The 42,628-nt window shown below is 39.9% G+C and carries 31 protein-coding genes (1 of these 31 running past the window's edge); 20 read left to right on the forward strand and 11 right to left on the reverse strand.

What is annotated here, in order from left to right; genetic code table 11:
* From LUA86_RS16495 to arsB, 11 genes are all read left to right on the forward strand, one after another.
* Positions 1–551: the 3' portion of an MFS transporter gene (locus LUA86_RS16495; protein WP_231464807.1), read on the forward strand. Its footprint begins 607 nt before the window's first position; 551 of the gene's 1,158 nt are visible here — the last part of the coding sequence; its start codon lies off the left edge, out of view; the stop codon is at positions 549–551.
* A 977-nt stretch (positions 552–1,528) separates the two neighbouring features.
* Positions 1,529–1,639, forward strand: coding sequence for an HNH/ENDO VII family nuclease (locus LUA86_RS19360; RefSeq protein WP_370634391.1), 111 nt, complete (start codon positions 1,529–1,531; stop codon positions 1,637–1,639).
* 390 nt (positions 1,640–2,029) lie between these two features.
* Positions 2,030–6,313, forward strand: a complete 4,284-nt coding sequence (locus LUA86_RS16500; RefSeq protein ID WP_231464809.1) for an AAA family ATPase — start codon at positions 2,030–2,032, stop codon at positions 6,311–6,313.
* 235 nt (positions 6,314–6,548) lie between these two features.
* The gene (locus LUA86_RS16505) at positions 6,549–6,983 is read left to right on the forward strand and encodes a hypothetical protein (RefSeq protein ID WP_231464811.1); all 435 of its coding nucleotides are present in this window, start codon (positions 6,549–6,551) and stop codon (positions 6,981–6,983) included.
* Positions 6,984–7,043: 60 nt separating this feature from the next.
* Entirely contained in the window at positions 7,044–8,312 is a 1,269-nt protein-coding gene (locus LUA86_RS16510) for a hypothetical protein (RefSeq protein ID WP_231464813.1), read from the forward strand.
* 88 nt (positions 8,313–8,400) lie between these two features.
* On the forward strand, positions 8,401–8,580 hold the full coding sequence (locus tag LUA86_RS16515) for a histone H1 (RefSeq protein ID WP_121951155.1): 180 nt from the start codon (positions 8,401–8,403) through the stop codon (positions 8,578–8,580).
* A 131-nt stretch (positions 8,581–8,711) separates the two neighbouring features.
* Positions 8,712–9,041: a helix-turn-helix transcriptional regulator gene (locus tag LUA86_RS16520; protein ID WP_231464815.1), complete on the forward strand. Its 330-nt coding sequence runs from the start codon at positions 8,712–8,714 to the stop codon at positions 9,039–9,041.
* A 55-nt stretch (positions 9,042–9,096) separates the two neighbouring features.
* A complete protein-coding gene (locus tag LUA86_RS16525) occupies positions 9,097–9,564 on the forward strand; it encodes a DUF6428 family protein (protein WP_231464817.1) in 468 nt (155 codons plus the stop codon).
* A 10-nt stretch (positions 9,565–9,574) separates the two neighbouring features.
* Positions 9,575–10,060 (forward strand): GNAT family N-acetyltransferase, encoded by a 486-nt coding sequence (locus LUA86_RS16530; protein ID WP_231464819.1) that lies wholly within the window; start codon positions 9,575–9,577, stop codon positions 10,058–10,060.
* 11 nt (positions 10,061–10,071) lie between these two features.
* Complete coding sequence (locus LUA86_RS16535; protein WP_231464821.1) at positions 10,072–10,491, forward strand: arsenate reductase ArsC; 420 nt, start codon at positions 10,072–10,074, stop codon at positions 10,489–10,491.
* 1 nt (position 10,492) lies between these two features.
* A complete protein-coding gene (arsB, locus tag LUA86_RS16540; RefSeq protein WP_231464823.1) occupies positions 10,493–11,557 on the forward strand; it encodes an ACR3 family arsenite efflux transporter in 1,065 nt (354 codons plus the stop codon).
* Between the two features lie 3 nt (positions 11,558–11,560).
* Here the strand turns inward: arsB and LUA86_RS16545 are convergent, their stop codons facing one another.
* A complete protein-coding gene (locus LUA86_RS16545) occupies positions 11,561–11,893 on the reverse strand; it encodes a YnfA family protein (RefSeq protein WP_370634389.1) in 333 nt (110 codons plus the stop codon).
* A 412-nt stretch (positions 11,894–12,305) separates the two neighbouring features.
* Between LUA86_RS16545 and LUA86_RS16550 the strand changes: the two genes are divergently transcribed.
* Positions 12,306–12,761 (forward strand): RadC family protein, encoded by a 456-nt coding sequence (locus LUA86_RS16550; protein ID WP_231464825.1) that lies wholly within the window; start codon positions 12,306–12,308, stop codon positions 12,759–12,761.
* A gap of 167 nt (positions 12,762–12,928) precedes the next feature.
* Here LUA86_RS16550 and LUA86_RS19260 read toward each other — a convergent pair whose 3' ends face one another.
* On the reverse strand, positions 12,929–13,057 hold the full coding sequence (locus LUA86_RS19260) for a hypothetical protein (RefSeq protein WP_255713486.1): 129 nt from the start codon (positions 13,055–13,057) through the stop codon (positions 12,929–12,931).
* A 303-nt stretch (positions 13,058–13,360) separates the two neighbouring features.
* A complete protein-coding gene (locus LUA86_RS16555) occupies positions 13,361–13,609 on the reverse strand; it encodes a hypothetical protein (RefSeq protein ID WP_231464827.1) in 249 nt (82 codons plus the stop codon).
* A 469-nt stretch (positions 13,610–14,078) separates the two neighbouring features.
* On the opposite strand from LUA86_RS16555, the gene LUA86_RS16560 reads away from it, so the two are divergent.
* The 4 genes from LUA86_RS16560 to LUA86_RS16575 all read left to right on the forward strand — a co-directional run bounded on the left by LUA86_RS16560 (position 14,079) and on the right by LUA86_RS16575 (position 17,540).
* On the forward strand, positions 14,079–14,669 hold the full coding sequence (locus LUA86_RS16560; RefSeq protein WP_231464829.1) for a hypothetical protein: 591 nt from the start codon (positions 14,079–14,081) through the stop codon (positions 14,667–14,669).
* Between the two features lie 187 nt (positions 14,670–14,856).
* Positions 14,857–15,036 (forward strand): hypothetical protein, encoded by a 180-nt coding sequence (locus LUA86_RS16565; protein WP_231464831.1) that lies wholly within the window; start codon positions 14,857–14,859, stop codon positions 15,034–15,036.
* Between the two features lie 3 nt (positions 15,037–15,039).
* Positions 15,040–16,104, forward strand: a complete 1,065-nt coding sequence (locus LUA86_RS16570) for a DUF932 domain-containing protein (RefSeq protein WP_231464832.1) — start codon at positions 15,040–15,042, stop codon at positions 16,102–16,104.
* A 662-nt stretch (positions 16,105–16,766) separates the two neighbouring features.
* On the forward strand, positions 16,767–17,540 hold the full coding sequence (locus tag LUA86_RS16575; RefSeq protein ID WP_231464834.1) for a carbonic anhydrase family protein: 774 nt from the start codon (positions 16,767–16,769) through the stop codon (positions 17,538–17,540).
* Between the two features lie 773 nt (positions 17,541–18,313).
* Here the strand turns inward: LUA86_RS16575 and LUA86_RS16580 are convergent.
* From LUA86_RS16580 to LUA86_RS16615, 8 genes are all read right to left on the reverse strand, one after another.
* Positions 18,314–19,618, reverse strand: a complete 1,305-nt coding sequence (locus LUA86_RS16580) for a DUF6055 domain-containing protein (protein ID WP_231464836.1) — start codon at positions 19,616–19,618, stop codon at positions 18,314–18,316.
* Between the two features lie 64 nt (positions 19,619–19,682).
* On the reverse strand, positions 19,683–21,815 hold the full coding sequence (locus tag LUA86_RS16585) for an alpha-galactosidase (RefSeq protein WP_231464838.1): 2,133 nt from the start codon (positions 21,813–21,815) through the stop codon (positions 19,683–19,685).
* Between the two features lie 146 nt (positions 21,816–21,961).
* Positions 21,962–24,244 (reverse strand): glycoside hydrolase N-terminal domain-containing protein, encoded by a 2,283-nt coding sequence (locus LUA86_RS16590; protein ID WP_231464840.1) that lies wholly within the window; start codon positions 24,242–24,244, stop codon positions 21,962–21,964.
* 210 nt (positions 24,245–24,454) lie between these two features.
* Positions 24,455–25,807 (reverse strand): sulfatase-like hydrolase/transferase, encoded by a 1,353-nt coding sequence (locus tag LUA86_RS16595; RefSeq protein ID WP_231464842.1) that lies wholly within the window; start codon positions 25,805–25,807, stop codon positions 24,455–24,457.
* Positions 25,808–25,892: 85 nt separating this feature from the next.
* Positions 25,893–27,434: an RICIN domain-containing protein gene (locus LUA86_RS16600; protein ID WP_231464844.1), complete on the reverse strand. Its 1,542-nt coding sequence runs from the start codon at positions 27,432–27,434 to the stop codon at positions 25,893–25,895.
* A gap of 24 nt (positions 27,435–27,458) precedes the next feature.
* Positions 27,459–29,651: an alpha-N-acetylglucosaminidase gene (locus LUA86_RS16605; protein ID WP_231464846.1), complete on the reverse strand. Its 2,193-nt coding sequence runs from the start codon at positions 29,649–29,651 to the stop codon at positions 27,459–27,461.
* A gap of 55 nt (positions 29,652–29,706) precedes the next feature.
* On the reverse strand, positions 29,707–31,473 hold the full coding sequence (locus LUA86_RS16610; RefSeq protein WP_231464848.1) for a RagB/SusD family nutrient uptake outer membrane protein: 1,767 nt from the start codon (positions 31,471–31,473) through the stop codon (positions 29,707–29,709).
* Positions 31,474–31,486: 13 nt separating this feature from the next.
* Complete coding sequence (locus LUA86_RS16615) at positions 31,487–34,765, reverse strand: TonB-dependent receptor (RefSeq protein ID WP_231464850.1); 3,279 nt, start codon at positions 34,763–34,765, stop codon at positions 31,487–31,489.
* A gap of 354 nt (positions 34,766–35,119) precedes the next feature.
* Here LUA86_RS16615 and LUA86_RS16620 point away from each other — a divergent pair, with 354 nt between their 5' ends.
* The 4 genes from LUA86_RS16620 (at position 35,120) to LUA86_RS19365 (ending at position 42,574) form a co-directional block, all read left to right on the forward strand.
* The gene (locus LUA86_RS16620) at positions 35,120–36,418 is read left to right on the forward strand and encodes a hypothetical protein (protein WP_231464853.1); all 1,299 of its coding nucleotides are present in this window, start codon (positions 35,120–35,122) and stop codon (positions 36,416–36,418) included.
* A gap of 431 nt (positions 36,419–36,849) precedes the next feature.
* Entirely contained in the window at positions 36,850–39,966 is a 3,117-nt protein-coding gene (locus LUA86_RS16625) for a TonB-dependent receptor (RefSeq protein ID WP_231464855.1), read from the forward strand.
* 18 nt (positions 39,967–39,984) lie between these two features.
* Positions 39,985–41,604, forward strand: coding sequence for a RagB/SusD family nutrient uptake outer membrane protein (locus tag LUA86_RS16630; RefSeq protein WP_231464857.1), 1,620 nt, complete (start codon positions 39,985–39,987; stop codon positions 41,602–41,604).
* A 565-nt stretch (positions 41,605–42,169) separates the two neighbouring features.
* Positions 42,170–42,574 carry an SGNH/GDSL hydrolase family protein gene (locus tag LUA86_RS19365; RefSeq protein WP_370634390.1) on the forward strand — a complete coding sequence of 135 codons (405 nt, stop codon included), beginning with the start codon at positions 42,170–42,172 and terminating at the stop codon, positions 42,572–42,574.
* The last annotated feature ends 54 nt before the right edge of the window (positions 42,575–42,628 follow it).

A 42,628-nucleotide genomic window follows, 5' to 3' on the forward strand; every position in this document is an offset into this window, starting at 1 on the left:
GTCCCAGATTCATTGCTGGAACAGCAGTAAACCTATTTTTGATCACCGCCTGGTTTTGTTCCTATAGCTACTTTGCCGATTATCTTTCCAAAGCTAAAGGTTTGAGTGCTGGGCAAATTAGCTATGCATTACTGTTATTTGGAGTGATGGGGGTGATTTCAAATTTTCTGGCAGGTCGTTTATTGGGGAAATATATGGTTAAAACGACCTTATTTTTCCTTGTAGGGACTATTTTGGTTCCTTTAGCTTTCCACTATATTAGTGGTTCAATATTCAGTATAGCACTGGTTATCGGATTTTGGGGAATGATGTATGGGCCTTGTTTTCTGATAGGTGTGGGTTATATGGTGTCGGCTGCAGAGGATGCTAAGGAATTTGCAAATAGCTTGCAAACCTCCTTCGGGAATCTGGGAGTTTCATTAGGTGCAGCAATAGGGGGGTGGTTTATCAATCATTATGGGATTTCAATCACTCCTTGGGTTGGAGTCTCTTTTGGAGTATTGGCAACATTGGCTGTTTTTTATAGAGCCTGGCTAGATAAGAGCAGTTAATATTTTATTATGAGCAAACGGGTTAAATGATCGGATAGGTAAAAGTTGCCTACATTTTAAGTTAGAAGAACAATTTAACTTACTTATATATTAAAGCTTTTCCCTGAGTTGGCAAGTATTACGGAATCTTTGAAAAGGCAATATTGACTATCATTCATTATAAGGAACGTTCACATATATTTATCTATCCAAAATTTGCGTGACTAGCGATGTAGATAAATTAGATATTTAGGCAAAACGTATTGAAATGCAAAGAAAGAGGATTGCTCTTTTTGAAGCAAACCTTCAGAAATGAGTACAGTTCCCGTTCGTACAGGGAATGCTGAATTTTTAGAACACCTTTCTGGCTTCTTGGAGGTTTTAGAAAGGATTTTAGAGAAAAAAAAGTTGCAAAATGAGGTTTAAAACTTTAAGGAAATGTAAAATTTTTGGTGTTCTAAAAATCTTTCTCTCTCATGGTTGGGGAGATTTTTGGAACACTTTCTCGCAATTAAAATTGTGTGCTAGGACAAAGACCATTAACGAACTTTTTTATTGAGATTTAAAGAGAATTGCTAATTTGAAAATTTCGAAGCAAGCCTTGCTCGTTAACTCGTTTTAAAAAGTAAATTCAAGACGAATTAATTTGCTTTTATAGGAAATTTGATAACAAACTATCTAAGGACAAGGCATAACCGCTGAAGGTGGAAAACTCATTCCCAGATATTTTACTATGTTGGTTGAAATAATTCTATGGTTCATTTAATCGATAATTACTCGCTCATCAGGCTTATCCATGCGAATGCCTAGAGTATATTCCTACAAAAACTAACTGATTACGTTAATTTGGGTAACATTAAATTGATCACACATTCAAAAATTTTGGAAGAGTGGGACAAGAAAGAATATTTTTAACTCCAAAGCAATTTCAAGCTGGATAGAAAAAGGCAAAAAAGTAACTGGCACAAATTGGAACGTATGGCAACTGGAAAGCTTCTATTGAAATTGATGGGAAATCGGTAAACTTGCATCACATGATTCAAATTGATGGAGCAGCAATGTCGGAGATAACTGAAACATTTCATAAAGAGTTAGCTACTGCTCTTTAAACATATCTCTAAGGACTCACCTTCCCCAACAAAGTCGGCAGACCGATGGGAGTGAAGGAAGATGTTACTAGGCCAACAAGCGCAATTTATTCCCAACTTTCTAAACCCTTGTTGCAGAGAACTGCCAATGCCTGTACACCCAGCATCTGCAAGTTTTGCACACCATCTTGAAATTATCTTTCTTTTGATGTAATTTGGACGTCTGAAAACTGATTAGGAAATGCCTGGTTGCAGGTAATTGGGCATCAGTTACCAGCATAACCAGATCGCTGCGCTGATCACAAAAAATTGATAGGATACAGCGACCGGAACCAAAAATAACAACACTGTTAAAAAAGATTTGATTACGCGCTCTCGATCTGCGCCAGTCAGACCAATAATAAACTAATCATGATGACAGAATGGGATTACCTGGCAAAAAAATACAAAATTGAAGGTGCCAGAGCCAGATTTGAAGAGATTTGCACCAGCTTACTAAGAAAGAAATTCATCGGTTATCATGTCAAAAGCCCTAGGGTAAGTGCGGGTGACGGCGGAATAGATGTTTTTGTAGGGGAGCTCGGCATTTCTCCTGTAAGAGTATATCAATGCAAATTCTTTCTGGATGGGATTGCCGCAAGCCAGAAACAACAAATCAAAGCATCCTTCCAAAGGGTCATAACAGCTGAGGATTATAAAGCCTTCAACTGGACGCTATGCCTTCCCATCCGGTTGAGCAAAGAGGAACACCTGTGGTGGTTTAAATGGAAGACCGAGCAGGAAGAGCAATACCATCTGGATAAAGATTTCATTCAGCTGCAGGATGGACTGGATCTCATCGAAGATTTGAAACAGCATTGCCTTTATGACCAGACATTCGATAAAGATCTCAAAAAAGATATAGCCCTGCTGCTGCAAAGAACCGCACCAAACCCATACGGGCTGGAAACCGAATTCAGCAGGGGTTCGAACCATATTGGCACCCTGAAAAACTATTTTTCAGCCGACAGGAATACCCATCTGCCCAGGATACAGACCGCACAAATTTTGGAATGGGTCAAAACCGAGCGAAAGGGCAAAGACAATTTGGAAAAAGTGCTCGTCATTAAAGGAAAAAAAGGGGTAGGCAAATCCACAGTAATTGCAGATGCATATAGGAAACTGATTAAAAGCAGTGAATATTATGTTTTGGCCCTAAAATGTGACCAGTATTACGATAACAATACCCAGGATCTGGCCAAACAGCTCTTTTCGGCAGGTATATCATTCGAAGATATCTTTTCCAAAGCTCAGAATTCGGAAAAGCCCATCATCGTTTTACTCGACCAGCTGGATGCCTTGTCACAAACCCTGTCAACTGACCGCCGCTGGATCAAAACTTATATGTCGCTAATCGATTACCTATTGCAGAAACGAAACACCCGGGTAATTATTTCCAGTCGAAGCTTTGACCTTGAATATGATGCCGATTTGATCCGCTTCAACGACCAGCAAAAAACCAAACACATCGAGGTAGAAATACTCTCCCCGAGCGAAGTAGCATCTGTGCTGAAGATTTTAAAGATTGATGTCAAATATAGCCAACTCCTTGAGCTGCTAAGAGTGCCCTACAATCTGGAACTGTTTTCCAAGATACCGGACCTGAGCGCCCTGCTGGAAAAAAATACAGAGATTGATATCGCAAAGTTACATACCGAACTGTACCGGCAGCTGCTCAAAGGAAGCCGTATTTACGTTGCTGGTTGCCTTGACGAGATAGTACAAAGGATGTACTCCGCTCATCCCAATATGATAGAGCAGCAATACCTGGAATCCTTCGGAAAAGAAATCGACTATCTGATCTCCCAGGGTATTCTGGTCCGTCACGGGGTAAAACTGTCCTTTTTTCATCAGTCCTTTTATGAATATTATCTGGCCCGCTGGTTTGTCGACTCAAAAAAGGACCTGATCAGCTATATGTTTGAGCAGCAACAGAACCTGTATATCCGTTCCCTGGTCAAAAACGTCATAGATTACCTCCGCATCGCCGATCACCCAAAATACATCCAGTTATATCATGGCGTGCTTGAAAATGAAAAAATACGTTTCCATATCCAATATCTATTCATCACCACCCTGGGGCTGATTGATCAGCCGACCGAAAAAGAGCAGGAAATGGTTTACGGGCTCCTGCAGAGCGGCCATGGAAAGCTTTTCATGGAAGTATTCAGCTCTTCAGGCTGGCTCAAATTTATTCTGGAGAACGAATGTTTACCGCAGGATCCAAAAACCATTTATGGTATTTTTTATCGTAATCTAGCCTTACAGCCCAAAATGATCCTAGAATATATTGAAAATTCCGAGCTTGAAAATAAGCATGAACTGTTCTCGAACTTATTGCCGGGCCTTAAAGTCTGGACTTTGGAACTAATGCCCTTTTTTCAAAGGCATTATCCCTATAGCGAGAACAACGAACTTTGGTATTTTGAAATACTCAAAAAGATCTCTTTCCTGGACATCGAAATTGTGCTGGATAACCTCAGGCCTATTTTTCTTGCCAAACGAAGCAGTGGGCAGCGGATGAAATTTGATTACCGGTATGACCGGATCGTGGAGCATCTTTATAAAGTTAACCCGAAAGCTACCGCTGAATTTCTTTTCGGCATCCATCTGGAAATTCTAGCCAGCACCGATCACCCATACTATGGACCTTACGAGAAGATTTCCTCTCCGCTCTTAGGATCCAGACATTACGAAAGCGACATTTATTATAAAGACAGCCCAGATGAAAAATCCATAGAGTTCTTTCTGGTTAAATATTACCGGTCATGCCAGAGGACAGAACTGGCATTACTTTTTCAGCAGCATTACCAATCCAACTTTGTACCGCTTCTTTCTCTGCTGATGAAACTCCTGCGGGACAGGGCAAATGAATTTGCAGATGAGATCTACCTACTGGTTATCACCATCCATAAAAAAAACGGACTTAAAGGAAGCGACGACTTTTTCTCACTACAGGTCCGACGACTGATCGCGGCTTCTATGACCTTGTTTGATCCGGCGCAGTATGCAGAAATCAAAAAGATTTTGCTTGCACTTACCCTTCCCTACCAGGTTTATAAATGGAGCGACGATAAGGGTAAAAAGAGATATCAATTGCGCTTCGGGCAAAAGAAATACCTCTTTTTAAAAGCTCTGCCCGAGGATATCCTCAAAAATGATATGGACATAAGAAGCGAATATCAGATGTTACAGCGCCGCTACGGGGAGCTGGACCACAATACCGCACAACTCAGTAGCGGAATGAAGTGGGGCGGTGGCCAGTCCGCTTTAAACAATCCCAATTTTGATAAATTTGACCATGACGCCTGGCTTTCCAGTATGATCAAGATAAATGAAGGTTATAAACATGAAGACTTTATGCGGGGAGACATTCTGGAACACGGGAGATCTTTTGAGGCCGCAGTGGAAAAAGATCCATCCTATTTCTACGAATTTATTGACTCATTATTTGACTATAAAGGCGTCTCGCCACGCTACATTTCCCATGGTATTTCTGCACTGATCAAAGTAAAAGATAACGTCGAGAAAACCGCACAACTGATTTACAAGGAAATAGAACTCTCCTTGGACAGGGAATACACCCAGTACGCCATATGGCATAGCCGTTTTCTGATAGATCAGAAAATGGTGACCAAGAATGTAGTAGACTTCTGGATCAGAATAGCCCGCTGGGAACCCCATGAGCACGACCGGCTAAATCCAGGGCAGGAGATGAGTGACTTCATCAATACCCCACGTGGCACTGCAATTGATAACCTAATGGATCTTGGCGAATACCCCCAGTACGAACAAAGCGTCTTTGAAACCATAGAGTATATCATAAGACCTGGTCAGGTTCCAACGCTAACCTTATCCTGCGGCATCATGGCCCATATCGCCTACCTAAATAGACTGAACAATGATAGGGCTTTTGAAATCTTTAAAATACTGGTAAGCTATGATGAACTGGAAATCCTCAAACATTCGATGAATTCAGCCCAGTATTACAACAATACCCGGCACGATGAAATGGGATTTTATTTCCAGCAGGTACTTCGTTATCCCGAACTCTACTCAACCAGTTATTTTTTTGTGACCAGTTGGGTTTTTGACCGCATCGATGATTATGAGATGTATGATCATTTTATGAACCTAGGAGGGCAGGCCTTACACTGTGCTATGAAAGTGGCGGAAGATCTTTTGATTGGTGAACACGGAGTAGGAGACCGGTGTCTCCAGGTTCTGGAACGATGTCTGGGGCAGAGCCAGGAAGATCTCTCCCATGAATTTTCAGGCCTGGTGTTGAGAAAATTTACCACCGAGCATTTTTTGCCACTGTATAACTTTATGGAAAAATATGTTACGACGGTTCATTTTGCCAAAGACCCAAGGTACCTTTTTGAATACCTGACCGAATGTGCTGCGCTGTATCCCAGTGAATGCCTCAAACTCCTTTGCAAAATGAATCTTCCCTTTAAGGTAGACATCACCCAGACAGCATACATGGGCGATGAGCCCTTGATATTGGTACTGGCCATTTATTCCAAACTGTGCAACTTAAAGTTCAAATATGCCGCGGAACAACAAATTGCGCTCGATCAGTTTGACCGCATGCTCAGTATACCTTCCATCAGGGTAAGAGCTCTCGAGGCTATGGAAAAAGTGCTCAATTAGTGCAACTAAACAACTCATTTCAGTTGAATACAGCAAGAAGTCAGCCTATCGTTTTTTAACTACACAAAGCCAAATCCATGTGAAACCAATACCATGGATTTGGTTTGTTAACGTTTATTTGGACAAACCAATTAATTTGACCCCTTTCCGCCAATTCAATATTAAAATGGCAACCAATTATTTATAGCAAATTTATTTCCGGTGAGACGGGGTCAATCTACTCTGGTTTTTCCAATTGCATGTCAACCATGCGATTTATTTACTGAAAGGGGGTGCAGTCAGGATAGACCAGGAGGCTGGTATTATCGGCGAAAAATGGATTCAGCTGGATTTTGAGCATACCGATGATAATGGCCAATTCCCGTTGCGGGAACATGTGCTGAATGAACGCTTTTCCCTGGATAAGGTCCTTGCTGAAAGGGCCAAAGAGCTAGAATACCCCGCAATCCATGCTCAGGAAGTATTGGAAATTATCAAAAGCGGGGCTCAGGCGGTTTTCAGTCCGGAAAATGTTGATCCGTTTTATCTCGAAGCAAATCCCGGAGATAAGGGCGTCATTTTTCGCAATGAGAATCAAGAGGTCATTCCGCTATATGAACTGAAAGAAAATCTTTTAAAAGGTCAAAAGATCCACACCATCAGCAGCTCAGCATCAAAAAACTTGATCTGAACAATAGGAAGGACAAAAATCAGGGATTGGGCAGATAAGAAAATCACTAAAAATTAATCTATGTGGCTGGAGACCAATCATGCGGCAGCAATCATCCGTCTTTTGGAAAATGCAAAACGTGTAGGGGAAATACATGTAGTATTTGAAATGCAGCCTGCAAATATGGGGCTGCAGCCTTTCCAGATATCAACATTTAAGACCCTGGACGAGGCAATAGATGAGTTCGAAAAAAAGGAAGGTCTTGGCTATCTGCCTGGTCGGGAAGAAGATCTTCCCGTTTTTTATCGGGAAGCCGACCAGTTAATTCAAGAATTAAAAACAGCTAATCAGTTAACCATTAACATAAATAGTATGAACTTAAACAATTTAGAAAATCTCAAGTCTGAGATGAAAGCGCTGGGCTTCAGCACGGCGCTCCAGGAAAAAATGGAAGAGAACATGAAATCCAATCTTCCCGAGTTTATTTTAAAGGACCAGATCAATGGACATAAGGGACAGATTGATCTTAATCTTTACTTCAAACAATCCGGCCAGTCCGAAAATTACTACCTCAACAAGTATGATGTGGCGCTCAATGAAGGCAAGCCATTAGAGGCGGGCCAAAAGTACCTGGTCATTTCTCCCAGTGAAACCCCCGGAAAAAATAATGTCTTCAAACGAGAAAATCTATCTGAAGCTATCCAGGTATTTAAAAAACATACTGGAAATGCCGAACTTGCTGTTGGAAAAGATGCCGCCCACAAAACAAAGCTTGCCACCATGGAAGAAGGAAAGATCAATTATGTCGACAAGGAATTCGGCAGGACTTTCCGAAATCCGCCATTGCCACAGACCATCTGGGTAGAAAGAGGCAAAGGCTTTACGGCTTCCCAGTCCGTGAATTTAATCGAGGGAAGAGCGGTTTATCGTGAGGATATGCTGACCCAAGGCGGGTTGCCGTATAAAGCCTGGATGAAGCTGGATCTGGATGGACCGCGTGACAGGCATATGAACTTCAACATGAACCAGTACCATGATCCTTCTTATGGATTTAATTTAAAAGAAGTGCTTGATAAATTCAATATCAAAGAACTGGAGAATCCAAAGGAGCGGGAAAAACTGGAAGCGCAGCTTAAAAATGGTGACCGCCCGTCTATCACCGTAGAAAAAAATGGCGAGCAGGTTAAGCTGCAGGTGGAAGCGGTACCCCGTTATTCCCAGCTGAACATGTTTGCAGCCAATGGCAGGGCAGAAAAAAGAGAGCAGTTTCTCAAAGAGCCTTCCTTAAATAAGGCTGTAACAAAATCAAAGGGAAAAGAGGTTTCTGCCGGTCAGGGCTTGGGCATTTAAGTCGTTTTTGTACTTTAGTGGCTCATTTTTTGTAAACAAATATTTAATTTAATAATCGCTGACGGTTTGGTCGGCAAAAGAAACAATTATGGAAAAGTTTGAAAAGGTAAAAGAACTGGTGTCGGCAATTGAGGCAGACGCTGCTAAATTTTATGATGGCGGCAACGCTGCGGCAGGTACACGGGTGCGTAAAGCGATGCAAGACCTAAAGGTTTTAGCTCAGGAAATCAGAGCAGAGGTAACAGAAAAGAAAAATAGCGCAAAATAAGAACATCGCTGTTTTGGGGAATCTGAAAATCCCGGCCACTGGTCGGGATTTTTTTTTCAGAAATCGCCTCATGTGCTTTTTTTAATATTTTTTTATTTGAAAAATATATCGTAATATTGCGATATAAAATTATGGGACTTACTAAGACTGAAATTTTCAACAAGGAACAGAACGAGCTTTCAACGCTTTTGAAAGCAATCGCACATCCCGCTCGAATTGCAATCTTGCAACAGATTATCTCAGCTAATGCGTGTATCTGTGGCGACCTTGTAGAAGAACTTGGACTGGCGCAGGCAACGATCTCACAGCATTTGAAAGAGCTCAAAAATGCGGGCATCATCCAGGGCACTATCGATGGGGTGAAAGTCTGCTATTGCATAGAGCCAACAACATGGAGCCATCTGCAAAAGCTTTTTGGAAATTTTATGGGTTCTTATATAGATCCAAAAGGCTGTTGTTAAGCCTTTTTTTTGAATAAATCAATCGCAAAATTACGATAAATAAAATAGAAAATATATGAAACTATCAGAAATCAAGACCATCCTGGCAAAAGCTGAAGCCGTTAATTTTAGGGTTGAAAACGGAGAAGCCGTACCGGAACATTTCCACGTAACAGAAGTGGGTATCATCACTAAAGATTTTATTGACTGCGGTGGAAAGGTGCGCCATGAGAAAGTAGCAAACTTCCAATTATGGGATGCCGATGACTACGAACATCGCCTGAAAGCAGGCAAACTGTTGAATATCATTTCCCTTTCCGAAAAGGTATTGGGTATGGAAGACCTTGAAATAGAGGTGGAATACCAATTGGCTACCATTGGAAAATATGACCTTGGCTTTGATGGAACGAACTTTCTGCTGATTGCCAAGCAGACTGCCTGTCTTGCAAAGGAAGCTTGCGGCGTTGAAGAAGCTGCAAAAAAAGGAATGATTAATCTGGCTGGTGCGGCGAACAGTTGTACGCCCGGTGGCGGATGCTGTTAATCCGTTAGTTATGGAAATCAGGAAATTATTGCCATTGGACTGGGATTCGGTGAAATCAATCTACGAGAAAGGCATTGCAACAGGCAACGCCACTTTTCAGACCGGCGCACCCTCTTGGGAAGAATGGGACAGCTCGCATCTTGGCACTTGCAGCATAGTGGCATTTGTTAATGATAGGGTTGTGGGATGGGCTGCACTGACACCAGTTTCTTCACGTTGCGTGTATGCCGGGGTGGCTGAAGTCAGCGTATATGTTGACCCCGAACAATCTGGAAAGGGAATCGGACTTGCACTTTTAGAAGAACTTGTTGCATTGAGTGAAGCAGAGGGAATATGGACATTACAGGCAGGTATATTTCCAGAGAACATCGGTAGCCTTCGCATCCATGAAAAGGAGGGTTTCAGGACGCTTGGAATTAGAGAGAAAATTGGAAAGCAGAACGGAGTCTGGCGGGACACGGTGCTGCTGGAAAGAAGAAGTAAAACAATCATCTAACAATAAAATTTATGAAGAAAATATTAGTGCTCTGCACGGGAAACAGTTGCAGAAGCCAGATTGCAGAAGGTTATTTAAGACATTTTGCCGGAGATAAAGCGGAAGTATACAGTGCGGGAATTGAAACCCATGGGGTTAATCCAAAGGCCGTTGAGATCATGAAAAGGGATGGAATAGACATTTCCGGACATACCTCAAACAACATTGATGAATACATGGGTATCGATTTCGACTACGTGATCACCGTTTGCGATAACGCAAAAGAGAGCTGCCCTTATTTCCCGACCAATGCAGTAAAGTTCCATTATAACTTTCCGGATCCTGCCAAAGCTACCGGAACAGAAGAAGAAGTGATGGAACAGTTCCGTGAGGTAAGGGAAATGATCCGCAAATACGCACAGAACTTTGTTAACGAGAACTTAAAACGTTAGGATGTCAGCGAACAATTGTGCGCCTGCTGTTGCGCGTAAAAAACTTGGTTTCCTTGACCGTTACCTCACGCTTTGGATATTCATGGCGATGGCAATCGGTGTGGGTATTGGCTACTTAATTCCCTCTTCATCAAATTTTATCACTTCATTCTCCAGTGGAACGACTAATATTCCGCTTGCAATCGGGCTGATTCTGATGATGTATCCGCCACTTGCGAAAGTTAGGTATGAAAAGATGGGCGAAGTGTTCAGGGACACAAAAGTGTTAACGGTTTCATTGGTGCTGAACTGGATCATCGGCCCGCTTCTCATGTTCTTTTTGGCCATAACTTTTTTAAGGGATTACCCTGAATATATGGTTGGTCTTATCCTCATCGGACTTGCCCGCTGTATTGCCATGGTGGTAGTCTGGAATGAGCTGGCAGAGGGGAGCCGCGAATATGCAGCTGGACTTATAGCCCTCAACAGTGTCTTTCAGGTACTGCTCTATAGCGTTTTCGCCTATGTTTTCATTACCGTTCTTCCGCCATACTTTGGCCTTAAAAGCCTGCAAGTAGATATCACGATTAGCGAAATTGCCAAAAGTGTGGGCATCTATCTGGGAATTCCGTTTGCAATGGGTATCATCAGCAGATACGCCTTGATCAAAATGAAAGGTGAAGAATGGTTCCGGGATAAGTTTGTTCCGTTTATATCACCAATAACATTGATTGCACTGCTCTTTACTATCGTGATCATGTTCAGCCTTAAGGGAAACCTGATCGTTCAGATTCCGATGGATGTGGTTCGCATTGCCATACCACTTATCATCTACTTCTCTATTATGTTCTCGGTAAGCTTTTTTGCAGGTAAGTACTTCGGTGCGGATTATTCAAGAAGTACCTCTATTGCTTTTACCGCTACAGGAAACAACTTTGAACTGGCGATTGCCGTTGCCATAGGGGTATTTGGTATCAATTCCGGACAGGCATTTGCGGGAGTGATCGGCCCACTGGTAGAAGTTCCGGCACTGATCGCGCTTGTCAACCTGGCATTCTGGTTTCGTAAGAAGTACTATACCAGCTAATTTCTACGCAGGTCTTGGGGCATATATGATAATGCAGACACCGACTAGCGCAACCGTGGCACCGATAACATCGTATTTATCCGGCTTGAAGCCATCGACTTTCCACGCCCAGACCAATGCCATGGCAATGAATATGCCACCGTAGGTAGCATAGACCCTTCCAAAGTTTGCAGATTGCCAGGTTGCGATAACGCCATAAGCAACCAGTATAACAGCCCCGATAAGACCATACCAGAATGGTTTTTCTTCTTTAAGCCATAGCCAGATAAGATAACCACCGCCAATTTCACAAAGTCCGGCTAAAACGAATATCGATAATGATTTTAAAATCTCCATAATCCAAATGTACTCCTAATTGAAGATGATAAACCAAAAAAATCAGTAGAATAAACCGCGAGTTTAATTATCTATTATCTTTCGAATCGGTATGGAGCCTATCTTGTTTGCAAATCCCATCTGTATTTAAATCTGCAATGCTGTCGCTAAACTGCCTTCATCGTTCAAGGGTGTGTCAACGGCTAAAGCCTTGGGGTTTTGATTTCTGAGGCCTAACTTATGGCCAGCGTTTCGAAGGTGAAAGAGGGTTATCATTTAATCCGCTGCAAATATAGGTTGGCTTTCCGGCACGAGACAGAAATTCCGGCATAAACCCGCCTGTGGCCATTCCCGCTTTTCCATTTATTCCGTTGCTTCAATCTCTTTGGCGGAAACCAAACCATTTCATGCACCATAATTAAATCAGAATATTATGGAAAATTCACTTTATCAGCTTGCTGAAATTCAAATCAGCTACAAACCGAAGTTCAAAGCAACAGAACGTCCGCAGATCGATAGCTCCAATAGCGCTTATGACATATTGATGAGCAACTGGGACTTGAATAAAATTGAGCTCATCGAGGAGTTTAAGATCTTGTTGCTCAACCGCAGGAACAGGGTGCTCGGTATTGTCAACATATCACAGGGCGGAATGGCCGGGACAATAGCAGATCCAAAGGTTATTTTTGCAGTAGCGCTAAAAGCCTGCGCAAGTGGTATCATCCTCTCGCATAGCCATCCTTCAGGGGAATCGAGTCCAAGTGAGGAAGATATCAAACTGACCAGAAAACTCTCAGAGGTAGGAAAATTACTGGATTTGAAAGTCTTCGATCATATCATCGTGTGCCCGGATCGTTATTTCAGCTTTCTCGACGAAGGAATGATGTGAAAATAAGCTTCTACGGAATTTCCGCAGAAGCTTATTTTTTTTATTCATTTTTTGACATCAACAGATTTGGCTTAAACCATCGCAGCGAATGACAGAAGCTATTTCAGAATCAACAGATCAATTTTAGGAAAGAGTGATGGTGCAGAATCGTCCGGTTTAATTCTCATTTAAATGGATGTAGATGTGCTAATCGGTCTTGAAAAACAATCTGTTTTTACTTTCCATTCCTGGATGATTTGGTTGCCAAATGCTTTTACCTCCTCTCTATCAATAATGGGTTTAATTTGTTGAGGCATTTAATGATAAAAAAAATAAAATAAAAACGGAAGTACAGCCTTTGCCATACCTCCGTTTATCTAAATTAACGCTCTCAAGAACTAAGGTAAGCATCCCGTTCAAAGCTTGCAAGTTTTTTTTCTATTTGTCAAGCTAAGCATATGAGCGCTATCCTTTTCCCAAGCTTATTGTTTGGTCTTTGAAGAACGCTGCCCCAAGTATTTGCGAGCAGTTGACTTGTCTTTAAAAACGCCTCTTAACACTCTTTTGTATAAATCCGGGCGACGGCACCGTAATATACAAGCCAATTATTTTAATCAGAACTATCTTTCCTTATTCGATTGTGACAGGACCGAAGCGGCCATCTCCTTTGTAGCATCACTATACTTATCACTTTTTAAAACCTTGGAGGCCTTGTCTTCCATCTCTGCGCCGGTCTGGTGACTTTTATTCCGCTGGGACATTGCTGATGCTGCCAGTGATTTTGCGGTAGCCGAAGCATTTGGATCTCTTAAGATATCGGACGCCTTTGAGGCAACGTCTGCTGAGGTCTTTTTTTTGTTTCCTGACATAATAACTTGATTTAATGAATACTAGCCTAAAATTAAGGATAACTGTTGATGGTTGGTGTTTTAGTTTTCCACATAATGGTCTTTCTTACAGGTGTTTAATTCAATTAATTGCTGAAAGTACCTGTAGGCATTTTGAGTAGCAAATTTCTGAACAATCCGTTTGCCGGCAAGACCGGGCCCTAAAGGGTTTGCCGAAAAAAAATCTTCCTTTCTCGCTGCGCTCCAAAGCGTATTTGTTTTTCGCAAAGTCTTGCCTTGCAATCTGGATTGTATCAAGGAGAGGTGGCTTAACAAAAAGCCGGGAGGCTCCTGCCGACTGACTTTGAACAAAAAATAATTAAGCCATGGACCCATTGAAAGACAGAAGCCCACCAATCCCAACCCCGCGCCGGTTGGAGCGCACAGGAAACATTGCCCCAATTGGGGAACTCATTAATCAGTTTATTTTCAATGTTAAAAATCAGAAATCATGAAAAATCAAAATATCAATAACACCAATGGAAAAGCCGAATTCTTGGACATTAAAAACGCAAAGAATCCATTCTATCAACCCTTGGCAGGCAAGGCAAATCTAAATGCAGATAATAAGGCAACTACAAAAGAGGAATCAAAAAAGGAAGAAACCGCAGGCGGTTCGAAAACCGAGAATGCAAAGCAAAATTTAGAAGCACCAAAGTCGCTTGGTGCAGTCGTTCAGTTGCCACAGGCTAAGGATGAAAAGACCGAACCAAAAATAGCTGACCGGAAACCTGAAAAACCCGCGTTGAATTTGGAAGGTACATTGAAACTGGTGGAAGAACTTCACCGTCGAATGGTGCAAAGGGGTAGACTCGTGCACACCATTGACAACTTAGATAAGTTTGAGATCGAGCAAAAGCAAGAAGCCGAAGACACGACCTCAAATTATTATCAGGGCTGTGAACTCGAACTTACGGACGATAAACGCAACAAGTTTTCGACGAAAAACCCCGTAATCATTAAAGCGGTTGCCCTCTTTGTGCGTGACCTGTGTACAAATCGCCTCGCTGAAATTGAGGCCGAGATTACAATACCTGCTTAATTCCTTTTTGCCTTGCCCGTTTGCGGCAGGGCTAATTTAATCCCAAAAAATTATGTATGCCGCATTTTTTGAATTACTCGACCAATTGTACTGGAAAGGATATGCTGAAAACCTGCAGGAGCAAAATCCAAAATCCTTTAACCTCCAATACAATCAATTTTTAAACCAGTACCAAAACTAAAATACCATGAAAACAGAAGAGCTATTTTTTATCGTTCGCATCGAAGTACAGACTGAGCATGAAAATATCAATGATACCCTACAGGAAATGGAAACACAATCCCGTTTTCTAATGACCGACACCTCAAACGTGAAGGTGGTCAATTCGGAAATCCTAACCACAAAAACCAGAAACCCAAAAAACTAAAACATGGCACATAACCTATATTACAACGAGCGGACAGAGAAACACAGTTTCTTCACCGTAAAAGAAAAAGCATGGCATAGCCTTGGTAGAATCATTGAAGATTACCCGACCAGTGCAGAAGCCCTGCAATTTGCGGGGTTAAACTATACCGTGGAAAAACGCCCGCTCTTTACCTTCGACAATGTGAGCTTTGACCTGCTTAAAGCGCTGGCAGATGGAATCGAGCCTGCCGTACCTGTCCCAAATTATTACGCCAACGTCCGAACGGATACAGAAGAGGTGTTAGGGGTAGTGGGAAAAGATTACCAAATCGTACAAAATATCGAAGCTTTTTCTTTCTTTGACAGCATCGTGGGAAATGATGATGGAATAAAATACGAAACAGCAGGTGCTTTAGGAAAAGGAGAACGGGTATTTATTACCGCAAAACTTCCCGACTATATCAGAGTCGGCAGGGATGATCTTATTGAGCAATATCTATTCTTAACCACTTCGCACGATGGTTTTGGAAGTATTACAGCAGCGTTTACGCCTGTAAGAGTCGTTTGTCAAAACACCTTAAATGCAGCTATGAAAAATCAGCATAGTACCATCAAAATCAGGCATACTTCAAGCGCAACCGAAAGGCTAAAGCAAGCACACCAGTTGATGGGAATTAGTAGCCGCCTGGGGCAGGAGATGGAGGAACTCTATAACCATTGGGCAAAAATCCGCATTAACGACAGGGAGATTAAGCAAATGATCGAAGTTGCCATGGCACCAAGCAAAGAAGTGCTCACCAGTCTGCAGGAGGAAAAAAGGGATACATTGTCCTCCCATTACCTAAATATCGTAGAAAATGTCTATGAATTTGCCCTTAGTGCACCCTCACAAATGGAAAGCACCACAAAAGGTACTTTGTTTGGAGCATATAATGCCGTAACAGGTTATTTTCAAAACGTAAAAAAATATATGGATATTGAAGCAAAATTCAAATCCATTATGACAGGGAATGCATTTGGCAAGGCGCGGGCCACGTTTGAATTATGCAATAATTTTGCCCAGTTGGGTGTTAATGCACTGAATTAGGGCTGTTAAATATGATGCCAAAGCACCCGGACCAAGTTGTTTCCGGTGCTTTGGTCTGCCCAAAATTTCGGGCGCCCTGACGGGCCTCAGCTGACACCAATCCGATTAAAAGTACTTTAAGCCTTAGATAACATTTTTTAATAAACATATATTTTTTTTAAATTTCGTAAGCCAGTTTCCAAACTCCTTCACCTTATCTTTTTAAAATTAAGTGCAACTAAATAGGCTAATACTACATTGATGATTTTTTTTATATTTCGGTTTCTTGCCTGGATAAACCATCGTCAATTGACCCCACCTCCCCAGAAATAATTTTATTATAACATCTTCATTTTCAAGGCTCTTACATTTAATTGCGAATTGGTGAATGAGGTCAAATTAATTGGTTAGTCTAATTGAATCTATAACCACTGTTATTATTGCAAATATTAAATAACCGTTATGAACGATAGGGCATTGGAATGTCTTGTTTGTTCCCTCTGCTAATCTCGTTGTATTGAATATCGAAGTTAAACACTGGGTCCATTGAAATAGGCTAAACAATGTCATAAACATGTTGTGTATTTCATGAACCTAAAGAAATAGAATTCATTTACTAAATTTGAACTGAAAACATTCCTCGTTTTTATTGTTAATAGTAATTAAGTAAATCTAATAAAGCCATGAGAAAGAATTTTATCTATTTATCTGTTCTCTTTTTGTTGATTTTTGCTTCATGCATCAAAAACAATGATAATACCGAAAGCGATACGGTAAGAGATTCAGGAACCATACAGATTGACAGGCAAGATATATTGCTATCTGAACCCATATCTAAAGAGCAACAAGCGAACTTAACTCCGGAATCCGTACTCCTCCGACTTAGAGAAGGTAACGGAGATTTCGTTAAAGATAACCTGACTATCCGAAATACAACGCAGAGGGTTAGAAAAGCTTCACTCGGACAGTATCCTAAGGCTGTTATTCTATCTTGTCTTGATTCGAGGGTACCAGTTGAGGATATATTTCATAGTGGTATAGGAAATTTATTTGTTGCGAGGGTAGCAGGGAACATCGTTAATGAGGATATCTTGGGAAGTATGGAATATGCATGCAAAGTTTCTGGTGCAAAACTCGTTTTGGTACTAGGACATGAGTACTGTGGTGCTGTTAAATCAGCTATAGACGGGGTAAAACTAGGAAATATTACCGGATTACTAGCCAAAATAAATCCTGCGGTAATCAAAGCCGGTACCAATTTTAAAGGACACAAGATTTCCTCAAATCCATTATTTGTGGAAGCAGTTTGCGATGAGAACGTGAAAGTTGCCATCGATCAAATACGCGAGCGTAGCCCAATCTTAAAGGAGATGGAAATGGACAAAAAAATTATGCTGGTTGGAGCGGTTTATGATATGAAAACAGGCAAAGTTGAGATACTTAATACACCATTATAGCCATTACTTAAGCTAAATCTCGACTATTTATCATTTGCTATGACTCATTTTCCGTTTATCAATTATTCAACTTTTTGATACTCCAATGTTCCAGTCTTATCACTGCTAATTATCCTTTTTTTCGCATCGAAATAATCTACATCAAAACCAATCGAAATGATACTGATTTTAATAGTTAATTTTTTATTGTCATCAGATAGTTTCCACTTTCCCTTTCGTGAATTATCACCGTTGATACCCTTAAAAATGCCTCCATCCTCAAATACCTGAATACCTGATAAGTATCCTTAGGTTGATCAACAACGCCATTCCTCGTCGATTTAACGAGTTTCCATTTCCCAAGAAGTTGGGTGGAAGTTTGTGCATAACCTGTAAATCCTGCTATGCAAAATAAAAGAGTGATAAAAATCTTCATGTTTTTCTTTTTATAATTTGACAGATATCTAATCTTAACAACAATGTAATACTGCAATAGTTTGTTTCAAAGAAACAGGTTTATTTCGTCTTTGACATATTTATTAATGTTGGATGTTCTTTTTCTTAACCAAAATAATTTTGCTTACAGTAGACTTGTATTGGTAATTACTTTTGTTCTGCTGATAGGCTATTTTTAACTTTAAAAAAATACGTTTATTTGGATGTTAATTATCATCTAAACTTTGCGGTAATATAAAGCAATTGACTTCATTTGACTTCATGTAATAACCTAACAAAAAGCACTCCGCTATCATACCTTTCACGACATCAAGGAATCCGCTTTATGGCTGCTAAAATTATAAGACACCAGTTCCGGAAAGTTTAAATTGATATGGATATTTATTAAAATGATTATCTTTCCGCTTGATAGGTAAATGATCATTAGGGGCTCCCGTTACAACCAACCATAAGTATTTCGTATTTTTTGGAACTTTGAAATAAACTTTACCATTTGTATCACTATTCATATCTCCATAAATCCGCCTCCCATTCTTTTTATAGGCAACAAACCCATATCTCCAACCTGCTCTACTTTTGTCTGTCTTGAATTGGTTTAGTGAGTCTATCAATCCTGAAAACTGAATCGATACCGATTGGTCCTTGTCTGGAACCCGTAATTTAATTGCATTGTATCCATAATCTTCTGGTATTTCAGCTTTAGTAATTTTTAACCACCCATCTTGTGTAGAGTCTACTTTGCTGTGGTGTTGATTAATATATTTTGCTGCTACTGATTTAACTCGTTTAATATCCCATGTTATGAATTTACCAGAAGCATCGAAAATTTCTTTATTAAACTGTTCCTGGTTAAGATGATTGACTCTCTTATAGGTTAATACAGGGTCTTCGCCCTTTCTTACTTCTTGCAAAAGCTTTCCATAAAATTCCTTACCATGTTTTTCTGCCCAGTATTCTAGTACAAATGGCGAATGGTATGCATTTTCAGGATGTAAAAAAGCATGATATGTGTTATTTAAAAATGCTTTTAAATGAAAATTTTCGAAGGTAAGCCACTCGGGATAAACCTGCCATAAAACATATTGCGCACCCATTTCATTTATCGGTCCGTCATAACTCACATCCCCATTGTCACACCTCGCCAAAAATTGAAAAACATGGCCCAGTTCGTGTGCGAGTACGCCATACGGTTGTGGATTCAAACGGACTGCGGGGCACCATAAAATGCCAACTTTCTTTTCTTCTCCGCCGCCATAAGCAGTTGAAGTCTTCCCTCCGGTAATAAAAACCAGTATTTTATACTTATCACTAATAGAACTGCCTTTTTTTACCAGTTTCAACTCATCTACATAATAATTGTAAAACCGTTCCAGCTCGTTAATGGAATGTTTGATATCAAATCTTTTATTTTGAACTTCGTTAACTAATGGGTTATCTCCATATTCCTTTGACCAGTAAATTTTAAAATTTTCGGATTCTGCACTTCTTTTGTTGCTGTATTCACTATTGTTATCCGCGAAATCATTGTTTTTTGGTACCGTTGAGATTTTATTTGGTAGATAAACCTCCTTGCCTGGTTTTGGATTTGCGAATGCGTGTATGGATAACTGCAGGAGAAGAATCAATAAAAGTTTAGGTTTCATTTTAATAGGATTGATCATTTTGTATATCGATGATTTGGAAAGGTAAATAGGTAAAAATGGTGTTTTATTTGGTAGCGGTAAGTTTAAGTACCACACTCGCTCGTCTGTCGTTTACCTCCGGATTAAATCCTACTTTCATCAGAAAATCTCCGGAATAGGTTTTGGTGCTATCGATTGGGGAACGCATATTTGGATAAAGGCTTACTTCTTGTATTTTATATAATACTTGAGGATTCAAGCCCTTCAATTTTATTGGTATTGCTTGCCTGGTTGCATTTCTGGTGGCCACAAAATAGCTGAATACAACTGCTTCATTTTTAGCTTCATTCACATAGGCAATAGCGGCTACATCGTTTTCGTAAGGGTTCTGAAGTCTGAACTGCTGGCCATGCCAAACTGTTTGCTTGAATTCATTATAATCCCGGACGGCGTTTTTGCTAAAGGCCAAATCATCTTTCGATAGTTCATTCACCCTAACATCATAACCTAATTTTCCCATCATGGCTACATCGGTTTTGAATTTAATTGGTTGCTTTCCCATATCGGTTACATGGTTATCAACAGCTATAGAAGGGAAATAATAGGAGTATTCCCATTGAATAAAAATTCTGTCAAATGGATTTGTATTGTCACTTGGCCAAAACTCGGTAAAGTATTTTAACGCTGAATAATCCACTCTCGAACCGCCTCCGGCGCATAACATCATAGGTGTTTTTGGGTATTTTGCTCTTATCCTTTCCAATACTTTGTTAAGGCCATTTACATATTCAATATAAAAATGGTCTTGATTTTTTATGGTCGGAGAATGCGCATTGTATATCAGAGAATTACAATCCCACTTGATGAAGGCAAGGTCCGGAACCTGCTGAAAAGTTTGATCCACCACATTAAAAATAAAATCCTGAACAGCCTTGTTTGTCAGATCCAAAACCAATTGATTGCGCATGTAATATTCTTCTCTTCCTGGTTGTCTGATAATCCACTCCGGATGTTTTTCATACAATTCACTCTTTGGGTTAACCATTTCCGGCTCCAGCCAGATGCCGAATTTTACTCCATTTTTACTCGCTTCTTTCCCCAGTGCACTAATTCCACCTTTCAGTTTTTTACGGTTGAAATCCCAGTCGCCCAAACCCGATGTTGAGCCGTTTCTCGGGTATTTATTCCCAAACCAGCCATCATCCAATAAAAAAACATCAACGCCCAGGTTTTTAGTATCCTGAATTAGCGCATTCAGTTTGGCATCATTAAAATCAAAATATGTGGTTTCCCAATTGTTTAGTAATGTGGATCTTTGTCCTTTACCATCAAGTATTTGGTAAGTTCTTGCCCAATTATGGAGGTTTCTGCTCGCCAGACCTTTTCCATTTTTTGAGTAAGTGTATACAAAGCGAGGGGTTACAAATTTTTCCCCTGGTTTTAAGGTGTAATTGGATGAGAAATTATTGATGCCGGCGGTTAATCTTAAATAGTAATCATCGAACTTTTCAAAATCCAATTTAAAATTTCCTGTCCACTCCAGCGATCCGGCTATCACTTCCCCTTCGTCTTCAGTGGAATGATTGTTTAAGGAGAGCATGAATGATGAAGAATGAAGAAGATTGGTTCTCGTACCCAGCTTGGAATCCAATGTTCGGATACCGTGCAATAGCTCCTGTTCTTCAGATCTCATTTCCCTCATGGCACTACTGTATTGGTTTTTTAGAAAAAACTTCCGACCGGCAAGCGTAAGGTTGGCAGATGCGTATTTATTCAAAATTACTTTGCTTTTCTCATCATGCTGAAATTCTGCCCATTGTTCTATTACATCTTCATTATAGTAACTTAAGTAATTTAAGGTAACATTAAACTTATATTTAACATCCTGCAAATGGATAGATGTAAGGTATCTGTTTTCATCAATCTTGGTTTTAACTACCGACTTAAAAGTGAGAACCGTAGATTTATTCCCATCTGCGTGAGTAACGCTCAAGGCAGGCTCGAGCAGGTTAGTGCTTCCCGAAGCAATATAGGCTTCTCTTTTATTAAAAAGGTCATCAGAGCCTGGCTTGTACTTGTCTAAACCAGCAATGGAAGTGTACTCATTTACATTTATAATCTTTTCGCCAAAGTAATTTGATACAAGTGAATTCTTATCATCGGTAGCTAACGCGAGAACATTATTTTTAGTTTCTATTAGAATTTGTTGCTGCGCCATACTCACGTTTTGCTTACAAAAAAGAATCAGGGAACTATATAAAAGGTGTTTGAATTTCATTTTAATGATTTTATGCGGTTTATCAGACCGTCTTATGGTCTGTTTTGATATTGAGTTTTTTGGTTAAAATTTTTGGCTGCCCATACTTACAAATGAAAGGGTACGCCAGTAATGACATATTGCATACCTTTTATTGTTTCAAATTCAATCTGGTCATTATTCACTATTCTAAAATCAACACTTTTTCCGAGTTTGGTCTTAACCTGAGCCATTTTTATGTTTTTTAGGTAAAGTATACATTTGCTTCCTGAACCAGAGGTGATTTGAGAAGTAATCATTCCTCCTTTGGCCCACGCAATATCGACAGTGAAATTTCCTTTCGCCTTTAGTCCTGAAACTTTTCCTTTAGGCCAGGCGGAAGGCAGTGCCGGCAACAGTTGCAGCTTACCAAGATGACTTTGTAAAAGCATCTCTGTAACTGCTGCGGTTATACCGAAATTTCCATCTATTTGAAAGGGCGGACCATTTAGCAGATTTTCGTACACACCTCCTTCAGTATAAGTGATTTCTGTGGATTTAATGTGCACCAGGCTGTTTTTAAGTAATTGATGTGCATGATCTCCATCTAATAGCCTTGCCCAGCAGGCCAAACGCCAGGCTAGCGCCCATCCTGTGGAAAAATCACCCCTGCCGATCAAAGAGGTTTTGGCTGCGTTACTATAAACGGTGTCTATCAATGGCGAAATTTGTGATCCCGGATATAACGCGATCAGATGAGAAAGGTGTCTATGGGTATTTTTCGGACCGGAATGTTTTTTTTCAACCGCTTCATTGTTCCACTCCATCAGTTGACCCCAGGTACCAATTTTGGTTCCTTTATCTAATTTTGCAAGCGTACTTTTTAATTCGTTACGATATTCGGAATCTATGCCGAGTTCTTCCGTCGCCTTGATGGTATTGGTAAAAAGATCGAAAATGAGCTGTTGAGCATAAGCAACACCTCCCTCTACATTCCATGGACCAATCTCCGGAGACCATTCCTTGGGCGCCACCAAGCCGGATTCCGACTGCACGAGTCTGCCCAGCCAGAAATCACAAGCACCTTTCATTACCGGATAGGCTGTTTTTTTAAGATAGGTTTTATCAAGTGTAAATGCATAATGTTGCCAAAGATGCATACTGTACCAGGCATTTGCCGGCCTTGTTTTTGCCCAATCGCCAAAGCCAAAAATATTATTTTGCACCCATTGCGACCAACCTTCCGTTCCATCATCTTTAGCGGCTTTTCTCCAAGAAGGCTGTACCATAGCCTCATTATAAAGGTAATTTAAAAGGGTGCCATGAAGCTCAGATAGGTTCGTGATCTCTGCAGGCCAATAATTCATTTGAACGTTGATATCGCTATGCAAGTCGGCTTGCCACGCGGGATTGTCGGAATTGTTCCATAGCCCCTGCAAATTAGAAGGAAGCGCCATGCCCCGGGCAGAAGAAATCATAAGGTATCGTCCATACTGATAGTATAAGCTTTCCAAATAAGGATTTTGAGCGTCTTTGTTATAAGAAGCTTGCAATTCATCTGTTGGCAAATTTTGATCAGTTCCACCAATATCAAGTGATACCCTTTTGAAAAGAGATTGATAATCATTCACATGCGTAGTTAATAGTTCATGGAAAGGTTTTTTCCATGCTGCATGGTTTCGCTGCGCTATATTTAATTTCAATTTTTCTTTATTAAAACCAACATAACCAGGTGCCGCAGGATCATAGTTTGTACCTAAAGAAAGAATTAAAGTTACCGCATCAGCATCTTTTACGATAAGCTTGTTTTCCTTTGCAGTCACTTTTCCCCCGGAGTTTTTGACTGAAAGTATTGCAGCGTAATCTAAAATATCCAGCTTTCCATCTTGATGGATTTTGTTACCGCTGGCTTTTACTACAGCTTTTTTTGAATCTTTGATTTGTGCTGAAAAGGAAATCTTCTGCTTTCCGTTACTTGTTAACCTGATCGTAATGATCTGATCGACATAACTTGCGAAATATTCTCGGAGGAAAGTATTCCCGTTTGCCTGAAAAGAAACCCGTGACACCCCGGAATCTAAGTCTAACTCCCTTTTATAGTTACTGTACTGATTTAATCCCTCAAACTCGAGCAACAAATCCCCAAAATTTTGATAAGATCCCCGCTTGGTTGTGCTACCCGTCCACAGTGTTTTGTCATTGTATTGAATCTGATCCTTATCTACTCCTCCAAAAAGCATTGCACCAATAAGTCCATTGCCAATTGGTAATGCTTGGCTCATCCATTTCTCTGCAGGTTTTTTGTACCATAACTTAAGTTTAGTTGTGCTACGCACTCCTTCAAATTTGCCTTGCTGAGCCTGAAGGGTTTGAAAGAAAAGTAAAAAAGCTATTATTAATTTTATTTTCATTGGATTAAAATTTCTGGATCGATCAGTATTGATTCAATCTTATAACTGTTTAAATATTAATTGGGTTATTATCAATACTCAGCCACCATTCTCCAAATGGATAACATGGATTTATCGATGAGTTGGATACGTCGTGCACACGGAATACGTTAACCATCTGTTGCGTTATTCATTTTCATTTGGATTAGAAATACCAATTGCTGACATCGCTTATTTTTCAGCCACGGGGGTTCGTCTATCCGGATAATTATTGAAAAGCGTTTGGAGATGCTGCCGAATAGTGGCATACTCTTTATTTTCATATAAATTTACCCGTTCTGAAGGATCCCAGCTTAGGTTGTACAATTCGTAGAAGTTGTTTTTTTCTTTGTCTTTGGTAACCCTAAGTTTCCAATCCCCATCTTTAACACCTTCCAAAAGATAAGCATAATAATAAATGGGGCGGTGAGCCTTATCATAATGTTTTTGGCTTAGTTCGCCAGTGATAGACTGCCCATCTAAAATCCTGTTTGGAAGTTTTGTTTTGGTCCATGCGGCCAAAGTAGGTAATATATCCAGGTTGGATATTGGTGTTCTCAAAATTTTACCAGGTGAAGTATGTCCTTTCCAATAAGCAATAAAGGGCACCCTGCAACCACCTTCATAGGACAAGCTTTTCCATCCTTTGAATATCCCGGCAGCGCCAACATGGTATGCCCTTGTCAATCCGTCTTCGTACATTCTTTTTGGAGCATTAATCCATGGTCCGTTATCGCTACTGAAAATAAAAATCGTATTATCCTCCTGGCCTGCCTGAATTACAGCATTCCAAACCTCAGCCAAACCCTTGTCCATATCCTCAATTACATCTCCTAGCGCTCCACCAGCACTTTCCTTTTTCCTATTTTTCATCGCTCCCCAGGCTACTGGTAGATGCGGCATATTTTGCGCCAGGTATAGGAAGAATGGTTTTTTCTCTCTCGCCGATTGTTTAATAAAGCTGATGCTCTCTTTAGTATAATTTGCCGTTAGAAGACTATCGTGAGGCTGATAAACTTCAGGTGTCTGATTTCTGAAAATTTTGATGACTGTATCTGTTTTTACGTATGGTGATCGATAATCATGGCTGTATAACATACCATAAAACAGGTCAAATCCTTGTTTATTAGGCAATCCGGTTCCATAATCGCCTATATGCCATTTTCCTATACAAGCTGTTTTGTAGCCTGATGTTTTGAGCATTTCGGCGATGGTAACTTCTTCATCTGGTATAGCCGTTTTTTCGCCAGGACTCAAAACATAATTCAGGTTTGACCTACTGCAATATCTTCCCGTGAGTAATGATACACGGGATGGAGAGCAGGTAGGAGAAGTTACTACGTAATTTGTTGCCATAACACCTCTGTGCGCCATATCATCAAGAAATTTAGTTTGGATCAATGGATTGCCAAAAGCTGATATATCACTGTAGCCCATATCATCGGTAAGCACATAAATGATATTTGGTCTTCCTTGGGCAGAGCCGTAGTGAATAAAAAAACACGATAAGATAAAAGTCAGTAATATGGTTTTAAATACAGTCATAATTAGGATTAATAGGTGATTTTTATCTTCTCTGCATTTTAGCTATTCGCTTTATGTTTTTTAAATTTATTATTTTTACCGAAATCTACTGTTGAGCAAATCTCCATTTCTGTGCATTGTTACCATTACTCTGAAACAGTTGTATTGTCGCTCCATTTGCAGTATTGGTATTTTGAACGTCAATTCTAGAATTGGGTGCAACTGCCGGAGCAAGCTCATAACCCCCGCCTAATTCAGGTTTTATTTTCCATTTTTGACTGTTGGTGCCGGCGTAGGTACCAATCTGTATCTGAGCTCCATTTGCACTGCTTCCCCCGGCAACTTCCAATGCTTTTGTTAATGCATGCAGTGGTTCCAGTTTATAATACCCATCAGTCAGGGCAGTAACTTTCCAAACTTGGTTATTTGGAGCAGGTACTTGAGAGTTCCATAACAAAGTACGTGTTCCATCTGCCGTATTACCTCCAGCAACATCAATCACACTCGTATTATTTAAAAAAGTGAAAAGCTTGTAATTGTTGCCTGAAATAATTGGCGACGGGAATAAGTTATTCACTACAGGTTGATTTGCCGCAAAGGTGTAAACCACATTTTTATCTATCGTGGTTCCATTTGCAAATACAAATTTCAATCTCAGTTGTGTAGTATCTGTGGTATTGAAAAAGTCGTTCAAAGGAGATTCTACCTTAAAGCTGTCAATCCCGACTATACTTCCGGTAAAAGTAAGGGCGTCATAATCCAGATTCACACCATATGGCTTTATATCATGGTAGGCTATAACTTTGACTACCGGCATACTGGATTCAAACTTTCCGGAAACGCTAAATATATTATTGGTGGTAATCGCTTTTGCGCTGTTAAAACTTACAGTTTGTGGGGTATACCAGTCGCTCCTTGTGGTGGTACTCAAAACTTGGCATCTCGATAGTATAGCACAGTCTGCTGCAGAAAGGAAAGTTGGTTTGCCATCGTAGGTATACACGCCGTTACCCATCAATGCTGTACCTAGAGTGGCTTTTGTAGATTTTGTTTCCCCATTGTGTGGAAGGTTTAAGGCATGGCCAAGTTCATGCGCCTCGCCACCACCACGAAGTAATGTGCTGCCTAGCGCTGGGTAATCGATGACCAAGCAGTTTGTTCCGCTTCCGTAATAAGCCTGAGAAATCCCCGGGCCATATTCCGGCGTGAAAATAATGTTATGGAGACTTTTCTTTTCAGTTGGATGCAGCTGGTAATAGGCCTCAATTTCCTGAACGATTCTTCCGCCCTGAGCAGCAGGGTAGTATGCTTTTGGCTGGGTACCTCTAACGACAATAATGTTCAGTTTTCCGTTTGGCCGATCGAGACCGAATGACAGTCTTCCATAACCCTCTCTGGCCATGTTAACCGCATAAAACTCTTGGATATCTTCCATAATAATGGAAAGTCTTTTTTTGTAATTTGCTAACGTATCCAAATCAGTTGGTACGAAATATACCACATTTACTTTGTAAGGGTTGCTATCCCATTCATTAGCGGTTGTGGTGCTGGTTTGAGTAGGTTCCCCTATCCCTATTTCACTAACTTTCTTACAGGAATAGGTTAACATCAAAACGAGAAATGAAAGCGGAAGAATGAGTTTTTTCATAATTGGGACGTTTAGTTTTAATATTTAATTGATTTCGGACGCATATTTATTGAGTAGTGCAGTACAAACTTCAAAGCTGCTCCCTTCCGTTTTTGTTGGAAATTTCTTTCTTTCCAATACCCATCTATCCTCAAATTCATGTGTTTTTTTCTTAAATGCTTTGTCATCGAATTTTGAACCGTTCCTTACCGACAAGAATATTTCGTCGAAAAACATCTCCCATCTTTTTTTATAAAAATCACCGGTAAGGCCAGCCCAGCTTCGATTTGCATAATCATTAAGCGATCGTTGATTTCCGCCCCATACAGTGATCAGCAGTTTAGCATCTTTTTCATAATATGCCTTTTCAGCGTCGTTTTTTCCTAATTTTCGGGCATCCTCAATCCATTTTCCCAATAGCATAGTGGGCTGGGTGGCCAATAATCTGTCTACATCATCAATTACCGTTAACATTTGGGCTTGTTTAATCTTCATTTCCATGGTATCGCGTTTCTCGTAGGCCACAGAAAACTTTTCATTGAGTGATTTAAAATGATTTCCCAATAATTGCCATCCCACATTCACCGCATCGTAATCTGAGGCGTGGTTTCGGCTTAACTTGGGATCGAGTAATTTATTCCATATTGCAAAAAGGGCTTTGTTCGAGTAACCAAAGTTCGAATTAGGTGTCCAGTGGCTGTTGCCCTTCAATGCCGGTTTTGCATTGATTAAGATACCCTGACCCAATTGCGTTGGTTTATTATAAACATCGCTAACCAACGACTTCCAGGCATCCCTGTTGCTGCTGTCTGTTCTCCCAAGCCTTCTGTCTGCCCAATTGGCTGTCCATTGCGTTACATCCGTTTTTCCCGTGCTCCATGCCTTTTCGAAAACATAATCATACATTATGGGGTTAACATCAAAGCCTTCTAATGTAGAACCAACGCCTGTTAGGTTGCCTCCACCATTTATTAAGGCATTTTCCATTCTGTCTTCTACGGTTTGCAGATTACCAACCATCATGGTATTGCCACCAAAATTGCCCAGATAACACCATATATAGGGTTGGTTAAAATAGGATTCAGTAAGTTTCCATACTTCGGTTCTTTCTCCATAATAATCAAGCAAAGTCATCTTGCCTTGTGGAACCGCTTTCAGATACGCCTTAATGCGTTCATTTGTCCACTCTTTTCGCATGTAATAAAATACCCAGGTCATCTGAAGCCATTCTGCATTCGGATCTATCGCCTTCATAGAACTGTAAATGACATCGGCTGCACTCGCCAGATATTCAGGCTTCCAGCTTGGTGGAGTAACTTCGTTAAATGGATCGGCTCCATAAATATGATCAGTTCCAAATTCTTTGGTTTGCTCTTCGAGGAAGGACTTTTGTATTTGTTTAAATAGAGGATCTAACGGATCGAGAAAGTGGCTATAGTATTCCTTACTAAATCCTCCCCACGTTCCTAAATCATTAATTTTAGCATTAGGATATTTAGCTTTCAGGATTTCCGGAACATGGCCTGCAAAGGCGGGCAGAATGGGTTTCATATTCAGTTCCCGCTCTCTTTTAACAATCTTTTTTTGTAACTGAAGTTGATTATCTAACCATGACTTAGGAAGCGGTCCATCCCAGTGATCTATATTAGACATTCTATGCCAAGGCAGAAAAGCTGGCCCGGTAAAATAACTGCGAATCTCCTGATCACTTAAGCCCATTTTAGACCATACCTTATACCATATAGCTTCCTGCCCGGTAATGGATAGGGGCATATTTATGCCGTTCAATGCCATCCAGTCAATCAGGTGCTCCCAATCTTGCCAATCCCACCAGGGCATAGTGTAACCAAATGTGCAATAATTAAGGAAAAAACGATTCTTAACTCTCGCTTCCTGATTAACTTTCGCACTTAACACAGGCATTGATTCTGGTAGGTCAATTACATCATCTTTGTACCAAGAAACACTGGTGTTGCAGTAATACTTTAGATAATGATTGAGCCCGTAAGCCATAGAATTATAGCTGTTACCCTTAATAACCAATTTTCCATTTATACTTTCCAGCTCAAAAAAGTCTTTTCCGTTACTGGCTTGTGATTGCTCAAATGTTATATTTTTGGAATATGGTTTAGCTATCCTTTTTGCTAAATCTTCAATAGGGCTGGCAGCTCTGGTTAGGCATGCGGCGCATAGTAATATCAAGACCAGATAACTCTTTATGTGAGTTGATTTTATCATGTGTTTATTTTGGGCGGTGAATAAATGGTTGCGAAAGTATTTTCGATTTAAATAACTATTGTAGTGTTGGGTCAAATGAACCGCCCCAGTCTTTGTTTTGTTGCAATTTGTTCGCATTGGCGATTATGCTTTGCTGGATAGGAGCAAAGTAGTATTTCTCTGGTAGGATATTGAGTTTATTACCTGTTTGCGGTACCGATAGCGGCACATACTTGAAGTTTTCTTCCAACAATTGATTGGTCTGGCCTAATGGTCTTGCTTTTGAGAGCGACATTTCAGTTCCGTTTGCTTCAATAGCAACAGCTTCCAGACCTGTTTTGCCTTTGTTGTCAAGCAAACTAAACATCCTCCATCTTCGAAGGTCATTGAATCTAAATCCCTCAAAACAAAGCTCAATGTTGCGTTCTTCCATAATGGCCTGACGGATTTGAACACGTGTAGTGGCAGTAATTCCATAGTTGCCATTTGTTCCCGCTTCAATACCAGCCCTGGTTCTGATCTGTTTTAGAATATCCAATGCTTCAGTCGGACGATTGGTTTCATTCGCCGCTTCTGCATAATTCAGCATCACCTCGGCGTACCTCATCAGAACGTAATCGATACCATATTGAAGTACGTTAGCTTGCGTAAGAGTCAAATCGCTATTTTTTAGAATGAAGAACCCAGTGTGTACATTGTTGTTTGTAGAGCGTTCTGGTGAGTTTGGATTAATCCCGTTGTTATCAAGGGCATTGGCAATTCCCAAAGCGGTATATTGCCTATATCCGGTGATGGTGCCGGATACTGGATAAGCTTTTGCATTCCAAACTATTGATTTATTAAACCGGGGATCTCTGTTTTTCCAGTATGATTTCAGAAAGTCTGCCTCTGATACAAAATATGCACTCGTTGGGTCGTTGTACAATTTACCGTCTAACATTGGAAAAGCTTTTACAAACTCAAGTGTTGGTGCTGCAGCTACATTTCCTCTGGATAACGATAAAGGCCTGATGCCATTATCCCAATTTGCTGTCTTGTCCGGAAATTGATTAATTACAGAAAAAACAACCTCTGTATTGCGCTCGGCAAGCGATGTATTGGCATAGTCAGCTACCAATTGGTATCCCTGAGCTTTTAGGTCATCATAGGCTTTTTTGTTAACGGTATAGGCATCTGCCCAATACGTGTTATCCCAGGGGTTGTTGGGGTTAAACTGCGGCGAGGCCTTGAAAAGTGACATCCTTGCCTTGAAAGCCAGTGCGAAATTTCCATCAATTTTACCCCAGCTGGATGAAGCAGGCAAATTTCTTTTAGGAAGTAAGCTAATCGCCTTATCCAAATCTTCATACATGAAATCAAAGCATTCCTTTGTCGAGTTTCTGGGTACATTAAGCTCATCTGTAAACCGATCTTGAGGGATTTTAATATAGGGAACACCGCCGTAAGTTCTCACCATTCCAAAATAAAAGTAAGCCCTTAAAAAATAAGCCTCTCCTAAAATTCTATTCTTAGTGGCATCGGGAAGTGTTCCTTTTGGGATATCTAAAAGCGCCTGATTGACCAGTCTGATAGGGGCGTAGTTCCAGTTGCCCAGGCCACCATTGGTGATGGTAACGGCATCCTGAGGGAAATAAATTCCGGACAATTGATCGCTATTGCCATCAGCAGTAACATTATGGTTGCCAAATGCAGTAGGGTATATATTGGTTAGATAGGCATCTGCCAAAAGTGGATCATTCCAAATTTGTTCAGGGTCGTATGCCAATAGATTGTCAACATCAAGTGCTTTTTTACATGCGGATAACATGGTTACCGCCATAAAGAATATAAATATTTTTTTCATTTCTTTTGAGGAATTAAAATTTAACATTTAAACCAAGTGTAAATGTCTTCATGATAGGGAATGAATCGTAGTTGTTTTGCTCCGGATCTTGAAACTCTTTCATGGCAGAAAAGGTTAACAGGTTGGTGCCGTTGAAAAATAGTTGCGTACCTGATAGGCCGACTTTACTAATCCATTTTTGAGGAAGATCATAAGCAATATTGATATTACGGAGGCGTAAGTATGCGCCATTAACTAACCAAAAACTAGATGTTGATGCACCAGATTCAGCCCAATTTTGCCCTACTGGTCTTGGATATTTAGCATTTGGGTTTTCCGCTGTCCAAACGTCACCAGCCCATATTGGATAGTAGGTTCTGAAATTACCGCCATGCTGACGCATACCGCCACCTTCTTGGTTACTGATCATCCGATCATAAGCGCCAACACCCTGCATCAAGGCATCAACGGTAATGCCTCTCCAATTTACTCTGAAACCAAAACCAAAGTTGATTCGTGGTGCGCCGTTGGTACTTAATACTTGCAGGTCATTGTCGTCAATTTTATTGTTTGCTCCTGGCGCAAATGAATCTCCTCTTATATCTTCGAATAGAATGGCTCCCAAATATGGCTTTCTACCGTATTGCAAAAATCCTTGAGCATTTAAAGCGTCCAATTGTTCCTGAGTCCTGATGAGGTCAATCGCTTTTAGTCCAATGATTCTATTGGAAGGTTGGCCAATCGCAGATCTCCACTCGTTAACACCACCAGGCCTGTAATCGGCACTTTGATCCAATATGTCCCAGCGATCTTTTGCATAACCTACATTTCCAAATATTGAATAGGAAACTTCGCCAACCTTATCCTGCCATTGCAAATTAAAGTCTAATCCCCTGAAACTTCTGGCTGCATAGTTTTCAGGAGCAATGCTTTGTCCGTAACTTGCAGGCAAGGTGACCACTCGGGTACCCAATATGTTCTTCATGTTGTTCAGGAAAAAATCAGCAGAGCCTGTTAGCTTTTGGTTTAAAAATCCAAAATCTAAACCAGCGTTATAGTTGTAAATTGTTGCCCAGGTTTGGTTTGGATTAGGGATATTGCCTGGCGCAATTCCACGTAATAGTGTATTGCCAAAGATGTATTGGTTACCATTACCATAGGTTTGTTCAAACCCAAACGGTGCAATTACTTCATTGCCCGTATTGACCAGGTTACCCGTTGTACCATATGAAGCACGTAACTTTAAATCACTCAGCCACTTCACATTATCGCGGACAAAGCTTTCTTGGGATATTCTCCAGCCTGCTGAAACTGACGGAAAGAATCCCCATCTCTTATCTTCAGCAACCAGTGGTGTTCCATCATATCGAAATGAAAAATCAAGCAAATATTTTTCGTCGTAGTTATATCCCGCTTTACCAATATAAGCAATGTTAGAAACCCATGAATTAAATGCATTTCCACCATTAATGCCAATGTTCTCGGTTGCATTACCAGTTCTATTTCCGGCAGAATTGGAATAGGCAAACATTTGATCAATGCTGGCAGTAGGTGCAAAACCTGTAGTAGTGATAAAAGTAGTTTTGAATTCAGACTGCTCGAATATCGCCTGTGCATTTACTTGGTGTTTTCCAAATGACCTGTTGTAGTTCAAAAAGCCATTAATCTGGTATCTCCATGCATTATTCATTTGGTAACTCAGGCTCGGTTGTGTTTGTCCGAATGTGTATATATTTGTACGTTGTGGATCGGGTGCCGCAGGAATAAAACGGTTACCGGTAGGTTCTTTTGGGATAAAAACAAAGTTCTTCTGATAGGTAATAAATGTTTTCCGCATATAATCTACGGCTTCGTAATTTCCTACAACCTTGGCAGATAATCCCTTTGTAATGGCATCCAAATTCGCATTTAAACTCAAGATTGGATTAAACTGTCTGTTTTTGGTATCAATATAACGATCACCATTAACCTGATCAATTACGCTCCAAGCCTGAAAACTTCCCAGCGGAGTTTGAACAGGGAAATTGGTTACTCCATCAGCTGGTGTACCATCTGCCTGTGTATAAAAAGGGTACAATTTTGTCCAATTGAAAGTTACACGGTAAAAATCTCCCACATTGAAATCATCAGCGCCATCACCCTGCCAAAAAAACCTATTATTGTTTTGTTGGGAAGCACTTAAATTTAAGTTTAGGGAAAAGGTTTTGTTTAATTGAGCGGTAACATCAGATCGAAGGTTGAATTTACCGAAGTCGACGTTTTTATAAGTACCCTGCTCATTCGTATAACTGGCCATAGTATAATAAGTGATTTTTTCACTGCCACCATTTACGCTGAATAAATATTTTTGAGAATTTGGGTTACGCCATACATAATCATTTACATTATAAATTTTATCATTGAAATAGCTGAATTCCCTTTCATTATTTGGTTGCACATAAGGTGTCGTTCTAGCACCTTGTTCCCATTCAAATCTGGTTACCCTGTTTTGATAGGTGAGTTCGTCCGCTGCGGTAGTAATATCTCCCAAAAGTTTTTGGGTAGATTTGGATAAAGTATTTGAAACTTGAAAATTAAATTGTGGTGCCTGCACCTTTCCTGTCTTTGTGGTAACCACAACGACACCATTTCCTGCCTGTGCGCCGTAGATGGATGCCGATGCGGCATCCTTTAAAATACTCATCTGATCAATCTCATTCGGATCCAAAGCATCAAAAGACGCTTTGTTTTTAATCACCCCGTTGATTACATACAGCGGTTCTCTAAAACTACCCCTTATACGAATTGAAGATGTAGCGCCTGCTAAACCTGATGTATTGGTGACTGTGATTCCAGGAGCACGCCCGGCCATTGCATTCGATAAATTGGATACAGGGATATCATTTACTTTGTCCATTTTAATGGATGAAACCGAACCTGTTAATGTTGATTTTTTCTGGCTGCCATAACCTACAATAACCACTTCATCAAGATCCGATTGAGGAACCAGCTTGATCGTCATTCCGGAACCCGCCCTAACTTCCTGAGCTTTATAGCCGACATAGGAGATCACCAGCACCGCACCATCGGCAACATCTTTCAGTTGGAATACGCCATTAACATCCGTTTGAGTGGCAATTTTTGTCCCTTTTATAAGAATACTTGCTGATGGGATAGGTTGCCCCTTCTCATCTACTACTTTGCCACTCACATCGACAGCAACTACATTCCATAAATTCCTGGGATGTGTGCTATAAAAATGTTTTTTCCGCTCCTTAATTTTTAAGCTGGAAGGAGCTAATACTTTAGCATTGGCCTGAAATGTTGCTAACATGATTATAACCGGTAAAATCAAATGCCGAAGCCTACTTTGAAGGCAGAAGCGCCAGGCAATGCGGATGGTCTTTGAAAAAGAATTTGATTCAATTAAATACATAGTTGTTTTTGGTTTAGAATAGCTGGTTGTCTGTTAGGATGCTTTATCACTATAATTTCGAAAGCATTTTATCATAAAAAAATATCAGAATGTGGTTAACATTAATGTTATTTGTTTATTATGTTTGCAATCATGATTTTTTGGTTAGTGTAAAACTAGGCGAAATCGAAGAACGCCCTTAATTATTGCCATTACAAAGTCTTTGAAATTTTCTGTCATATTAATCATCTGTGATTCAAATAATTATAAACTATGCATTCAGATTTTGGAAATAAGGAAACGCAATTTTTTTATGAACTATCAGAGTATTGTGTATCTGAAATTGAAAAAAAAATGGGCGATAAGCCCGTTTCTGAGTGGCGCTCGTCTGATTATACTAAGCTTTCAAGTCGATTAGGAAAACAAACCAAAGTATATTTAAGCGAAAATACCTTAAGACGTGTTTTAGGTAAATTGCAAACTTCCAAAAAGTATAATCCACAACAAGCTACCAGAGATGCATTGGCACAATTTATAGGGCATCGGAGCTGGAACGAATTGGAGATGTTTTATAAACTTTCCAGGCAACACGCAACAATTCCAAATGAGGTTCAATCCCCGACTTTAAAGGTGGAGGCGCCGAAGGCGAAGAAGAAAAAACTAAGACGAATTGTGCTCGTTTTTGCGGCACTATTAACATTGGCTGCAGGAACACTGATTTACTATGGATATAAGGACGTGCCTGAGGTGAAATTAATATGTACCAATCCCTATGGAAACGTTCCCCATTCGGCGGTTTTTAAACTTGAACACAAAACAAATTCGGATAGCGATGAAAAATATGAGATCGATTTCCTGGAAGAAGCGAGCCGATCATCCATCAGTGGTGACAGAAAAGTATCCAAATTTTTCAAAAATCCTGGAGTAGTGTATGCTACCTTATTTCATAACGGAAAACCTATTGATACTACCAGCGTTTTTATGCAAACCAAGGGATGGGTGGCCAATTCAGGTAACGACACCTCCCGTGCCTTTCCGGTTATCGGACTCAAAGCACTTGATCCTGAAAATATTTATGTTTCTGAACATCAGCTAGACTCTGCCGGACTTGATACCCGAAAACCTTTTATGATTGGTTATAGTAATGTAAAGGCTACAGACATTAGTGGCGATAATTTCTCTTTTGCATGTAGAGTCTATTCAGAAAGAAACCGTCCCGGAACGCAGTGCGTCGGGACAGCGATCATCATATTGGGCGAAAGAGACAAACATGTGATAAATTTGTTTCGCAAAGACTGCGCCGTATTTTGCGATTATAAATTTTCGGAATTGCGGGTGCTGGGTACTGATGGTAATTTAAGCGCCCTAGCATTTAATCCTGTTAATGGCGGCAATCTCTCAATCAAAGTACAAGACAAAAAAGCTTCTATATTTATCAACGGAAAAAACGTACTCAATACAAGTTACAAAACTACCATAGGAAAAGTGATGGGCATTAAAATTTTGTTCAATGGCATTGGCCGGGTGGTTTCACCAAAACTCGTTGACCTGTCAACCGGCAATATGTTCTAGGCAAGAATTAAGCTAAATGAAATTGGTATCTCTCAAGCTTTGAAATCACCATGTGTACGTGTTTTTATCTTGCTCAAATAATTTTTATTGCTTTGCCCGCTAAACCTTTTCCTAATTAAATACAGTATGGCTGCATATTAATATCGTTATGTTAAATCAAAACCAATCATTAGTTTCCTGAAATTAAGATAAATCTGTAAGGCTTATCTCTAAATGCCTTAGAATGCTTTTCCAAATTTGAATTTTAATCGTTTTAATTGTCTGTTTTACAGTTGTTTGCACTTACATAATTTTTCAAAACAATTGGAGTGCGGCAAGTTACAATAACTGGTTTGTGTCTAGTTAAATTCGTTTAGCATTTGTAAACATTCTCTCCGATTGTTTAATCAATGTTAGAACCAAATAACTTAAACCGTTAATAACCAACTAAAATGACAAACAATTTTACTTTCTACCATGGGCTTACAAATCGCTCGGGCCATTTTGTGCGTAAAAAAAACAAGTGGCTGCCAATTGCAATAGCTACACTGCTGTTTAATTTAAGTGCATTTGCTAATCATCCTGCATCTAAATCATTATTGTACAATACAATACATAACCCAAAATCAAACTCTGGATCTATCAAGGTCTATGATTTTACTTTAACCGGTCAGGTAGTAGATAAAGATGGAATAGGGATGCCCGGGGTAAGTGTGAAAATCGAAACAACTAATAATGGAACGAGTACTGCACCGGATGGTAAATTCACGCTAAAAAATGTCGTTCCTGGCAATGTGCTACTGGTATCAATGGTGGGTTACATTACGCAGAAAATTACCATTACCAATCAAACTGAACTTAAAATTATCCTTTTGGAAGACCTTAAAGGTTTGGACGAAGTAGTGGTAGTGGGCTTGGGCGTTCAAAAAAAGGCAAGTGTAATTGGAGCGATCTCATCCATCTCAACTAAAGAATTAAGGCAAAGCCCTGTAGCAAATTTAAGTAATGCACTTGCGGGCAGGTTGCCGGGCCTGGTGGCTATACAAAGAAGTGGTGTGCAGGGCAATGACGGTGCGGCACTGTATATAAGAGGCGTGGCAACTTTAAATGGCGTTTCGCCAATGGTGGTAGTTGATGGTATTGAGGGGCGTACCATCGCTGATATTGAGCCAAGTGATGTAGAAAGTGTAAGTATTTTGAAAGATGCTACTGCAACCGCTATTTATGGTATAAGGGGGGCAAATGGCGTAATTTTAATTACCAGTAGGAGAGGTTCGGCAAGTAAGGCACCGTCGATCTCATTCACATCCCAGTATGGTGTGCAAACACCCACCAGAGTTCCCGAGGTTGTCAATTCTTTTGAATATGCCACCTTATATAACCAGGCAAACATTAATAATGGCACCCCATTAACCTATACTCAAGCTCAATTAGACGGATACAAAAATCAAACGAATCCATTTTTATTTCCTGATAATAATTTTGAGGATTTATTGTTGAAAAATTCATCAGTAATGACCAGACAAACTTTACAGGTTAATGGAGGATCAAATTTCGCAAGATTTTTCGTTTCAGCTGGTTACTTGTCTCAAGGGGGGATCTATAAAAAATTCGAAACTCCATATCCTTCCGATCAGGTATTCAGAAGATACAATTTCCGTGGTAATGTTGACGTAGATATAACCAAAACCACCCTTTTCCGTTTGGATTTATCCGGGAGTTTTGGTTCGGTAAATCGGCCAAGATATGACAATGAACCGTTTTTCTCCATTGTGCGGTTTGCACCGAATTTAGCACCAATCAGAAATCCTGATGGTTCCTGGGGAACCTCTATCGGTTTGACAAACAACCCTGTTGCCGAACTTACCGATAATGGTTATGTTGTATCCTATGTCGGGCGTTCACAGGGAACATTTGCCCTTACTCAAAAGTTAGATGTAATCACCAAAGGTCTAACTGCTACAGCATCTTTGTCGTATGATGCAAATTACTCTCAGGATCAAACACGAGCTAAAGGTTATGATGCATTCTTTTACAATCCAAACGGAACGTATACCAGGACGCGCACAGGTTCGAAACTTGGTGGCGTAACTCGCGTAGATGGATTAACTAGGTTTTCAACTTATCAGGTGAGGATAGTTTATGACAGGGTATTTGGCAATCATACTGTAGGAAGTTCAATTAATTACACTCAGCAAAAATCTTATAACAATATAGAAATTCCTGCCGCAGTACAGGGAGCTGCCGGTAGAACAACCTATAACTATAAAAATAAATATTTTGCAGAAGCCACATATGCTTATAACGGATCTGAAAACTTTGCGCCAGGCAAACGTTTTGGCTTCTTTCCCGCAGGTGCAATCGGCTGGATTGCTTCAGAAGAGGATTTCTTTAAAAATAACCTGAAATTTGTATCCTTTTTGAAATTACGAGCATCATATGGTGTAGTAGGTAATGATCAAATTGGTGGAAGCAGATTTTTATTCAACAGTTATTATGCAGATGCAACAGGAACAACATTTGGTATAAATCCATCGGGAGTACCTGGCTTGGCAGAAGCATTCTTAGGAAATCCTGACATTACCTGGGAGCGGGGCTATAAGAAGAACATTGCTTTCGAAAGTAAGTTATTCGATAACCTTATATCAGTGAATTTAGATCTATTCAGGGAAGATAGGAGACAAATTCTTGTGAGTTCGCTGGTTCCACAACTTTCTGGTTTGCCTAATTCCCCACCTGTGAATAAAGGAATTGTCAAAAATCAAGGAATTGAACTGGAAATCGGAGCACGGAAAAATTTCTCAAACTTCATGATCAATTTGAGAGCCAATATCGGCTTCAACAGAAATGAAGTAGTTGACAACAACGAAGCCACGCCGCTATATGCATACCAATCTGGTATAGGTTATCGTGTTTTACAGCCATTAGGTTTAATATCAGAAGGTTTTTTTGTGAGCAAGGAACAAATTGCGGCCAGCCCAAAACAGACTTTTACCAGTAATGTGGTGCCGGGAGATTTAAAGTATACTGATGTGAATGGTGATGGGGTGATCAATGATTTTGATAGAGTCGCGATTGGATATTCTCCAATACCGGAAATGCAATATGGTATTACCCTTGATGGTGCTTTTAAAGGGCTTGATTTTAGTATATTATTTCAAGGTTCTGCAAATTCCACAACCTATTTTGATCAATGGGGTTATGTTCCTTTCTTTTCTCAGGGAACGGCACTTAAAGAACATCTAAATAGCTGGACGCCAGCGAATGCTGCCACCGCAACTTTTCCAAGGGTAGACATTGGTGTTAACCCAAACAACAACCGTCTATCCACCTTTACACAGCAAAACGGAAATTATATACGTTTAAAAAATGCAGAGATTGGGTATTCATTTTCTCAGAATTTGCTAAAAAAAGTAGGCTTAAAGACTGTTAGGGTTTTTGCAAATGGGCAAAATCTGGTTACTTGGTCCAAAATCAAACTGGTTGATCCGGAATATGGCAATGGCAGCATAGGATCTACCTACCCACAGCAAAAAGTTTACAACTTCGGTCTATCCCTTAACTTTTAATTCATCAATAAAATAATTATGAAAAATAAGATATTTATCGGTACGCTGTTAATTGGCTTACTATCCATTGTATCGTGTAAGAAAGATTTTCTAGATCTTGCACCTAATGAAAATATTACTGAAGAACAGGCCTTTAGTACGATGATTCAGACAGAGAATTTCGTAAACAACATTTATTCGGTACTTCCAACAGCCCAAGCCAGAATTAACTCCACACCTTATGATAGCATGAGTGACGAAGGATTTGCAACCTACACGGCTTCTGCAATTACTTTTAGTGGCGGAGGTTATGGTCCCTCAAATATTACCACCTATATCAACGTATGGAGAAATAGTTATGTCGGTATCAGAAAAGCAAATATTGCATTATTAAAATTACCAGATGTACCCGTATTAAACCCTGAGGACGAAGAAACCCGTAAAAGATTACGTGGAGAGGTCTTATTTATGCGGGCATTCCTTTATTTCGATATTTTAAAAATTTATGGAAGGTTTCCAATTATAGATAAACCAAGAAGTGTAAATGATGATGTTGTTCTAACAAGAAACAGCTACGAAGAATGTGTGGCGTTTATATTGAAAGATTTAAATGACGCAATCCCCTTATTACCTACGACCTATGCTGCGACAAATTTATTAGGTAGAGCAAATGGTGCAATGTGTATGGCGCTTAAATCAAGGTTGTTATTGTACGCTGCAAGCCCGCTAAATTCTGCAGACGTGGCAGCAAAATGGCAGGCCGCTGCAGTTGCTTCCAAGGAAGTGATTGACCTTAACCAATTTACACTCTATAATGCTTTGGCTAATAAGGCTGATAATTATAAAGCGATTTTCAATGTATTCGCCAATAATGAAATCATTTGGTTCAGGAATCAGGGAAACAATAAAAATTATGAGCAATATTACTATCCGCCAGGATTAAGCGGTTGGGGAAATACAACCCCAACTCAAAATTTTGTCGATGAGTATCAAATGGCCAATGGGTTGGATATTACTAATCCAGCCTCTGGGTATGACCCGACGAGGCCCTATATTGGAAGGGAACCAAGATTTTATGCTACAGTGTGGTACAATGGTAGTATTTCCCGAGGTGTAAATATTCAAACCTACCCGGGTGGCAATTCTGCCATCAATGGCGGAACAAATAACACCAAAACAGGATACTATCTGAGAAAGTTTGTAGATGAAAATGTGAGTTTGAGTACCGGATCAGGCAGGCAGGCGATGAGCATTTGGTTTAGATTGGCAGAAATGTATATTAATTACGCAGAAGCCAGTAATGAGGCCAATACTTCACCATCAGCAGATCCTTTAATTTATACTTATGTTAACGTGATTAGGACTAGAGCAGGCTTGCCAAATTTGGCTACAGGACTTAATAAAGAACAAATGCGCTTAGCGATCAGGCATGAAAGACGTGTTGAACTTTCTTTCGAAGAACACCGTTTCTTTGATGATAGAAGATGGAAATTGAGGTTCGGCGGTGATATAAAAGCAATTAACTGGAACGCCGCAGGAACTAGCTATACCATTTCTGTAGCTCAGAACCGTCCCTTTGAAGAAAAAATGTGGTATATGCCTATTCCACAATCGGAAGTTGATGTAACAAAAGTGGCACAAAATCCTGGATGGCAATAACTACAGATAATTATTTATATCCATATCATCATTAGTGACTATTCAATAATCTAGGTATAATCACTAATGATGATATCTGTTTAAGGGTTAAATTTATCTCAAGCTGACTTTCTAGACATTACCAGATGGTCATCTAAAGTTTCCTATTTGGCAGAGATAATGTATATCGCTTTTAAAAATAAGTTTGGTTGATTTGGTTGAATGCTAACCCTCTCCTGAAGCTAGTGGGTGGACGGAGAGGTGTTTAGTAATCGAAAATAAATGCGCAACACGCAATTAAATAAAGAGAGATTATATTATTGGAAATTAAATTTACGGATTAAGAGCTACAAGTAAATCCACAGCAACTTTTCATCTACCAGAAATAAAATTTTTTTATCTATTCGTAACTTTTTTCGCATGCTGATGAAAGAGTACTATCTTATGTATTAAATGCTTTGAAAGCATTCATTAAGCCAAAAAATGATAGCTAAAACAGGTTGAATTAATTTTAAACTCGGAATTAAATTAAATTTAAGGCTGTTAAAACTTTTCTTCCAAATCAATAAATCATACGCATACAAGGATGTATATAAAATATTGTTTAATATTATTTCTGTTTATATCGACTTTCTCCTTTAAAAAAGACGACAAAAAATGGGTGGCTATAGGTGATTCTATAACCTATCTCAATGATCATCAAGGCGAAACTGGGAATAGGGTCTCAAAAGGTTACTTGACAAGGGTTGTGGAACAACTTCCATGGGTTCACTATGTGAATAAAGGTTATAATGGATGGACTTCCGGAGACATAGCTAACCAAATAAATAAGCTTAATTTTCCTAAGGCTGACATATACACTATCTTATTGGGAACAAATGATTGGTGGAACGGTAGGTCCATTGGTAAAAGAGAAGATGGAGTTGCTACATTTGACTGGAGGAATTTAGTCGTCAGATTTAGAAAGAAACTTTTAAATTTGATTATATGAGCAGACGAATGTTTGATGAATCCTTCAGGAAGATGGCAGTAGAGCTTTCTTACA

Origin of the sequence: Pedobacter sp. Leaf132 (genome assembly GCF_920984695.1) — a bacterium.
In the GTDB taxonomy this organism is placed as follows: Bacteria; Bacteroidota; Bacteroidia; order Sphingobacteriales; family Sphingobacteriaceae; genus Pedobacter.

Excerpts from the sequence above, each read along its gene's own strand:
- LUA86_RS16595 (WP_231464842.1), bottom strand. The coding sequence starts at position 25,807 with ATGACTGTATTTAAAACCATATTACTGACTTTTATCTTATCGTGTTTT.
- LUA86_RS16570 (WP_231464832.1), top strand. The coding sequence starts at position 15,040 with ATGGCACATAACCTATATTACAACGAGCGGACAGAGAAACACAGTTTC.
- LUA86_RS16515 (WP_121951155.1), top strand. The coding sequence starts at position 8,401 with ATGGAAAAGTTTGAAAAGGTAAAAGAACTGGTGTCGGCAATTGAGGCA.
- LUA86_RS16615 (WP_231464850.1), bottom strand. The coding sequence starts at position 34,765 with ATGTTAGCAACATTTCAGGCCAATGCTAAAGTATTAGCTCCTTCCAGC.
- LUA86_RS16590 (WP_231464840.1), bottom strand. The coding sequence starts at position 24,244 with ATGAAAATAAAATTAATAATAGCTTTTTTACTTTTCTTTCAAACCCTT.
- LUA86_RS19365 (WP_370634390.1), top strand. The coding sequence starts at position 42,170 with ATGTATATAAAATATTGTTTAATATTATTTCTGTTTATATCGACTTTC.
- LUA86_RS16510 (WP_231464813.1), top strand. The coding sequence starts at position 7,044 with ATGTGGCTGGAGACCAATCATGCGGCAGCAATCATCCGTCTTTTGGAA.
- LUA86_RS16555 (WP_231464827.1), bottom strand. The coding sequence starts at position 13,609 with ATGTCAGGAAACAAAAAAAAGACCTCAGCAGACGTTGCCTCAAAGGCG.
- LUA86_RS16550 (WP_231464825.1), top strand. The coding sequence starts at position 12,306 with ATGGAAAATTCACTTTATCAGCTTGCTGAAATTCAAATCAGCTACAAA.
- LUA86_RS16500 (WP_231464809.1), top strand. The coding sequence starts at position 2,030 with ATGATGACAGAATGGGATTACCTGGCAAAAAAATACAAAATTGAAGGT.
- LUA86_RS16605 (WP_231464846.1), bottom strand. The coding sequence starts at position 29,651 with ATGATAAAATCAACTCACATAAAGAGTTATCTGGTCTTGATATTACTA.
- LUA86_RS16575 (WP_231464834.1), top strand. The coding sequence starts at position 16,767 with ATGAGAAAGAATTTTATCTATTTATCTGTTCTCTTTTTGTTGATTTTT.
- LUA86_RS16625 (WP_231464855.1), top strand. The coding sequence starts at position 36,850 with ATGACAAACAATTTTACTTTCTACCATGGGCTTACAAATCGCTCGGGC.
- LUA86_RS16580 (WP_231464836.1), bottom strand. The coding sequence starts at position 19,618 with ATGAAACCTAAACTTTTATTGATTCTTCTCCTGCAGTTATCCATACAC.
- LUA86_RS16560 (WP_231464829.1), top strand. The coding sequence starts at position 14,079 with ATGAAAAATCAAAATATCAATAACACCAATGGAAAAGCCGAATTCTTG.
- LUA86_RS16520 (WP_231464815.1), top strand. The coding sequence starts at position 8,712 with ATGGGACTTACTAAGACTGAAATTTTCAACAAGGAACAGAACGAGCTT.
- LUA86_RS16530 (WP_231464819.1), top strand. The coding sequence starts at position 9,575 with ATGGAAATCAGGAAATTATTGCCATTGGACTGGGATTCGGTGAAATCA.
- LUA86_RS16525 (WP_231464817.1), top strand. The coding sequence starts at position 9,097 with ATGAAACTATCAGAAATCAAGACCATCCTGGCAAAAGCTGAAGCCGTT.
- arsB (WP_231464823.1), top strand. The coding sequence starts at position 10,493 with ATGTCAGCGAACAATTGTGCGCCTGCTGTTGCGCGTAAAAAACTTGGT.
- LUA86_RS19260 (WP_255713486.1), bottom strand. The coding sequence starts at position 13,057 with ATGCCTCAACAAATTAAACCCATTATTGATAGAGAGGAGGTAAAAGCA.
- LUA86_RS16565 (WP_231464831.1), top strand. The coding sequence starts at position 14,857 with ATGAAAACAGAAGAGCTATTTTTTATCGTTCGCATCGAAGTACAGACT.
- LUA86_RS16545 (WP_370634389.1), bottom strand. The coding sequence starts at position 11,893 with ATGGAGATTTTAAAATCATTATCGATATTCGTTTTAGCCGGACTTTGT.
- LUA86_RS16610 (WP_231464848.1), bottom strand. The coding sequence starts at position 31,473 with ATGAAAAAAATATTTATATTCTTTATGGCGGTAACCATGTTATCCGCA.
- LUA86_RS16585 (WP_231464838.1), bottom strand. The coding sequence starts at position 21,815 with ATGGCGCAGCAACAAATTCTAATAGAAACTAAAAATAATGTTCTCGCG.
- LUA86_RS16630 (WP_231464857.1), top strand. The coding sequence starts at position 39,985 with ATGAAAAATAAGATATTTATCGGTACGCTGTTAATTGGCTTACTATCC.
- LUA86_RS16620 (WP_231464853.1), top strand. The coding sequence starts at position 35,120 with ATGCATTCAGATTTTGGAAATAAGGAAACGCAATTTTTTTATGAACTA.
- LUA86_RS16535 (WP_231464821.1), top strand. The coding sequence starts at position 10,072 with ATGAAGAAAATATTAGTGCTCTGCACGGGAAACAGTTGCAGAAGCCAG.
- LUA86_RS16600 (WP_231464844.1), bottom strand. The coding sequence starts at position 27,434 with ATGAAAAAACTCATTCTTCCGCTTTCATTTCTCGTTTTGATGTTAACC.